General features: G+C 34.8%; 54 protein-coding genes (1 of these 54 running past the window's edge). 31 read left to right on the top strand and 23 right to left on the bottom strand.

The features are described 5' to 3' along the window. The 3 genes in view from BLW20_RS05770 to BLW20_RS05760 are tightly spaced (at most 15 nt apart) and all read right to left on the bottom strand, a layout consistent with a single transcriptional unit that may run on beyond the window. Nucleotides 1-526, bottom strand: partial view of an efflux transporter outer membrane subunit gene (locus BLW20_RS05770; RefSeq protein ID WP_091097314.1) — the 5' end (the start) only. Its footprint begins 941 nt before the window's first position; 526 of the gene's 1,467 nt are visible here — the first part of the coding sequence; it begins with the start codon at nt 524-526; its stop codon lies off the left edge, out of view. After that, the gene (locus BLW20_RS05765) at nt 513-3,689 is read right to left on the bottom strand and encodes an efflux RND transporter permease subunit (protein WP_091097312.1); all 3,177 of its coding nucleotides are present in this window, start codon (nt 3,687-3,689) and stop codon (nt 513-515) included. Before BLW20_RS05765 ends, BLW20_RS05770 begins: the two co-directional genes overlap by 14 nt. Before the next feature lie 15 nt (nt 3,690-3,704). Next, on the bottom strand, nt 3,705-4,835 hold the full coding sequence (locus BLW20_RS05760; protein ID WP_245725280.1) for an efflux RND transporter periplasmic adaptor subunit: 1,131 nt from the start codon (nt 4,833-4,835) through the stop codon (nt 3,705-3,707). Between the two features lie 310 nt (nt 4,836-5,145). Between BLW20_RS05760 and BLW20_RS05755 the strand changes: the two genes are divergently transcribed. Further along, entirely contained in the window at nt 5,146-6,684 is a 1,539-nt protein-coding gene (locus tag BLW20_RS05755) for a YifB family Mg chelatase-like AAA ATPase (protein WP_091097307.1), read from the top strand. On the opposite strand, the gene BLW20_RS05750 is transcribed toward BLW20_RS05755, so the two are convergent. The 5 genes from BLW20_RS05750 to BLW20_RS05730 form a co-directional block, all read right to left on the bottom strand. Beyond that, nucleotides 6,681-7,394 (bottom strand): hypothetical protein, encoded by a 714-nt coding sequence (locus tag BLW20_RS05750; RefSeq protein ID WP_091097305.1) that lies wholly within the window; start codon nt 7,392-7,394, stop codon nt 6,681-6,683. The genes BLW20_RS05755 and BLW20_RS05750 overlap by 4 nt on opposite strands. Before the next feature lie 52 nt (nt 7,395-7,446). Next, nucleotides 7,447-8,313: a KPN_02809 family neutral zinc metallopeptidase gene (ypfJ, locus tag BLW20_RS05745; protein ID WP_091097303.1), complete on the bottom strand. Its 867-nt coding sequence runs from the start codon at nt 8,311-8,313 to the stop codon at nt 7,447-7,449. Nucleotides 8,314-8,342: 29 nt separating this feature from the next. Further along, on the bottom strand, nt 8,343-9,032 hold the full coding sequence (locus tag BLW20_RS05740) for an RluA family pseudouridine synthase (protein ID WP_091097301.1): 690 nt from the start codon (nt 9,030-9,032) through the stop codon (nt 8,343-8,345). Nucleotides 9,033-9,177: 145 nt separating this feature from the next. Further along, entirely contained in the window at nt 9,178-9,996 is an 819-nt protein-coding gene (gene panB, locus BLW20_RS05735) for a 3-methyl-2-oxobutanoate hydroxymethyltransferase (protein WP_091097299.1), read from the bottom strand. Nucleotides 9,997-10,086: 90 nt separating this feature from the next. Continuing rightward, a complete protein-coding gene (locus tag BLW20_RS05730; RefSeq protein WP_091097297.1) occupies nt 10,087-10,506 on the bottom strand; it encodes an RrF2 family transcriptional regulator in 420 nt (139 codons plus the stop codon). 116 nt (nt 10,507-10,622) lie between these two features. Here BLW20_RS05730 and BLW20_RS05725 point away from each other — a divergent pair, with 116 nt between their 5' ends. After that, nucleotides 10,623-11,258: a peroxiredoxin gene (locus BLW20_RS05725; RefSeq protein WP_218143511.1), complete on the top strand. Its 636-nt coding sequence runs from the start codon at nt 10,623-10,625 to the stop codon at nt 11,256-11,258. 126 nt (nt 11,259-11,384) lie between these two features. Here BLW20_RS05725 and fabG read toward each other — a convergent pair whose 3' ends face one another. Genes fabG through BLW20_RS05705 form a run of 4 tightly spaced genes read right to left on the bottom strand, consistent with a single transcriptional unit; the run spans nt 11,385 to nt 14,189 of the window. Continuing rightward, nucleotides 11,385-12,131: a 3-oxoacyl-[acyl-carrier-protein] reductase gene (gene fabG, locus BLW20_RS05720; protein WP_091097293.1), complete on the bottom strand. Its 747-nt coding sequence runs from the start codon at nt 12,129-12,131 to the stop codon at nt 11,385-11,387. Between the two features lie 53 nt (nt 12,132-12,184). Next, complete coding sequence (locus BLW20_RS05715; RefSeq protein WP_091097291.1) at nt 12,185-13,078, bottom strand: transporter; 894 nt, start codon at nt 13,076-13,078, stop codon at nt 12,185-12,187. After that, nucleotides 13,075-13,743, bottom strand: coding sequence for a spermidine synthase (locus BLW20_RS05710; RefSeq protein WP_091097290.1), 669 nt, complete (start codon nt 13,741-13,743; stop codon nt 13,075-13,077). Before BLW20_RS05710 ends, BLW20_RS05715 begins: the two co-directional genes overlap by 4 nt. Beyond that, complete coding sequence (locus BLW20_RS05705) at nt 13,743-14,189, bottom strand: helix-turn-helix domain-containing protein (protein WP_143037739.1); 447 nt, start codon at nt 14,187-14,189, stop codon at nt 13,743-13,745. The genes BLW20_RS05710 and BLW20_RS05705 overlap by 1 nt, the downstream gene beginning before the upstream one ends. 283 nt (nt 14,190-14,472) lie before the next feature. On the opposite strand from BLW20_RS05705, the gene BLW20_RS05700 reads away from it, so the two are divergent. The 15 genes from BLW20_RS05700 (at nt 14,473) to sucD (ending at nt 30,698) form a co-directional block, all read left to right on the top strand. Continuing rightward, entirely contained in the window at nt 14,473-15,561 is a 1,089-nt protein-coding gene (locus BLW20_RS05700) for a M14 family zinc carboxypeptidase (protein WP_091097285.1), read from the top strand. Nucleotides 15,562-15,691: 130 nt separating this feature from the next. Continuing rightward, nucleotides 15,692-16,171 (top strand): Lrp/AsnC family transcriptional regulator, encoded by a 480-nt coding sequence (locus BLW20_RS05695; protein WP_091097283.1) that lies wholly within the window; start codon nt 15,692-15,694, stop codon nt 16,169-16,171. 53 nt (nt 16,172-16,224) lie between these two features. After that, the gene (locus BLW20_RS05690; protein ID WP_177165038.1) at nt 16,225-17,211 is read left to right on the top strand and encodes a metal-dependent hydrolase; all 987 of its coding nucleotides are present in this window, start codon (nt 16,225-16,227) and stop codon (nt 17,209-17,211) included. 27 nt (nt 17,212-17,238) lie between these two features. After that, the gene (yaaA, locus tag BLW20_RS05685; protein WP_091097279.1) at nt 17,239-18,003 is read left to right on the top strand and encodes a peroxide stress protein YaaA; all 765 of its coding nucleotides are present in this window, start codon (nt 17,239-17,241) and stop codon (nt 18,001-18,003) included. A 24-nt stretch (nt 18,004-18,027) separates the two neighbouring features. Beyond that, on the top strand, nt 18,028-20,475 hold the full coding sequence (locus BLW20_RS05680) for an McrB family protein (RefSeq protein ID WP_091097276.1): 2,448 nt from the start codon (nt 18,028-18,030) through the stop codon (nt 20,473-20,475). 3 nt (nt 20,476-20,478) lie between these two features. Continuing rightward, nucleotides 20,479-21,699 (top strand): McrC family protein, encoded by a 1,221-nt coding sequence (locus BLW20_RS05675; RefSeq protein ID WP_091097274.1) that lies wholly within the window; start codon nt 20,479-20,481, stop codon nt 21,697-21,699. 70 nt (nt 21,700-21,769) lie between these two features. Next, nucleotides 21,770-23,263 carry a histidine ammonia-lyase gene (hutH, locus tag BLW20_RS05670; RefSeq protein WP_091097272.1) on the top strand — a complete coding sequence of 498 codons (1,494 nt, stop codon included), beginning with the start codon at nt 21,770-21,772 and terminating at the stop codon, nt 23,261-23,263. 91 nt (nt 23,264-23,354) lie between these two features. Next, on the top strand, nt 23,355-24,590 hold the full coding sequence (locus BLW20_RS05665; protein ID WP_091097270.1) for an HD domain-containing protein: 1,236 nt from the start codon (nt 23,355-23,357) through the stop codon (nt 24,588-24,590). 24 nt (nt 24,591-24,614) lie between these two features. After that, on the top strand, nt 24,615-25,643 hold the full coding sequence (gene lpxD, locus BLW20_RS05660; protein WP_091097268.1) for a UDP-3-O-(3-hydroxymyristoyl)glucosamine N-acyltransferase: 1,029 nt from the start codon (nt 24,615-24,617) through the stop codon (nt 25,641-25,643). Nucleotides 25,644-25,655: 12 nt separating this feature from the next. Further along, nucleotides 25,656-27,044 (top strand): bifunctional UDP-3-O-[3-hydroxymyristoyl] N-acetylglucosamine deacetylase/3-hydroxyacyl-ACP dehydratase, encoded by a 1,389-nt coding sequence (locus BLW20_RS05655; RefSeq protein WP_091097266.1) that lies wholly within the window; start codon nt 25,656-25,658, stop codon nt 27,042-27,044. Nucleotides 27,045-27,062: 18 nt separating this feature from the next. Then, complete coding sequence (gene lpxA, locus BLW20_RS05650; RefSeq protein ID WP_091097264.1) at nt 27,063-27,848, top strand: acyl-ACP--UDP-N-acetylglucosamine O-acyltransferase; 786 nt, start codon at nt 27,063-27,065, stop codon at nt 27,846-27,848. Between the two features lie 26 nt (nt 27,849-27,874). Next, entirely contained in the window at nt 27,875-28,441 is a 567-nt protein-coding gene (gene efp / locus BLW20_RS05645) for an elongation factor P (protein ID WP_091097262.1), read from the top strand. A gap of 7 nt (nt 28,442-28,448) precedes the next feature. Further along, the gene (locus tag BLW20_RS05640) at nt 28,449-29,360 is read left to right on the top strand and encodes a UDP-3-O-(3-hydroxymyristoyl)glucosamine N-acyltransferase (protein ID WP_091097260.1); all 912 of its coding nucleotides are present in this window, start codon (nt 28,449-28,451) and stop codon (nt 29,358-29,360) included. Nucleotides 29,361-29,363: 3 nt separating this feature from the next. Then, nucleotides 29,364-29,735: a nuclear transport factor 2 family protein gene (locus tag BLW20_RS05635; protein WP_091097257.1), complete on the top strand. Its 372-nt coding sequence runs from the start codon at nt 29,364-29,366 to the stop codon at nt 29,733-29,735. An 87-nt stretch (nt 29,736-29,822) separates the two neighbouring features. Further along, complete coding sequence (gene sucD / locus BLW20_RS05630; protein WP_091097255.1) at nt 29,823-30,698, top strand: succinate--CoA ligase subunit alpha; 876 nt, start codon at nt 29,823-29,825, stop codon at nt 30,696-30,698. A 92-nt stretch (nt 30,699-30,790) separates the two neighbouring features. On the opposite strand, the gene BLW20_RS05625 is transcribed toward sucD, so the two are convergent. The 5 genes from BLW20_RS05625 to BLW20_RS05605 form a co-directional block, all read right to left on the bottom strand. Continuing rightward, nucleotides 30,791-31,741, bottom strand: coding sequence for an alpha/beta hydrolase (locus BLW20_RS05625; RefSeq protein ID WP_091097253.1), 951 nt, complete (start codon nt 31,739-31,741; stop codon nt 30,791-30,793). A gap of 118 nt (nt 31,742-31,859) precedes the next feature. Further along, the gene (locus BLW20_RS05620) at nt 31,860-32,405 is read right to left on the bottom strand and encodes a transposase (protein ID WP_091097251.1); all 546 of its coding nucleotides are present in this window, start codon (nt 32,403-32,405) and stop codon (nt 31,860-31,862) included. Nucleotides 32,406-32,529: 124 nt separating this feature from the next. Continuing rightward, nucleotides 32,530-32,967 carry a hypothetical protein gene (locus BLW20_RS05615; RefSeq protein WP_091097249.1) on the bottom strand — a complete coding sequence of 146 codons (438 nt, stop codon included), beginning with the start codon at nt 32,965-32,967 and terminating at the stop codon, nt 32,530-32,532. A 12-nt stretch (nt 32,968-32,979) separates the two neighbouring features. Further along, on the bottom strand, nt 32,980-33,432 hold the full coding sequence (gene coaD, locus BLW20_RS05610; RefSeq protein WP_091097247.1) for a pantetheine-phosphate adenylyltransferase: 453 nt from the start codon (nt 33,430-33,432) through the stop codon (nt 32,980-32,982). Continuing rightward, nucleotides 33,432-34,415: a D-alanine--D-alanine ligase gene (locus BLW20_RS05605; RefSeq protein WP_091097245.1), complete on the bottom strand. Its 984-nt coding sequence runs from the start codon at nt 34,413-34,415 to the stop codon at nt 33,432-33,434. Before BLW20_RS05605 ends, coaD begins: the two co-directional genes overlap by 1 nt. A gap of 107 nt (nt 34,416-34,522) precedes the next feature. Between BLW20_RS05605 and BLW20_RS05600 the strand changes: the two genes are divergently transcribed. From BLW20_RS05600 to BLW20_RS05550, 11 genes are all read left to right on the top strand, one after another. After that, nucleotides 34,523-35,146, top strand: a complete 624-nt coding sequence (locus BLW20_RS05600) for a PASTA domain-containing protein (RefSeq protein ID WP_091097244.1) — start codon at nt 34,523-34,525, stop codon at nt 35,144-35,146. Between the two features lie 3 nt (nt 35,147-35,149). After that, nucleotides 35,150-36,190 carry an RluA family pseudouridine synthase gene (locus tag BLW20_RS05595; RefSeq protein WP_091097242.1) on the top strand — a complete coding sequence of 347 codons (1,041 nt, stop codon included), beginning with the start codon at nt 35,150-35,152 and terminating at the stop codon, nt 36,188-36,190. A gap of 10 nt (nt 36,191-36,200) precedes the next feature. Next, nucleotides 36,201-36,662: a hypothetical protein gene (locus BLW20_RS05590; RefSeq protein WP_177165037.1), complete on the top strand. Its 462-nt coding sequence runs from the start codon at nt 36,201-36,203 to the stop codon at nt 36,660-36,662. A gap of 21 nt (nt 36,663-36,683) precedes the next feature. Beyond that, a complete protein-coding gene (locus BLW20_RS05585) occupies nt 36,684-37,205 on the top strand; it encodes an NADPH-dependent FMN reductase (RefSeq protein ID WP_091097240.1) in 522 nt (173 codons plus the stop codon). Continuing rightward, entirely contained in the window at nt 37,205-38,500 is a 1,296-nt protein-coding gene (locus BLW20_RS05580) for an anthranilate synthase component I family protein (protein WP_091097238.1), read from the top strand. Before BLW20_RS05585 ends, BLW20_RS05580 begins: the two co-directional genes overlap by 1 nt. Beyond that, entirely contained in the window at nt 38,494-39,810 is a 1,317-nt protein-coding gene (gene tilS, locus BLW20_RS05575; protein ID WP_177165036.1) for a tRNA lysidine(34) synthetase TilS, read from the top strand. Before BLW20_RS05580 ends, tilS begins: the two co-directional genes overlap by 7 nt. After that, a complete protein-coding gene (locus BLW20_RS05570; protein ID WP_091097234.1) occupies nt 39,807-41,786 on the top strand; it encodes a protein-disulfide reductase DsbD family protein in 1,980 nt (659 codons plus the stop codon). The genes tilS and BLW20_RS05570 overlap by 4 nt, the downstream gene beginning before the upstream one ends. Before the next feature lie 7 nt (nt 41,787-41,793). After that, nucleotides 41,794-42,642, top strand: a complete 849-nt coding sequence (locus BLW20_RS05565; protein ID WP_091097232.1) for a DUF2911 domain-containing protein — start codon at nt 41,794-41,796, stop codon at nt 42,640-42,642. 126 nt (nt 42,643-42,768) lie between these two features. Beyond that, nucleotides 42,769-44,115 (top strand): adenylosuccinate lyase, encoded by a 1,347-nt coding sequence (gene purB, locus BLW20_RS05560; RefSeq protein ID WP_091097230.1) that lies wholly within the window; start codon nt 42,769-42,771, stop codon nt 44,113-44,115. Between the two features lie 143 nt (nt 44,116-44,258). Continuing rightward, on the top strand, nt 44,259-44,774 hold the full coding sequence (locus tag BLW20_RS05555) for a hypothetical protein (RefSeq protein ID WP_091097227.1): 516 nt from the start codon (nt 44,259-44,261) through the stop codon (nt 44,772-44,774). 108 nt (nt 44,775-44,882) lie between these two features. Continuing rightward, nucleotides 44,883-47,072, top strand: coding sequence for a glutamine synthetase III family protein (locus tag BLW20_RS05550; protein ID WP_091097225.1), 2,190 nt, complete (start codon nt 44,883-44,885; stop codon nt 47,070-47,072). A 75-nt stretch (nt 47,073-47,147) separates the two neighbouring features. Here the strand turns inward: BLW20_RS05550 and BLW20_RS05545 are convergent, their stop codons facing one another. The 4 genes from BLW20_RS05545 to lipA form a co-directional block, all read right to left on the bottom strand. Beyond that, nucleotides 47,148-47,573, bottom strand: a complete 426-nt coding sequence (locus tag BLW20_RS05545) for a hypothetical protein (RefSeq protein WP_091097223.1) — start codon at nt 47,571-47,573, stop codon at nt 47,148-47,150. Between the two features lie 135 nt (nt 47,574-47,708). Then, nucleotides 47,709-48,290 carry a PhnA domain-containing protein gene (locus tag BLW20_RS05540; RefSeq protein ID WP_091097221.1) on the bottom strand — a complete coding sequence of 194 codons (582 nt, stop codon included), beginning with the start codon at nt 48,288-48,290 and terminating at the stop codon, nt 47,709-47,711. 30 nt (nt 48,291-48,320) lie between these two features. Beyond that, on the bottom strand, nt 48,321-49,328 hold the full coding sequence (gene gap, locus BLW20_RS05535; protein WP_177165035.1) for a type I glyceraldehyde-3-phosphate dehydrogenase: 1,008 nt from the start codon (nt 49,326-49,328) through the stop codon (nt 48,321-48,323). Nucleotides 49,329-49,378: 50 nt separating this feature from the next. After that, nucleotides 49,379-50,251, bottom strand: coding sequence for a lipoyl synthase (gene lipA, locus BLW20_RS05530; protein WP_091097217.1), 873 nt, complete (start codon nt 50,249-50,251; stop codon nt 49,379-49,381). Nucleotides 50,252-50,414: 163 nt separating this feature from the next. On the opposite strand from lipA, the gene nhaA reads away from it, so the two are divergent. Together nhaA and BLW20_RS05520 are read left to right on the top strand one after the other, a co-directional pair. Further along, nucleotides 50,415-51,731, top strand: coding sequence for a Na+/H+ antiporter NhaA (gene nhaA, locus BLW20_RS05525; RefSeq protein WP_091097215.1), 1,317 nt, complete (start codon nt 50,415-50,417; stop codon nt 51,729-51,731). A gap of 71 nt (nt 51,732-51,802) precedes the next feature. Continuing rightward, nucleotides 51,803-53,434 carry an ABC-F family ATP-binding cassette domain-containing protein gene (locus tag BLW20_RS05520; protein WP_091097213.1) on the top strand — a complete coding sequence of 544 codons (1,632 nt, stop codon included), beginning with the start codon at nt 51,803-51,805 and terminating at the stop codon, nt 53,432-53,434. An 86-nt stretch (nt 53,435-53,520) separates the two neighbouring features. On the opposite strand, the gene BLW20_RS05515 is transcribed toward BLW20_RS05520, so the two are convergent. Together BLW20_RS05515 and BLW20_RS05510 are read right to left on the bottom strand one after the other, a co-directional pair. Beyond that, the gene (locus BLW20_RS05515) at nt 53,521-55,050 is read right to left on the bottom strand and encodes an OmpP1/FadL family transporter (protein ID WP_091097211.1); all 1,530 of its coding nucleotides are present in this window, start codon (nt 55,048-55,050) and stop codon (nt 53,521-53,523) included. A gap of 29 nt (nt 55,051-55,079) precedes the next feature. Further along, nucleotides 55,080-55,976, bottom strand: coding sequence for a hypothetical protein (locus BLW20_RS05510; RefSeq protein ID WP_091097208.1), 897 nt, complete (start codon nt 55,974-55,976; stop codon nt 55,080-55,082). 99 nt (nt 55,977-56,075) lie between these two features. Here BLW20_RS05510 and proS point away from each other — a divergent pair, with 99 nt between their 5' ends. Then, complete coding sequence (gene proS, locus BLW20_RS05505; RefSeq protein ID WP_091097206.1) at nt 56,076-57,554, top strand: proline--tRNA ligase; 1,479 nt, start codon at nt 56,076-56,078, stop codon at nt 57,552-57,554. Nucleotides 57,555-57,671: the final 117 nt, after the last annotated feature.

The raw sequence follows: 57,671 nt of genomic DNA, 5'->3' as shown, positions 1-57,671 counted from the left end.
TTAAAGCGATTTGTTTCTGATCTTTAAATTTTCTCCAAATATCTATTTCCCAACTTACCGAAATACCGCTCATGTTTTGCATGGTATAATTATACATATTTTTGGGTGGTTCGGTTCCTTTTTCGGCATACCAGTTGCCAGATGGATTACTATAAAAATCTTCTGAGCGGTATTGATATGCCATGTTTCCTAATGTGGCATCTACATCTGGCAACCAGTTTAGTTTTGCCTGATTTGCTTTTAGTTGAGCAATTTCTATATTTTTTAATGCCGATCGCATGTCAAAATTATTCTCAATTCCTTGTTTTATCAAAGCGATCAACTGCTCATCATTGAAAAAATCTTCCCATTGAATCAACGCAATATTTGCTGAGTCGGTTTCAGTTATGCTATCGTTTGTGATGTAAATATCAGGAACTTCAACATTGTATTCGTAATCGTTTTTTAGTGAATTACAAGAAACAATACTCAATGAAACCAGAATTCCGAAGCTTATATATTTTATCTTTTGACTATTCTTCTTCATAAGTAACTTTTGATTTTAAATGTTCGTCAAACGTTTGAAAAAAATAAAACAATACCGGGATAAATAAAATCCCGCAGATCACACCTATAAGCATTCCGCCTGCAGCACTGATACTGATCGATTTATTTCCTATTGCTGATGGTCCCACAGTAAACATCAATGGAATTAATCCGGCAATAAAAGCAAACGATGTCATTAAAATTGGGCGTAACCTCATTTTTGCACCTTCGGCTGCTGCCTGAATAATTTGCATTCCTTTTTTGCGTTGCTGTAATGCAAATTCTACAATCAGGATAGCATTTTTGGCAAGTAATCCAATCAACATAATTAACCCTACCTGTACATAGATATTGTTTTCTAATCCCACTAAATTAATAAATCCATAGACACCTAAAAAACCGGTAGGAACTGAAATCAAGATCGCTAAAGGCAATAAAAAGCTTTCGTATTGAGCCGCCAGAAGGAAATAAACAAACAAAATACTGATTCCAAAAATGTAAAGTGCCTGACTTCCTGAAGATTTTTCTTCTAAAGTCATTCCTGTAAATTCATACGAATAATTTCCGGGCAATTTTTTTGAAACTTCTTCTACAGCTTTAATAGCATCACCAGTTGAATACCCATCGGCAGGTGTTGCTTTTATTGAAATGGAATTGAACAAATTATATCTGTTTACCGTTTCGGGGCCATATACTTTTCGCAATTTAACCAATGTATTTGCGGGCAACATTTCCCCTTTTTTATTTTTTACAAAGATGGAATTAAACGTTTCGGGTGCATTTCTAAAATCAACATCAGCTTGCATATACACACGATACTGACGACCAAAACGTGAAAAATCTCCAGCCTGTACACGACCGTAATACGCCCGAATGGTATTCATTAAATCTTTAATATTAACCCCGAGTGCTTTTGCTTTGATGTAATCAATATCTAAAGCGTATTGCGGAAAATTGGCATTAAAAGATGTGAAAGCATTGCTTATTTCTTCACGCTTGTTTAATTCTTTAATCAGGTTTTGAGCTGTTTCATCGAATTTGTCAAATCCGGCACTTAAACGATCCTGCAATACAAACTCCACCCCGCTAAAATCTCCAAATCCTTGAACGGTGGGTCTGGGAAACACACTAAATTTACCTTCGTTTAATTTGTTTAATTCTGATTGGTATAAATTAATAATTTCGTTGATGTTTTTTATCTTACCACGTTCTTTATAAGGTTTTAAATTGATGTATCCCACAGCAAAAGAAGGGCTTGTAGCGGCATCAATGGTATTATATCCTGATATATTTGTCATACCGCCAATTTCAGGACGGTTTTTTAAAATGCTATCTGCTTGTGCCAAAACAGTTTTAGTTCTTGCAAGTGATGCACCGGCAGGCATGGTGATAGAATAGGTTAAAAAACTATCGTCTTCTGTAGGAATAAAGCTTGTAGGCGTACGCATCATTAAAACGGCACCTGTTAAAATTACTGCAACCATTGCTAATAAAGTAACAACCGGTTTTTTTAATAACTTTTGAAGGAAGTGAATATATAAATGTGTAAATCGATCAAAATATACATTGAATTTTTTAAAGAATTTCTTTTTAGATTTATCAAAGCTTTTGATAAATTTAGGTCTTTGATCTCCTTTAAATTTTATATCTTTTTGAATGCTGTGTCCTCTTCGTAAAAATAAAGCACATAATGCCGGGGTAAAAGTTAAGGCGTTTACAGCCGATAACAAAATGGCAATTGCCAACGTGTACGCAAACTGCTGATAAAAAATTCCCGCAGGTCCCTGCATAAACCCAACAGGTAGAAAAACGGCAGCCATAACCATTGTAATAGATAAGATGGCACTTTTTATTTCGCCCATTGTTTCCAATGTTGCTTGTTTGGCGGTAAGACCTGTATCGTGCATTTTTTCGTGAATAGCTTCTACCACTACAATGGCATCATCAACCACAATACCAATTGCCAGAACCAATGCAAACATTGTTAAAATATTAATTGAAAAACCTAACAAATAAATGAAAAACAGGGTTCCCAATAAGGAAACCGGAATGGCAATGGCAGGAATAAGTGTTGATCTGAAATCTTGTAAAAAGATGAAAACAATAACGAATACTAAAATAAATGCCTCAAAAATAGTATGTTTTACCTGGCTGATTGATTCATCGATCTGATCTTTTACAGAATAGGTAATATCGTATTTGATTCCATTTGGAAACGTTTGGGAAATTTTTTCCAATACCTCGCGGATACCTACATCAATATCACGGGCATTTGAACCACTTGTTTGAGTAATATTCAGCGTTAATCCCGGGTAACCATTTACACTGTTGTCACTCCCCACATTTGATGCACCAAATTCTACACGGGCAACATCTCTTAAAAATAGGAAAGATCCGTCTTCATTGGTTTTGATAACAAGGTTTTCATATTCTTCAGGCAAGTTGAACCTACCGCTGTGACGTAAGGTGGTTTCAAAAACTTCATCAGACGTTTCACCGAATTTTCCCGGAGCAATCTCAAAACTTTGATCTTTTATAGCAGCAATAACTTCTTGTGGTGTAACGTTATACAATGCTAATTTTTCTGGGTTTAACCAGGTACGCATTGAATAATCTCGTGCCCCCACACGTGAAACGGCAGCAACGCCGGGTACCCGTAATAATTCTCTGTTTAGATTAATTTGAGAAAAAGCCTGTAAAAAAGTTTCGTCATAAATTTGTTCGGGATGGTCGCTGAAAATATTAATAGTCATAATATTACCGCTTTGGCGAGGCGTAACGGTAATTCCTGCTTCGTTTACTTCACTGGGAATTTGTCCGGTAGCTTTAGAAACACGGTTTTGTACATTTACTGCAGCCTGATCCGGATTAGTCCCGGCTTCAAAATTAATGGTGATATTTCCTGAACCACTGTTACTTGCCTTTGACGAAATATAGGTCATTCCATCTACGCCGTTGATTGCCTCTTCGATAGGTAATAACACGCTTTCTGCAACGGTTTCCGCACTTGCTCCAGGATACGATAAACTAACGCTAACACTTGGAGGTGCAATTTCAGGGAAACGGGTAATGGGTAGCATTTGGCTTCCAATAATTCCCAATAATACCAATATAATAGATATTACGGCAGACAAGATAGGTCTGGTAATGATACTCTTCAGCATAAAATAAGAATTTTTTTAGATTTGGGGAATTACTCGCATTCCTTCAGAAAGCTTATTGAAACCGGTTTTTATTACGACATCACCACGTTTTAAACCATCAGAAACAATGAAGTCTTTATTGGCAATACCATCGATTTTAATTTCTTTCAGAATTACTTTATTTTCTTTATTTAATAAATGAACAAATGTTTTATCCTGAATGTTTGTGGTAATCTCTTGCGGAATAAGAATCACGTTTTTACGGGTTTCCTGAATTTTTATGGTTCCGGTATTACCAGAACGCATTAAATCTTCTGAATTTGGAAAACTTGCACGCAAAGAAATAGCTCCGGTACTTTTATTAATCTGCCCGCTAATGGCATCAATTTTACCTTTTTCTTTGTACTCAATTCCATCGGCTAAAATCAACGACGCGTTTGGCAATAGTGTTCCTAATGAAGTTTGAGTTGCTAACGAATCATTTTCTAAATTTTGTGCCTTAGAGAAATGAAGAAAATCACTTTCGCTCATAGCAAAATATACATAAACTTCACTAACGTCTGACAAATAAGTTAAAGGTTCTTTATCAGATTTAGACACAAGGTTCCCCACACGTTTAGGTATTCGTCCAATATATCCGCTAACTGATGCTTTTATCACAGTGAAATCAACATTAATTTGGGCAGATCCCACAGCCGCCGATGCTTTTGCTAATGATGCTTTTGCTACCTCATAGTCAGATTTTGCTTTTTCTAACTGTACTGGTGCAATTACTTCGTTATCAATCAATGGTTTTAAACGATCGATTTCTAATTTGGCATTTTTAAGTTTTGCTTTTTCAACATTTTCGTTGGCAAGTGCGTTATTATAAATTTCGTTATAAGCCGATGCATCAATTTTAAACAATGGCTGACCAGCTTTAACGTAATCACCTTCATCTACATATATTTCCTGCAAAATACCTTCTACTTGCGGACGCAGTTCCACATTGATTTTACCTTCAATGCTTCCCATGTAATCTTTGGTAATAATTGCTGTTGTGGTATCAATCTTTATAGCAGGAAGCGTTAAGTCGTTAGAAGAATCTTTATCTGCGCCAATAGTATTTTGACACGAAAAGAAAAATCCGCTACCAATTAAAAGTGCAGCATAAAGTGTTGCTTTCAATTTTTTATTTTTTTTATTTAATATCTGTATGTTCATCATATGTTTTACTAAGTAACTGATTACCTTCAAGTATACTGCCATTTTTATATATAATACAATAATTAACAGTCATTTTTAGAAAAAATTAGCAATTTTATTTATCTAAGGTATTGAATAATAATGACATTTCTTTTAAAATTGCTAATGTATTGTTAAAAGACTGAGCTATCAATCAATAGGTCTATAAAGAGCTTACCGTGGTTTTTTTGTGTAAAATATCTACAAATATCTGAATAATTTATTATATTTAAAGTTGAGAAAATCATTAATTATGCTTGTTAAAGTATTTGGTAGTGCAGTTTTTGGCATTAATGCAACTACAATAATTATCGAAGTTAATATTGATAAAGGTATTGGCTACCATTTAGTTGGTTTGCCTGACAATGCAGTAAAAGAGTCAAGCTACCGTATTGCAGCGGCTTTATCTAATATTGGATATCAGTTACCAGGAAAAAAAATAACCATAAATATGGCGCCTGCCGATTTGCGTAAAGAAGGGTCTGCGTACGATTTACCCTTGGCAATTGGGATTTTGGCAGCTTCTGGGCAGTTAAAAAAAAACGATTTTACTAATAACATGATTATGGGCGAATTATCGTTAGACGGATCAGTTCAGCCGATTAAAGGAGCATTGCCTATTGCAATTCAGGCAAAAAGCGATGGCTTTACCGATATTTTCCTTCCGCAGCACAATGTTCAGGAAGCTGCAATTGTAGAAGGGTTGAATGTGTATGCGGTTGAAAATATAGCCGATTTAATCAATCATTTTGAAGGAAAAAAAGCACTTAAACCTGCAGCAATTTTTCAGGACGAAGTTTTTAATATAGATAATGATTTTTCTTTATTGGATTTTGCAGAAGTAAAAGGACAAGAAAATATTAAACGCGCATTAGAGATTGCCGCTGCCGGAGGGCATAATATCTTATTGATTGGTCCGCCCGGTTCAGGAAAAACGATGTTGGCAAAACGTTTGCCGAGTATTTTACCACCAATGACTTTAGACGAGGCTTTAGAAACGACTAAAATACACAGCGTAGTGGGCAAAGCCCAAAATGTGGGTTTGATAAAAAAACGTCCGTTTCGTTCACCACATCACACTGCTTCAAGTGTTTCATTGGTAGGAGGAGGAAGTTATCCGCAGCCGGGCGAGATTTCTCTGGCTCATAACGGTGTGTTGTTTTTAGATGAATTGCCCGAATTTAAACGAGAGGTTTTAGAAGTGATGCGCCAACCGTTAGAAGACCGTGAAGTAACCATTTCGCGAGCTAAATTTACTGTTTCGTACCCGTCGTCATTTATGTTGGTGGCAAGTATGAATCCAAGTCCGAGTGGTTATTTTATGAACGATAAGGGGTTAAGTCAATCATCAGCTCAAGAGATGAACCGTTATTTAAACAAAATTTCAGGCCCTTTGTTAGACCGAATTGATCTGCACATTGAAGTCAACCCTGTTCCGTTTGAAAAATTGGCTGAAAAATCAACGTCTGAAAAAAGTGAAGAAATCAGAAAAAGAGTGATAAAGGCACGTTCTGTTCAATCAAACCGATTTAAAGAGTATAACGGTGTACACTACAACGCACAGATGCCTACCAAATTAATAAGTGCTTTTTGCGAATTAGATCAAACATCGTTAAACCTGCTGCAAACAGCAATGGATAAATTAAATTTATCAGCACGGGCTTATGACCGGATTTTAAAAGTTGCCCGAACTATTGCCGATTTGGAATTGTCTGAAAAAATAAAACCCCGGCATATTGCAGAGGCTATTCAGTACCGAAGTTTAGACCGTGATTTGTGGACGAACGCTTAATCAATCTGTTCGCTAATATGTATGTATAAACTATATGCAACAATGTAATTTAATGGTAAGGTTAAAATAATCCCTATTCCCAAAAATAAAATTCCAATCAATGATAAAAAGTACGTAACACTAATAAAGAAGATTAAAAAGCCCGGTTTTTGATTTACCAACGAAATACTTTTTTGAATGCTTTTTCTTACACCTGAATTAGCTATATAAATTGCAGGAATGGCAAAATACGTTAAAAATTGTAACAACAGGCTAATGCCAAAACCAACCAGTGAAAAACCGGCAAGATCTAACAAATAAGAAAAACCGGTACTTACCATTTGAACCAGTACAATTACATTGAGTACTTTTAACCCTTGTTTACTGAAAATACTTTTAAAAGCATTGCTAATATCAGAGTAGGGAAGAACCAATCCTTTTTTTATGATGCCGTAAATGCCGCTTAAAAAATAATGCATCAGCATACTAACACCCATATTTAAAAGCATTATTTCGGTAGCTTTTGAAACAAGCAGCTCTTCAACAAGCACAGGGTTTGATAATCTGAAGAATTCTTTAGGCGAATCAAATAGCAGGAATAATCCAATAGCGTACAGAACAAAGACAATTATAAAAACAAGTAAAATATATAAACCGCTAACAACCGCCGTTTTTCTTGCAGTTAAGATGATTTGTTCAGATAATTTTTGTTGATCGATTTCGTAATTCATAAAATAAAAAATGCTCTGTAAAAGTACGAAGCATTTTTTAAATAGTTACCGTTTAATATTGAATACTCTTGTAAATAGTATTAATATCACCTTGGTTGATATCGCCTGTATTATAACCCTTCATAAACCAAGCCTTACGCTCTGCCGATGTTCCGTGGGTAAATGTTTCGGGTTGTACATGCCCTTGCATTTTGCTTTGAATGGCATCATCACCAACTGCTTGTGCGGCACTAATAGCCTCTTCAATATCGCCGGCTTCCAGTTTTTCTTTGTTGTAACTTGCCCAGATTCCCGCATAAAAATCTGCTTGCAGTTCCTGAGCAACAGATAATTTATTGGCTCCAGCCTTACTTTTTCCTTGTTGTGCTTGTCGAACCTGTTGATTGGTTCCTACTAAAGTTTGTATGTGATGTCCCACTTCGTGTGCAATTACATAAGCAATGGCAAAATCACCTTTTTGAGCACCAAACCGGGAGTGTAATTCTTCAAAGAAACGCAAATCCATATAAACTTTTTGATCAGCCGGACAATAAAACGGACCAGCCGCCGATGTTGCCGAACCACAAGCTGTGTTTACGCCATCATCAAATAAAACCATTCCGGGTTCCTGATATTTTTGTCCGTTTTTAGCAAAAATTTGTGCCCATGTTTCGTTGTTGTAAACAAATACCGCTTCAGAAAATTGTCCTAAGGTGATTTCTTCTTCAGACAATTCCCGTGTTTGAACTTGTTCAGACGATTGTGTGGTACCTTGTGTTTGATTTAATATGGTACCGATAACCTGACCAGTTTCACCGCCAAACATGGTTAGCAACAAGGCAACAATACCAATGATACCACCGCCAACAATTGCTTTACCACCGCCTGACATACCACGACGATCCTCAAAACCTTCTGATTTTCTTCTTTCCCATTTCATATCTTAAATTTTTATCTAATTTACTGTTTTTATATGTTTTTCCAAATAATATCGTCAGGAACCGGTGCAATTATTTTTAATTTTTCTTTTGTGACAGGATGTGTCAGTACTAATTTTCGTGCGTGTAAATGAATGCCTCCATCCGGATTACTGCGGTCAAAACCATATTTTAAATCGCCTTTTATTGGGCAGCCAATAGCTGACAACTGACAGCGGATTTGATGATGACGACCTGTATGCAGATTAATTTCTAATGCAAAATAAGAGTTTAATTTTTGAATGATCTTATAATCTAAAATAGCTTTTTTACTGTCTTTAACTTCTTTTAGATGTGCTTTTGAAGTGTTTTTTTTGGGGTTGCGGGTTAAGTAATGAATCAGCGTATCGCTTTCTTTTGGAGGATTATTTTTCACCACAGCCCAATAAGTTTTCTGTGTTTCACGGTTTTTGAACAAATCGTTTAAACGCGTTAATGCTTTTGATGTTTTAGCGAATAATACGACTCCGGAGGTGGGTCTGTCTAATCGGTGAACAACCCCTAAATAAACCGCCCCGGGTTTGTTGTACTTTTCTTTAAGGTATTCTTTTACCACTTCATTTAAAGGTTTGTCACCGGTTTCATCGCCTTGTACAATATCGCCTACACGTTTATTTACCACAATAATATGGTTATCTTCAAATAAAACTTGTAAATTATCTTTTGTAGAGTAGATTTTCATGATATAAAAAAGGTTGTCTGAAAAATTCTTTATGTCATTCCGGACATGACTCCGACCAGAGCTTGTGAACAGAACGAAGTTAATCGGGTTCAGCCTGACAAATAGATATTTTTGGGCAACCTAATTGCTTAACAGCAAATATGAATTAATATTGTTCTGACGCATTAGGGAAATCTTTAGATTTTACATCTTCAACATATTGACCAATGGCATTTGTCATATCTTCGTATAAATTCATGTATCTTCTTAAAAATTTCGGACTGAATTCGTGTGTCATTCCAATCATATCATGAACAACCAAGACCTGACCATCAACACCTCCGCCGGCACCAATTCCAATGATAGGAATAGATACCTCTTTAGCAATCTGTTCAGCTAACTTTGCAGGAATTTTTTCTAATACAATTGCAAAACACCCAATTTTTTCTAACATTTTAGCGTCTTCGATTAATTTAATGGCTTCGGCTTCTTCTTTTGCGCGAACAGTATATGTTCCGAATTTATAAATAGATTGCGGGGTTAATCCCAAATGTCCCATAACCGGAACACCTGCTCCTAAAATCTTTTTAATGCCTTCTTTGATCTCTTTACCACCTTCTAATTTCAATGCGTGGGCACCGCTTTCTTTCATTACCCGGATAGCAGATTCCAATGCTTTTTTTGAATCGGATTGATAGGTTCCAAATGGTAAATCGACTACGACCAATGCACGTTCCACACCACGCACCACGCACGATGCGTGATAAATCATTTGATCTAACGTAATAGGCAGCGTGGTTTCGTGTCCCGCCATTACATTACTTGCAGAATCGCCCACCAAAATAACATCAACACCTGCAGAATCAACAATTTTTGCCATTGTGTAATCATAAGCGGTAAGCATGGAGATTTTTTCTCCGTTTTGTTTCATATCAAAAAGCGACTTGGTAGTCACTATCTTGTAATCTTTTTTTGCAACTGACATATTTATTTGTTGTTTAGTTCGTGTAAAATTAGAGAAAAAAGATCATATAAACGTATTATGGAAAATAATAAGAAACGAGTGTGCAAAAAATTATTTTAGATCTTTATCAATAATATCTGAGAGATATTTATTTTCTAATACTTTAAGCAAAGCATCTCGTGTTTCTTGAAAAATTCCTCTCAACCCACAAGTAGCTTCGCAACAATCGTTGCAAGTAGTATAAAAATTAAGACTCACACAGGGCAACATTGCCAACGGCCCGTTTACTATTCTAATTATTGATGCAACGCTGATCTTATCAGGATCCTGAGCTAAAATATAACCGCCAAAACGTCCGCGATGACTTAATAAGAAGCCTTTTTTCTTTAATTCGTGAAAGATATTTTCTAAAAAAGCCAACGGAATTTTCTTCTCCCGGGCAATGGTGCTCATTAAAACCGGACCATTACCGTGGAATTTAGCAAGATATCCCAATGCTTTTAATGCATATTTTGATTTTTGTGATAACATATACAAATTAGTCTGTAAGCAAAATTAACAATATTTTATTTAAATAAACTTCATTGATTAGATGAGGATTAATTTAAAGTTTACTACTTTTGTGAAGATTAACGATAAAAAAATAAATTATGTCATTAAGATTAGGGGATATAGCACCCGATTTCACAGCAGAAACAAGTTTAGGAACATTAAATTTTTATGATTATTTGGGTAATAGTTGGGGTGTATTGTTCAGTCACCCTGCAGATTTTACACCCGTTTGTACCACAGAATTAGGAAAAACAGCAGCCTTAAAAGAAGAATTTGCTAAACGCAATGTAAAACCTATTGCAATTAGTGTTGATGGTGTAGAAAGCCACAATCAATGGATTGGCGATATTAATGAAACACAGGATGTATCGGTACAGTTTCCGATTATTGCAGATGAAGAAAAACATATTGCCGGATTGTATGATATGATTCATCCCAATTCAAGCGAAACTGTTACTGTACGCAGTGTTTTTATTGTAGATCCTGCAAAAAAAGTACGTCTAACATTAACGTATCCGGCAAGTACCGGTCGTAACTTCAATGAAATCATTCGGGTTATTGACAGTTTGCAGCTAACGGATCAACATAAACTTGCCACGCCAGCAAACTGGATTAACGGTGATGATTGTATTGTTACACCAGCAGTTGATACAACGAAAGCTAAAGAATTGTTTGGCGACGTAAAAGAGGTAAAACCTTATTTACGTTATGTGAAACAACCTAATGTATAAGTTTTGAAAATAGTGATAGTGATACAGGTTTTTTTTAATAAAAAATAGGTATTAAAACAGTAGTAAGTAATATTTACTACTGTTTTTTTGTTTTGTATGATGGATTTGATTCTTGGCGTTTGTTTTTTATGTTAGCATACCGCCATCTACATTTATAACTTGTCCGGTAATGTAAGTTGCCATGTCTGAAGCTAAAAACACACAGGTGTTCGCAATATCGTCTGGTGTGCCACCTCGTTTTAAAGGAATAGCATCTGTCCATCCTTTTACAACTTCTTCGCCTAATTTTTCTGTCATCTCAGTTTCTATAAAACCTGGAGCAACAACGTTGCAACGAATATTTCTTGAGCCTAATTCTAAAGCTACCGATTTTGAAAAACCGATGATCCCGGCTTTAGAAGCAGCATAATTTGCTTGGCCGGCGTTTCCTTTTACACCCACAACAGAACTCATGTTGATAATAACACCATTACGGTTTTTCAACATTGTTTTTTGTACTGCCTTGGTCATATTAAAAACCGATTTAAGGTTCACGTCCATTACTTGGTCAAAATCGCTTTCGCTCATTCTCATCAGCAAATTATCTTTTGTGATTCCGGCATTGTTAATTAAAATATCTACCGTTCCAAAAAATGCTAAAACCTGATCTGTTAAATGCTGTGCTTCATTAAAATCAGCCGCATTAGATTTGTATGATTTTGCTTTTACTCCTAAAGCAGTTAATTCGTTTTCTAAAGCAATCGCAGCCTCATCAGATGAACTGTAAGTAAATGCCACATTAGCACCTTGTCTTGCAAAAGTTAAAGCAATTCCCTTTCCAATTCCACGTGTTGCACCTGTTATAATTGCAGTTTTTCCTTCTAATAATTTCATTTAAATTTTTTTTTTTAGCACTTCAGGCAAATATATAATAAAAAACAAAATAACTACAATTCCGTTGGGTCTTTAAACTGATATATTTTGTGATTTCGCCATGAAACACCAATTCCTGCCTGAATTTTATGTGGTGCGTTATTGATATTTGTTCCGGCAAAGGTATCAAATTGCAGATTTTGATGTAGTTTAAATGTAAATCCGCCTTTTATAAAAGCCTCATCATTAAACGGAATTGTATTTCCCCGGTATTTTCTGTCAAAAATACCCTGATGTTCGCCAAAGATACTCCAGCGATCACTCAAACCTAACGAAGCCGTTACAATATAACTAAGGTTTCTAAATTCTTCTTCGGTTACATTTTCGCCTATAAAATTATAGGTGATACTGAAACGTTTGCTTAAATGTTGTTGGGCAATAAGCATTGTTTTTAAGCCGGTTTCGGGCAATTCCGGATAATAAAAATTGTGTTTTGAATTGAATTGTGCACCCACATAAACAGCTACCGCAGGAATCAATCGTCCCCATTTAAAACGTTGATTTGCTTTCCAACTGTACACATTGCGTTTTTCTACATAATATTTATAATGATCGTAAATTAAATATTTAATACCGAAATTAAGTTGTTTAAATCCGCTGTTTGAAGCGTTAATGTTAACATCTGTTTGTTTGTAATTTGTGTAATATAAATCAGCGATAAATTCCATTTGTTCAAACATCTCACCATATCGTAACTGTAACTGTGCATTGTTTTGCGTGTTATATTTTTCGGTGTTAAAATCGTCTTTTTGATAGGTATAACCGCCTTCTATCTGAAAAATACCTTTACTAACACTGTATGCACCCATAGATACGCTGGGGCGGTTGGTGTTGATATCTTTTGTGTATTGGGCATTAACGGTTAGGGCACTAATGATAAACGATGTTATATAAATATACTTTTTCATCTTGTTTTCTGAGTTATAATTAAATGGTTGTGGCTATATACCTTTTTAAACGATTGTACCAAAAAACTATTTTGCAAACGGTTTAAAAACTTCTGGTTTTTAATTTCATCCGTATCATTTAGAATAAAGGTATTAAAAATAGCGGTTCCGTTGAGGTTTAAAGTTTGATGGATCCGTTTGATGAATTCATTCTGGAAAACGAATTCCGGAATTTGCGTATCGTTAAATAAATCAACAATAATGATATCGTATTTTTCCTGAGTGTATTTAAGGAATAAATAGGCATCGTTATTAATAATTTCTAATTGACTATTGGGAATAATGTCGAATTCATTAAAAGCAATTTCAATAATCACCGGATCAATCTCAATAGCTGTGATGTGTGCCTGTGATTTAAAGTTGTTTCGCAATTGTTTAATAACGTCACCGCCTCCCAAGCCCAAAATCAAAACAGATTGATCTTTACTGATAAAATCGGTTTCGGTATGTTTTAAAGCCTTTTTTAAAACTTTGCCTAAGTTGCCGTAAGAGTAGTTGGTGTTTTTGGTGTCTAAAATTTTTTTCCCATTCAGCCAGTTAATTTCTAACCTACCACTATGAACCGATTCATACGTTCGAACGGGAATAACATTTAAATAACTAAAATATTTTTTTAAAAAACTCATTAAGGTTTGTACTGTTTAAAACTTCCATCGTTATAAAAAATAACAATGCAATCTATTTCTTTTGATTGGAAAGATAAAATGTTTTCTTCTTTTTTAGATGTATTTTGTTCGATATTTTCAGGATGACTTTCTATTTCATCTTCCATTTCAGGTGTTGTTTCCAAATCTGTTTTTTCATTTAAAACAGCGACCGGTTTTTCTTCAGGTTCGTTTTTCTGGACAAAATTTTCAGTAATCAAAAAAGGTTCTTTTCCGTAAATCAACCACTCTAAATTTAGGGTAGGAAAGTGGGTGTGCAACTTCATTATAAACTCTAAACTGGGTTTGTTTCGTTCCGAAATTAAATGCGAAATAGTAGCCTTCGGTACGGTAATTTTATCAGCCAGTTCGGTTGTTGTTAAACTAAAATGATGCATTATTTTCTGTAATTGAGAACTGAATTTCATATCAAAAAAGGCATTTTTTTAGGGTTAAATGCAATTTACATTTGTAAATAGCTTGTTTTTTACAAATGTAAACAATTATTTATTAACAAATGTAAACGATTTTTCAAATTGAAGTTTTTGTTTATTTGTATTGATTTAAAATATTGATATTTATTATTTTAATTATGTTTTATTTTTGAATATTTAAATTGATTATTTAGTTGTTTACAAAAATAAACAAGATAAGAATGTGTTATTTTAAGATAGATAGTATCTTTGACAAGAAAATAACAGCACTTTTACTATGCAATTTTTAAAACAAGAAGAAATTAACGAGCGTTACATTACAAATAGTGATATAGAACAAGTTTTAAAAAATTTGGATCCGGCGGTTTTTAAAACTTCCGTTGCAGGAAAAAGCGTACAGCAAAAAAACATTTACCGGATTGATTTTGGTACAGGAAAATTTAAGGTTTTATTGTGGTCGCAAATGCACGGAAACGAAACCACAACCACCAAAGCGGTAATCAATTTATTGAAAAAAATAAATGCGGAAGAGTACCTGCATTGGTTGCAATTTTTTTCGTTTACTTTTTTACCGATATTAAATCCCGATGGAGCCGAAATGTTCACAAGGGTAAATGCAAATGAAGTTGATTTAAACCGCGATTCAGCGAATTTATCACAACCCGAATCTAAATTATTGCGTACTGTTTTTGAAGAAGTACAACCTAATCTAGCGCTGAATATGCACGATCAACGAAGCATTTTTTCTGCCGGATCAGGTCACAACCCGGCAACGCTCTCTTTTTTGGCGCCGGCATTTAATGAAAGTTGCGATTTGAATGAAACCCGTACGTTTGCCATGCAGTTAATTGCTTTAATGGCAAATTCATTAAAAGATATTGCCTGTAATACCATTGGTAGGTTTGATGATTCTTTCAACATAAACTGTATTGGAGATATGTTTACGCATTTAAATGTCCCAACAATTCTGTTTGAAGCTGGTTTTGCAGTTAATGACTATCAACGAAAAGTGGCTCAAAATTTAGTTGAAATAAGTTTAACGAAGCTTTTTAATGCGATTATTTCAAAAGAATATGAAAAATTTACTGTTGCTGATTATTTGAAAATCCCTGAAAACGAGAAAAATTTTGTTGATCTGCTGATAGAAAATTATACCACCACCAATACTGATTTCGAAAAGTTCCCTCAATTACCGGTTGTTTTTAAAGAAAAGTTCGTAAAGGGAAGCCTTGTTTTAACGCCTGAGATTGACTGGGATTCTGCACCAGAATTTAAATTCGCACATTTGGTTTTAGATGCAAATCAGGTGCTTATCAATACGCAAAAAGACGTAGAAAATCTGTTAGAAAAAGTAACTATTCTTTAGCGATTTAGTAGATAATTGTTAACGATTTGCTAAAAAGTAAAAAATAAATATGCTTTCCTATATTATTTTTAATAATTCATTGTATTTTTGCACTTGTATTAAAATAAAGTAATTGATTAAAAATTGTTATATGAGTAAGTTCCGATTAGATGAAATAGACCACCAGATATTAGATATGCTAATTGACAATACCAGGGTTCCTTTTACCGATATTGCAAAAAAATTATTAATATCAGCCGGTACAGTACACGTTCGTGTTAAAAAAATGGAAGATGCAGGTATAATCCAGGGCTCTTCATTAACACTTGATTATGAGAAATTAGGATATTCATTCATTGCCTATATTGGAATCTTTTTGCATAACACCTCTCAAACTAAATTTGTGTTGCAACGCATTAATGAAATTCCTTTTGTAACTGTTGCTCACGTAACAACAGGCAAATTCAATGTATTCTGTAAAATCCGTGCAAGAGATACGCGTCATGCAAAAGAAGTGATCTTTATGATTGACGATATTGAAGGCGTTTACAGAACAGAATCTATGATTTCTTTAGAAGAAAGCATTAATGACAAAAAACGTTTAATGCACACTATTTTTAAAGACTTATAATAGAAATATATTGTATTTTTGAACTGCTCATTCACAAGATGGGCAGTTTTTTTATGGATTCACTTACCCAAATTGTTTTAGGAATTGGCGTTGCCCATCTTTGTTTGAATAAAAAAATCAGCCGAAAGAAAACCATTGCTTTAGGAGCAATTGTTGGTACATTGCCCGATTTAGATAGTTACATTGGAAAGCTTTTTAATGATCCGTTAACCGAAATAGAAATTCACCGGGGCTTTTCACATTCTATTATTTTCTTTTTGTTACTAAGCATTCTCATTACCGTTTTAGTTAAGCGCTGGTTTAGAGAAATATCGGCAAAACAACTATACATCACAACGTTTCTTGTATTGCTTACACATTCATTATTAGATATTTTTACAACCTGGGGCACACAGCTTTTTTGGCCTATGCCACAAAAAATAGCGTTAAAATCAGTTTTTGTAGTCGATGTTTTTTATACGGTTCCGCTTTTAATGGGTGTTGTTTTAGGATTAAAGAACCAAAGAAAATTGTTTACCTATGCCGGATTATTTTTAAGTTCCGTTTACTTGATTTGGGGATTAGTAGCACAAAACATAATCAAAAACAAAGCGGTAGGCGATTTTGAAAACCAATATGCAGAAAAAGTTCAGAATATTACAGCGAAACCTACTTTTTCAAATAGTTTTTTATGGAATGTCATCATTGAAACCTCCAATGGATTTTATCTTTCCGATCGATCGATTTTAGAAGAACACAAAATGAATTTTGATTATTTTCCTCGAAACGAAGAATTAATTCAGGATTTTTCAGATAAGAATATCAACAGATTAAAAGAGATTTCCGAAAATCAGTACATTATAACAAAAAACGAAAACGGTTTGGTATTTAACGATTTGCGTTTCGGCTTGTTGAAAAATGATCCAAACGATCTTCAGTTTGCCTTTTCGTATCAGTTAATTCCAACAAAAAAAGGATACCGCATTAAAGAACTTCCAAAAGACAAACGCGATGGACTAATGCTCTTAAAAAATATTTGGGAAAGAATAACAAATCAGTAACTTTATAAATCTTTATAGTGTAAAAAAATGAAAATAATTATATCGCCGGCAAAATCGTTAGATTTTGAAAAAGCATTACCTGTAAGCACACATACCAAACCGGTTTTTATCAAACAAAGCAAAGAAATAAACAGTGTGTTAAAGACATTAAAACCAACAGATTTAAGCAGTTTAATGTCGATTTCTGATAATCTGGCAGAATTAAACTGGCAGCGAAACAAAGTTAGGAAATACAAGCTAACCGAGTTGAGTACTACAGTTCGCCAAGCTGTTTTTGCGTTTAATGGAGATGTTTACACCGGTTTAGATGCTTATTCGCTTACTGCGTCACAAATAGATTATCTGCAAAACCATTTACAGATTTTATCGGGCTTGTACGGTTTACTGAAACCCTTAGATGCCATAGAAGCCTACCGTTTAGAAATGGGTATAAAATTGCCTGTTGCTAATAAAAAAGACCTTTATGATTTTTGGAAAGATACTGTTACAACCGCTTTAAACAAAGGTTTTAAAAAGGGAGATGTACTGGTAAATTTAGCGAGTAATGAGTATTTTAATGTGGTTGACAAAAAAGTATTAAAAGCAAAAATTATTACGCCCGAATTTAAAGATTATAAAGAAGGCAAGCTGAAAATGATCGGGTTTTTTGCTAAGAAAGCCCGTGGATTAATGGTTCGCTACATGGCAGAAAACAACATTACAAATGTGGAAGACATCAAACAGTTTAATGTAGAAGGGTATGGTTTTGATGCGAATTTATCAACTGAAACCAAATGGGTTTTTACGAGGTAGTTTATAAGTAAAATATATGAAGGAATGACTGAAAATTTAGAAAATATAACCGTTCAATTGATTGAGAAATACATTGACGTTTTAGAAAAAAAGGGAGAACCTCGTGAAGCCTATAAATATTTGGCAATTGATACTTTTCAGCAGAATTGGAGTTTAGAAACAGAAGACTTTTATCTAATGTTTCGAGCTTCTTTCAGTAAAGTATCAAACTTACTTTATCAAAATTCGTGGGGTTTTATCGAAAAATCAGCTCAAAATTTTCCCGAAAAAACAAGCGAAATGTTTCGCAACTTGTATGACGAATCTCTTGATGTTTCACAAAGAATAAAAACTTTTCAATCCGAATCAGAGAAATTATTGCCCGAAGTCAGACAAGCATTAAACAGAACTAATATCAACGCCCAACAAGATGAACGGACAATTTCTGTTTATCTTGCTTTTCGTTATCCTGAAAAATATATGTTGTACAAAGCAGATTATTACAAAAATTTCTGTGAACAACTCAACATCAAAACAAAAAACGCGGGAGAACGATTTTTGCATTTACAAGAATTAGCCAACCAAATCATCCAAGAGAATCTTCTCCATGAAGAATTCATTCAAACCTATCGTAGTTTCTATCCCAAAACCAATTGGGACGATAAATTCTTGATGATCCAAAATGTTTTGTATGTCGTTTTTAGAGAAGATTTTAAAGAAACAGATTTAGTCAGTCTATTGAAAGATTTTAATCGAAAAGATTTGGAGGAATACTATGAGTTTTTAGATAAAATCATTGAAAAATTCGACTTACAGCAAAATGACCAAAGATTGGTTTTTAATTTTAGAGACAAAAAATTTATTGTGTTCACGATAGGTCAAAGATACATTCTCCAAGTTAACAATTCGAATAGCACTGAATTAACATTTGGTGCTATATCTACTGAAGCTTTAACTAAGAAGCATTCTATTTTTAACGGGAATCCAACTGCATTTTGGAACGGCACAGATAATATTTTAGAAATTACTAATCATCAAGCAAAGGTGTTTGATGCAGTTGAGTTAGTACTTAATCGCACTCAAATTTCAGGTTATTCCAAATACAATAAAAAGGAATTGGAAAGAATGGCTTTTGATATTGATTTTAGAAATGAAATTTTGAGCCAATTAGAATATCAAACAACAACCGAAAAACCAATGGAAAACATAAATTCTGATAAAAAGATTCCGCTAAATCTAATCCTTTTCGGAGCTCCAGGAACAGGAAAAACATATACATTGAGAAACGAATATTTTCCTAAGTACACAATTTCTGAAAAAAGTATAAGTCCGGAATCTTATTTTGAAGAAATTGTGAGTGGATTGACTTGGTGGCAAACCATTGCTTTGGCTCTTTTAGAAATGGGAACAAGCAAAGTCAATGATATTTTAGAAAACCGTTGGGTCTCTAAAAAAGCGGTTCTATCTGAATCAAAAAATGTTCGGGCAACGATATGGGGAAATTTACAATTTCATACTGTAATTGAATCAAAAACGGTCAATTATACGCAAAGACAACCGCCTTATATTTTTGACAAAACAAAAGATAAAAAATGGGAATTACTTGAAAATGAATTAAAAGAACAAGCACCCGAAATTTACGATATTCTCGATTCTGTCAATAATTTTAAGCCGAATCCTAAAAAAGAAATCAAACATTACGTATTTACAACTTTCCACCAATCATTTTCTTATGAAGATTTTATTGAAGGCATAAAGCCTGTTATGGAAGAAGGTAAAGAATCTGTTTCTTATCAGATTGAAAATGGAATCTTTAAAGATTTATGCCTGAAAGCTCAAAGCGACCCGGAAAATCGCTATGCTATTTTTATAGATGAAATCAACCGAGGAAATGTTTCGGCTATTTTCGGAGAATTGATTACGTTGATTGAACCCGACAAACGAATTGGTGCAGTCAACGAACTTAAAGTAAAACTTCCTTATTCAAAGAGAGAATTTGGAGTTCCAAAAAATGTAGACATCATCGGAACAATGAACACAGCCGACCGAAGTGTAGAAGCATTGGACACCGCTTTGAGAAGACGTTTTTCATTCGTTGAAATGCAGCCGAATCCAAGTGTTTTGCTTGATTCCGAATATCAGGATGTTGATTTGAAACAACTTTTAGAAACGATTAATCAACGTATTGAAGTATTGATAGACAAAGACCATCAAATCGGACATTCGTATTTTATCGGAATTCAAAATTTGGAAGATTTAAAACAAACTTTTAAAGACAAAATCATTCCGCTTTTGGAAGAATATTTCTATGGAGATTTCGGAAAAATCGGTTTGGTCTTGGGAGGAGGTTTTATTTATCAAGAAGAAAATCAGGCAAAATTCCCGAAGAACTTCACCTACGAAAATGACTTTTTAGAAGATAAAAAAGTATATCGTTTTACGCCTTTTGAAAATTGGGACGAACAAACTTTTATTGCTGTTTACGGAGACTAATTGATGCAGAATAAAAAGTTTATACAGGTTTTTGAGTATCAAAAATTGCGATACGATGATTCGGAAGATTTCCGAAAACATCATTTTGATGCTATGGTAAAATTTAACGAACTGCATCAAAACAAATATTTCACGATTATTCATCAAGGAATCCGATTTGGAAGTTATGTTGGAGTGATTCAAATTGGTGGATTAACCATTGAGGTTCTTCCTAAAGCCGACAACAACGAAAATACAGACAAAAATTTATGGCAAAATGTGCTACTCAATATGCTAAAAGTCTGCAAGAAAATTCAAGTAGAATCCATTTCAGAAACGCAACTCAAAAAACGCTATCATTCGATCTTAGATGTTTATTTTGAATTGTATTTAAATGAAATCGAACGATTGATAAAAAAAGGATTGATAAAGAAATACAGAAAAAATCAATCCAATCAAAACGCACTAAAAGGAAAATTGCTTTTCTCTCAAAACATTCAGCATAATTTAGTGCATAAAGAACATTTTTATTGCGAACATCAGATTTACGATAAAAATCATTTGTTACATCAAATTCTTTATAAAGGTTTACTGGTTTTGAAGACTTTTGTCAATGATTCTTTAAAGGACAAACTAAATCGATTGCTATTTGAATTTCAAGACATTGAAAACATCAATATTCAGAAGAAGCATTTCGATAAAATCATTATTGACCGAAAAAATAATGACTATCAAAAAGCGATTGATATAGCAAAAATCATCATTCTGAATTATTCGCCAAGTTTGAATTACGGAAATGAGCATTTACTCACACTTTTATTCGATATGAATGTTTTGTGGGAAGAATATATTTTCCGTATTCTTCAAAAACACAAAACAGATGAAATAGAAGTGTCGTTTCAAAACTCCGATAAGTTTTGGGAAAATAAACACATTCGTCCAGACATTGTTATAAAAACCAAAGACGAAACTTTTGTCATTGATACCAAGTGGAAAATCATTGAAGCCAATAATCCATCAGATGATGATTTAAAGCAAATGTTTGTTTATAATCTGCATTGGAAAGCCGAAAAAACATTGTTGCTTTATCCTAAAAGCAATCAAAAAGACAGTGAATATGGAACATTTCATTATGACAATTTAGGCAAGAAATGTAAACTCGGATTTGTGGACATAACCAACGAACAAACAATAAAGAACAGTCGAGTTTTAGCAAATGAAATCTTTGCTAAAATGTATTATTAAGTTATAATTCATCAAAACATTTTGTTTTATAGATAAGTTTTAGGAATTTTGGCTTTTTAATAAAAAGATTATGCCCACAACTTATTATATCAGCAACAACACGTTAAGTTTAGAAGAGCTAAATACTATAATTACAGAAAATTACCCTTTGGCACTTTCAGAAGAAGCCATTGCAAACATTAATAAATGCCGTGCTTATTTAGATCAGAAAATGGAAACCGAAACCAATCCTATTTACGGAATCAATACCGGTTTTGGATCGTTGTACAGTGTTAAAATTTCTACAGAAGATTTAACTACTTTACAAGAAAATCTAATGAAATCACACGCTTGCGGAACCGGCGATGAAGTTCCGCACGATATTGTGAAAATAATGCTTTTGCTTAAAATTAAATCGTTAAGTTACGGTAATTCGGGTGTTCAGTTACAAACGGTTGAACGGTTGATTGACTTTTACAACCACAACATTTTACCGGTGGTGTATACCCAAGGATCGTTAGGTGCGTCGGGCGATTTGGCTCCGTTGGCACATTTGTGTTTGCCGTTAATTGGCGAAGGTGAGGTTTTTATGAACGGAAAACGTATCACAGCCAAAGAAATGCTGACCGCTATGAACTGGGAAATGATCAAATTAAAATCAAAAGAAGGCCTGGCGTTGTTAAACGGTACGCAGTTTATGAGTTCGTACGGAGCTTATATCTTGCTGAAAACCGCTAAGCTGTCACAATTGGCAGATGTTATTGGAGCGGTTTCTTTAGAAGGATTCGATGGAAGAATTGATCCTTTTAACAATCTGATACACATCGTTCGTCCGCATAAAGGTCAGGTAAATACGGCGGCGTATATTTCTGAAATTTTAGAAGGAAGCGAATTGATCAAACAACCTAAAAAACACGTACAGGATCCGTATTCGTTCCGTTGTATGCCACAGGTGCACGGTGCATCAAAAGATGCTATTGAATATGTAGAAAAAGTTTTCAAAACCGAAATTAATTCGGTAACCGATAATCCCAATATTTTTGTAGATGAAGATTTGATTGTTTCGGGCGGAAATTTCCACGGACAACCATTGGCATTAGCCTTAGATTTCTTGGGAATTGCCTTGGCAGAATTAGGAAACATCTCAGAACGAAGAACCTATCAGTTAATTTCGGGTTTACGTAATTTACCTCCGTTTTTGGTAAATAATCCGGGCTTAAATTCAGGTTTCATGATTCCGCAATACACCGCAGCAAGTATCGTTAGTCAAAACAAACAATTGGCAACACCTGCAAGTATCGATAGTATCGTATCGAGCAACGGACAAGAAGATCATGTGAGTATGGGCGCAAATGCAGCTACAAAAACCTTGAAAATCGTTGATAATTTAGAACGAATTCTCGCTATCGAATTATTTAATGCAGCACAGGCTTTAGAATTCCGCCGACCAGGAAAATCGAGCGATTTTATAGAAAACTTTGTAAGTGATTACAGAAAAGAAGTTCCAACAGTAGAAGAAGACCGTATTTTACATTACGATATTCAAAAAAGTATTCAGTTTTTAAGCAACTACCAATTCAATTAATTATACCAAATGCACTTTTAGTTATACAAAAGTGCATTTTTCTTTTGCGAAAATGGTTATATTTGCGTGATATTTTTATTACGAAATCATTTTGAGATCCGAAAATAAACTAAAAATTTTAAACGACCCCATTTATGGTTTTATAACCATACCCACAACTTTGTTGTACGATTTAATGCAACACCCATATTTTCAGCGTTTGCGTAGAATTAAACAAATGGGTTTGTCGTCTTTGGTTTATCCCGGTGCCGAACATACACGCTTTCATCACGCGTTGGGGTGCATGCACATGATGCAGAAAGCTGTTCAAGTGTTGCGATTTAAAAATATCGAGATTTCTAACGAAGAAGAACAGGCGTTGTACATCGCTATTTTATTGCATGATATTGGTCACGGGCCTTTTTCGCATGCAATGGAACACAGCATTGTGGAAAACGTTCAGCACGAAGAAATTTCGTTGTTGTTTATGGAAGCTTTGAATAAAGAGTTTGAAGGAAAACTTTCTTTGGCAATTGAAATTTTTAAAGGAAATTATTCGCGCAGATTCTTAATTCAATTGATTTCATCGCAATTGGATATGGATCGTATGGATTATTTAAAACGCGATAGTTTTTACAGTGGCGTTGCCGAAGGAAATATTAATTCCGAACGATTGATTCAGATGATTAATGTACATAACGATGTTTTGGTCGTTGAAGAGAAAGGAATTTATTCAGTAGAAAAATTTTTAGTAGCCCGCAGGTTAATGTATTGGCAATGCTATTTGCACAAAACCAGCGTGGGAGCAGAGTTGCTTTTGGCTAAGATTTTAAAAAGAGCCAAGCAATTAACTTTGCAGGGAATAGATTTGCCGGCAAGCAACGCATTAAAATTTTTCCTGGAAAACTCTGTTTTAAAAGCCGATTTTGATAAAGCAGTTTTAAACAATTTTGCCTTGTTAGACGATGCCGATATTTACACCGCATTGAAAAACTGGCAGTTTCACACAGACAAGGTTTTGTCTTATTTAAGCAACGCCATTGTAAACAGAAAATTATTTCATGTACAGTTGGTTACTAAAGAGGAATTTAACTCAAGATTAGATCATTATCAAGCTTTATGTAAAGAAAAAGTTCAGGTACGTAACGAAGAGTTAGATTACTTTGTTTTTGGTGATAAACTTAGAAATCAGGCGTATGATTTAAAGGCAGATCCTATAAGAATCATTACAAAAAGCAAACAAATTATCGATGTATTAGAAGCGTCAGATCAATACAATTTAAAAGCATTGTCTGAACCTGTTTATAAATACTTTATTTGTTATCCAAAAAGTATTCATAAAAATTAATAAAAAATTATATTTTTGTAGTTAATGAAAATTACAGCAGAACAAATTGCCGAGGTATTAAACGGAGTCATTGTGGGCGATTCTACGGTTGAGGTATCTAAATTATCTAAAATCGAAGAAGGCGACAAAGGGTCTATTACCTTTCTGTCTAATTTAAAATACAAACACTTTTTATACACAACCGAAGCGTCGGTTGTCATTGTAAATAAAGATTTCCAACCCACACAGCCTGTAAAAGCAACAATGATTCAGGTAGATGATTCTTACAGTGCTTTTACAAAGATTTTAGAATATGCCAATCAAATAAAATTAATGAAATCGGGTATTGAACAACCCTCTGTTATTTCAGAAGGTGTTGAATACGGCGATGATTTGTATTTGGGGAGTTTTTCATATATTGGGAAAAACACGAAGATTGGAAATAACGTAAAAATTTATCCCAATTCATTTGTGGGCGATAATGTTACCATAGGCGATAACACGATTTTATTTGCCGGGGCACGAATTTATTCTGAATCAGTTATAGGCAAAAATTGTGTTATTCATTCCGGGACCATCATTGGTTCTGACGGATTTGGTTTTGCACCGAATACCGATGGTACGTATGCTAAGATCCCTCAAATAGGAAACGTGGTTATTGAAGATAATGTAGAAATAGGTTCTTGTACCACAGTTGATCGTGCTACATTGGGTTCTACCATTATCAGAAAAGGCGTGAAGTTAGACAACCAAATTCAGATTGCGCATAATGTCGAAGTGGGCGAAAATACAGTTATTGCTTCACAAACCGGGGTAGCTGGTTCGGCAAAAATTGGTAAAAACTGTATTATTGGCGGTCAAGTAGGTATTGTTGGGCATATTACCATTGGCGATAATGTACGCATTCAGGCACAAACAGGTGTTGGTAAAAGTATTAAAGATGGCGACGTAATACAGGGATCTCCTGCAATGCCATATAATGATTTCACAAAATCGTATATTTATTTCAAAAAATTGCCGAATATTGTAAAAGATATTGAAGAGTTAAAAAAGATAAAAGATAAAGAAAATTAAGCTAATATAGTTATGGTTAAACAAAAAACCATCGCTCAGGAAGTAACAATTAACGGAGTGGGTTTGCACACAGGACAACAAGTTGTTATGACTTTAAAACCTGCACCTGTAAATAATGGTTTTACTTTTGTGCGAGTAGATTTACCTGGGAATCCGGTTATCGAGGCAGATGCAAATTACGTGGTTTCTACTGAACGGGGAACAAATTTAGAGCATAAAGGAGTACAGCTACACACAACAGAACATGTGCTGGCAGCATTTATTGGTTGTGATTTAGATAATGTTATTATAGAGCTAAATGCTTCAGAGCCACCAATTATGGATGGGTCATCTAAATATTTTGTTCAGGCAGTAGAAAAAGCAGGAATTATAGAGCAAGATGCAGAACGAGATGAATATATTGTAAAAGAAGTCATCTCTTATGTTGATGAAAGAACAGGGAGCGAAATTATTGTAATGCCGGCAGATGAATACCAGATAACCACCATGGTTGATTTTGGAACCAAGGTTTTAGGTACACAAAATGCGACCCTTAAGAGTATGAACGATTTTAAAGAAGAAATCTCAGAAGCAAGAACTTTTAGTTTTCTTCATGAAATTGAAACTTTACTGGCACATGGTTTAATAAAAGGTGGCGATTTAAATAATGCCATTGTATATGTTGACAAAGAAATTTCAGACGAAACATTACAACGATTAAAAGTAGCGTTTGGCAAAGACGATATCGCTGTAAAACCAAACGGAATTTTAGATAACTTAACACTGCATTACCCTAACGAAGCAGCACGCCATAAATTGTTAGACGTGGTGGGTGATTTAGCATTGATTGGTACTCGCATTCGCGGAAAAGTTATAGCAAATAAACCAGGGCATTTTGTAAACACGCAGTTTGCAAAGAAAATGTCTAAAATTATCAAAACAGAACGCAGAAATCAGGTTCCGGTTTTTGATTTAAACAAAGAACCTTTAATGGATATTACTAAAATTATGAACATGTTACCGCACAGGTTTCCAATGATTTTAGTAGATAAAATTATAGAATTGTCAGATTCGCACGTGGTAGGGTTGAAAAACGTAACCATGAACGAAGCCTTTTTTCAGGGGCATTTTCCGGGGGCACCGGTAATGCCGGGGGTTTTAATCATAGAAGCCATGGCACAAACAGGTGGTATTTTAGCATTAAGCACCGTTCCTGATCCTGAAAATTACCTGACTTATTTTATGAAAATAGATAATGTACGCTTTAAACAACAAGTGTTGCCGGGCGATACATTAATTTTTAAATTAGATTTGATCAGCCCGATTCGTAGAGGAATTTGTCATATGCAGGCAGTTGCTTATGCCAATGGTAAAATTGCTACCGAAGCCGAATTAATGGCACAGATTGTAAAAGCAAAATAGTAATTAATAATTAAAAGAATGAATCAACCATTAGCATACGTTCATCCCGGAGCAAAAATTGCTAAAAATGTGGTAATTGAACCTTTTACTACCATTCACAATAATGTTGAAATTGGCGAAGGTACTTGGATTGGGTCGAATGTTACCATTATGGAAGGCGCACGAATAGGCAAAAACTGCCGCATTTTTCCAGGTGCTGTTATATCGGCTGAACCACAGGATTTAAAATTTGACGGAGAAGAAACTACTGCCGAAATAGGTGATAATACAACAATAAGAGAATGTGTTACCATTAACCGCGGTACAAAAGACAGATACCGTACCGTTATTGGTAAAAACTGTTTAATACAGGCTTACAGCCACATTGCACACGATTGTGTGGTGGGTGATAACTGTATTTTTTCAAACTCAAGCACATTAGCTGGGCACGTAACAGTGGGCGATTTTGTGGTTTTAGCAGGAATGGTTGCCGTACATCAGTTTTGTACCATTGGCTCTCACTCGTTTATAACAGGTGGTACGTTGGTACGTAAAGATGTTCCGCCGTATATCAAAGCAGCCCGCGAACCCATTTCGTATGTAGGTATCAATTCGGTAGGATTGAGAAGGAGAGGGTTTGATTCAGATAAAATCAGAGAGATACAAAATATCTATCGTGTGTTGTATCAGCAAAATTACAACAACTCTCAGGCAATTGAACTGATAGAAACCGATATGGAGGCAACGCCGGAACGCGATGAAATCATCCAGTTTGTGCGTAATTCATCACGCGGTATCATGAAAGGTTATACAGGAATTTATTAATAAAAAGCAAAACAAAAATAAAATATATGGCAAGTACTGCAGACATTAGAAACGGTTTATGTATTAAATATAATAACGATATTTTTAAAATAGTTGAATTTTTACACGTAAAACCAGGTAAAGGACCTGCTTTCGTTAGAACAAAAATGAAAAGTTTAACTACCGGAAAAACGTTAGATAACACTTTTTCAGCAGGTCATAAAATTGATGTTGTTCGTGTAGAAACACACACATTTCAGTATTTATATAACGAAGGAAACGATTTCCACTTTATGAATACCGAAACTTTTGAACAAATTACGTTAGATAAAAACATTTTAGATGCTCCTGATTTATTAAAAGAAGGCACCAATGTAATGGTTCAGATCAATACAGAAACAGAATCGCCATTGTCTGTAGATATGCCGGCATCTGTAATTTTAGAAGTAACTTATACAGAGCCTGGTGTAAAAGGTAATACGGCAACAAATGCAACAAAACCTGCAACCGTAGAAACAGGTGCACAAGTAAATGTACCTTTGTTTATTAACGAAGGCGATAAAATTAAAATCGACACGGCTTCAGGTAGCTATGTGGAAAGAATTAAAGAGTAATTTTTAAATGAGATTTCCTAAAACCTATCGTTTAGAAAATATTGCAGAAATAATTGGGTGTTCCTTTGTTGGTACTCCCGATTTTCCTGTTTTAGGAATGAACGAAATCCACGTGGTACAACCGGGCGAAATTGTTTTTGTGGATCACCCAAAGTATTATGACAAAGCATTAAATTCAAATGCATCAATTATATTGATTAATAAAGATGTGGAATGCCCCGATGGAAAAGCTTTGTTGATTTCTGATGATCCTTTCCGCGATTTTAATAAATTGTCAACTTATTTTCGTCCGTTTCAAGCATCATCAACAGCTATTTCAGAAACAGCCGAAATAGGCGAGGGAACTGTTATTCAACCCAATGCTTTTGTTGGAAACCACGTAAAAATAGGCAAAAACTGCATCATTTATCCCAATGTGGTGCTTAACGATTACACGACCATTGGCGACAATGTAACCATTCATGCAGGTACTGTTTTAGGTGCCGATGCGTTTTATTATAAGAAAAGACCCGGATTTTTTGATCCGTTGATTTCATGCGGTTCGGTGGTTATTGAAGACAATGTAACTTTGGGAGCATTGTGTACCATTGATCGCGGTGTTACAGGCGAAACCCGCATTAAGCAAGGAACAAAAATTGATAATCAGGTACATATCGGGCACGATACCGTAATTGGCGAAATGTGCTTAATTGCTGCTCAATGTGGCATTGCAGGTTGTGTAGTTATAGAAGATAACGTAACTTTATGGGGACAAGTGGGAACCACAAGTGGAATTACCATTGGTAAAAACGCAGTGGTTTTAGCTAAATCCGGAGTTTCTAAAAATCTGTTAAACGATAAAATCTATTTTGGTGCACCGGCAGAAGAAGCTCGTGAGTATTACAAACACGTTGCAAAAGTTAAAAACTTAGTAAAATAAATAATGGATAGTGATGCTTTACAGTTGGTAAAAAAGTTTTATGAATCGGCAGGAATATTAAGTAAAACGTATTGTTTAGAAGTTTTTCACGACGATATTCAGTTGGAATGGTACAGTTCTAAAGGACATTTGTTTTTAGAACATGCTGACCTTTTGGCGCTTTCAAAAGATTTAAAACACTCTTATTTTGATTTGCGTGCACAGATTCATGACATTATGAGTGCCAATGACAAAGTAATGATTCGCTATACGTATTATGTGAGAACATTTGAAAATACTGAAGAAGAAATAGTTTTAGCAACTTTTTTTGCCGTTTGGGAAATAAAAGACGGTAAGCTTTATAAAGGTACTCAAATGAGTCAATTGCCGAATTAATGAAAAATTAAACCAAAAAATTTTAATATTGTTCAGTAACCCTTATTTTTGTAAAATAATTAAAAAAAAGATAATTTAAAATAAATCATGAGTGTATTAGTAAACAAAGATTCTAAAATAATAGTTCAAGGCTTTACAGGAAGTGAAGGAACGTTCCACGCCTCGCAAATGATCGAATATGGTACCAACGTTGTAGGTGGTGTTACTCCGGGTAAAGGAGGAACAATGCATTTAGATCGACCTGTATTTAACACCGTACAAGATGCTGTTGAAAAAGCGGGTGCAGACACCTCTATTATTTTCGTACCGCCTGCATTTGCTGCCGATGCGATTATGGAAGCTGCCCAGGCAGGTATTAAAGTAATCATTTGTATTACTGAAGGTATTCCGGTAGCCGATATGGTTAAGGCATACGACTATGTAAAAAACACAGAAAACTGTCGTTTGGTTGGTCCAAACTGTCCGGGTGTAATTACTCCGGGTGAAGCTAAAGTGGGTATCATGCCAGGTTTCGTTTTCAAAAAAGGAACAGTTGGTATCGTTTCTAAATCAGGAACGTTAACGTACGAAGCTGCTGATCAGGTGGTAAAACAAGGTTTAGGTATTACAACAGCTATTGGTATTGGTGGGGATCCAATTATTGGAACAACAACTAAAGAAGCAGTTGAATTGTTAATGAACGATCCGGAAACAGAAGCAATCATTATGATTGGTGAGATCGGCGGACAGTTAGAAGCTGATGCGGCTCGTTGGATCAAAGAAAACGGAAACAAGAAACCGGTTATCGGATTCATTGCAGGTGAAACAGCTCCTAAAGGTCGTACAATGGGGCATGCAGGTGCAATTGTTGGTGGTGCGGACGATACAGCAGAAGCTAAAAAACGCATCATGAGAGAAAGCGGGATCCACGTAGTTGATTCTCCGGCAGAAATCGGTAAAAAAGTAAAAGAAGTTTTAGGATAATTTCTTTTTGATAAAATAGTATATTTAAAAAGATGAGTATTTTTTTTAATACTCATCTTTTTTTAATATTCGGTTTTTATAACTCAATTGATTTACTCCATTTTGTAATGTTCAATAAATTCTACAGTTTTCGCAATCAATTCATCAAGTTTGTCTTTTGAAATGTTGTTAAATCCGTGATCGCCTTTTTTTACCTTGACAAACGTATTTTCGATATGATTTTGATCTAATGCCTTTTTTAATTTTTTAGATTCTTTAAAAGGAACAACAAAATCTTTTGTTCCATGCATAATAAGCGTGGGAACGGCATCTTCAGTAACAAATTCCATAGGGGAATATGCTTTTGCAATTTCTATTGCTTTTTTCTTATCCGTTTTAATGTCGTAAGAAGTCATTGCAATAATCAGTTTTTCTCTTATATTATACAATTGTGGTAAAAAGCATTTGTAAACCAATTTGGTAAAAGGACTTGCTTTGGTTTTGAGAACTTTATTTAAATCTGTAGGTCCAAAATTATTTACGATATAATTTACTTTGGAGGAATAAGCTTGTAATTCTTGATTCCCTATTGCAAAATCATCATTGGTATAACCAATTAATAAAGAAAGATGTGCCCCGGCAGAACCTCCCCACAGTCCAATGTTTTCCGTGTCAAAGTTGTAATCTTCTGCATGTGCATGCATCCATCGTACCGCATCTTTACAGTCAATTACAGGGGCAGGAAGATGTGTTTTTTTATCAACTAAACGATAATTAATACTTGCAACAGCATAACCACGTGTTCTCAATGTATCTCTCAAAGCCCGCATATAATATATAGAATCATGATTTTTATCACCCTGAGCCCAGGCACCACCGTGAATAAAAACAACTACCGGGTTTTTCTTAAATAATTGGTTTTCGGGCAAATAAAGGTCTAATTTGATAGAGTCGCTTTCCGGCGTAATTTTATAGGTAATGTCTTTTATAACAGTTTGTTGTGCAAAAAAAACTGTGGTTAAAAACAAAAAAAACACTAATAAAACGGGTTTGATAATTTTCATAAGCGGTATTTAATAAAAATATTTAGATGTGCATAAAACTTTTTGTTATATGTATTTTTAAGACATAATTTCTTATATCCTTTACAAGTTTTTGAAACCTGTGAAGACTTTTAATTTTTTAATTATCAATTTTCATATAATGAGAATCAATAAAATTTTCTTTACCTCCAAATAGCTCCAACACTTCTTTTCTTTTAAGTTTTGTTGATTTATTAGAAATCAGAGCATTGAAAGAAGAATGAAAATATCCTTGAAAATCCTCAGAAAATCTGTGTTTTATAGGATTTAGATGAATGTATACTATATTCTGCATTAAATATTTTTCGTCGGTAATCCTTTTTCTTTTATATCGTTCTTTAAAGAGACTACCTTCACGATTATATTTTTTGTTTATAGCTTTAGTATAAGTATTGAATAAATTTGAAAACGGTAAATGCAACTTCTCATCCGGAACAGTTAAATCATCTTTTATTTTAAGCAAAATGTGAAAATGATTTTTCAAAAGACAGTAGGCATATATATCTGAAACAGGTAGTAAATACTTAGAAACAAGATTTAGAAAGTAAACATAATTATCTTCTTCTAGAAATAAGTTTTCTTTGTTATTTCCTCTGTTATAGATATGATAGAAATAGCCTTTTTCTAGAAAATCTTGTTTTTCCATTCGGTTGTATTTTTTAGCCTTAAGTTTTCAAGAATTAGATTTTTATTCAGACCTCACAGGTTTCAAAAACCTGTGAGGTCTAGACATACTAAACAAGTAAAGAAACTTTTTGCTGTGTTATTGCTTAAAATTGAGCGAGTTTATCATCGCTTTTTTTGTTATTAATCTCTTCAGTATACTTTTTTAAAGAGTTTAACATTGTTTTCCAAGCAATTATTGTATGTTTGTATTCTCGCTTATTTATAAAGTTACTACCTTCTAAATTAACATTCACAATATTGTTTTTATTAGACAGTTTAAATGAAACTAAAATTGGATTTAATGAATTATGTTTATAATATTCATAAGACAAACATTTATTTGTTTCAAATGTTTTAATTAAAGCTTTATCACAATTTTTATTATTATCAACATAGAATTCTATAATACTGTCAATTGCCCAATTATCACATTTAATACTTAGTTTTGTGAAACATTCTGCAAATAATTTTTCGTTTGTTAAGACCCCCCAAATAACTTCACAGTTCGATTTTATAGAAATATTTAGTCGGACAATATTCATCTCTACAGATATTTATCTCTTCACCGCCTTTGGTACCAACAAACTATAATCACCATTGTTACGGATAAAATCACGTACGATACTTGAACTGATAAATGAGGTATCAACAGCCGTTAACAAGAAAACCGTTTCAATACCCGAAACCAATCGGTTGGCATGTGCAATGGCTTTTTCAAACTCAAAATCGGCTGGGTTGCGCAAACCTCTTAATAAAAAATCGGCATTTTTTTCTTTACAAAAATCAATGGTTAAACCCATATAATTTTCAACCTTAACTTTAGGCTCGTTTGCAAAAGTTTCGTTTATAAAACGCATACGTTCTTCAAGACTGAACATGTATTTTTTATCGGCATTGGTACCAATGGCAATAATAATTTCATCAAATAAAGGCAATGCTCTGGTAATTACATCTACATGCCCGTTGGTTATCGGATCAAACGAACCGGGAAAAACTGCTTTTTTCATTAAAAATGGCTACGGTTTAAAGCTAATTCAATAGCGTTGTCAAACAATTCGTTTAGCGAAATTCCGGCTTCGCGCGCTTGCTGTGGTAAAATGCTTTCGGCTGTTAATCCTGGAACGGTATTCATTTCTAATAAAAACGGTTCACCGCCAACCAAAATAAATTCTGAACGGGAAAAGCCGTCCATTTTTAAAATGGTGTAAATGCGTTTGGCAACATCTTCAATTTTTAGTTTTTCGTCTTCTGAAATTCTTGCCGGAGTAATTTCCCTTGATTTCCCTTCATATTTGGCTTCGTAATCAAAAAAATCGTTTTCAGAAACAATTTCAGTCATTGGCAGCACAATGGTTTCATCTTTATATTTTATCACGCCCACAGAAACTTCGGTTCCCTCCAAATAACTTTCAATAATGATTTCATCGTCTTCTGCATACGCTTTTTCAATGGCGGTTGAAAGCTCTTCAGCATCTTTTACCATCGAAATTCCGAAACTCGAACCTGATTTGTTGGGTTTCACAAAACAAGGCAAGCCTACACGCTGAATAATCTGATCTTCTAAAATAACATCGCCTTTGTTTAAATAATACGAAATGGCAGCTTTTATGCCGTAAGGTTTTAAAACCGACAGCATATCACGCTTATTAAATGTTAATGCCGATTGGTAGTAATTACATGAGGTTTGTGGAATATTCAGCAGTTTTAAATATGCCTGAATCAATCCATCTTCGCCCGGTGTTCCGTGAATGGCGTTAAAAACCACATCGAAAGTTATTTTTTCGTTGTTTACCGTTACCGAAAAATCGTTTTTGTCAACAACAAAACGGTTCAGGTGATCGTCAACATAAAACCAGCCTTCTGTTAAAAGATGTATTTTGTATAGGTTATATTTGGTTCTATCTAAATGATTATAAACAACTTCACCGCTTTTTAAGGATATTTCATATTCGCTGGAATATCCTCCCATAATAATTGCTACATTTTTCATTTAATAATGTATTTTTATAGTTTATTTTTGTCAGATGTATTTATCTTAAACAAATTTATAAAAATACATGTAACATAATTGATAACTTTGCTAAAATAAATAACTCTATGGGTTTTACAACATTTATAAAAAGTAAGCAGTTTATATTTTCATTAATAGGTGCAGTGGTAATCATTGGTTTGCTGGTGTTTGGCAGCTTGCAGTTTTTAAGTATTTACACGCGGCACGGAAAAGAAATTAAAGTCCCTGATTTAAAAAAAATGAAGGTTGAAAGTGCTATGAATGCCGTTGCCGGAAATGGTTTTGAAATTGTAATTATTGATACGGTTGATTACAATCCTGATTTTCCGTCATTGACGATTTCCGAGCAGGATCCAAAGGCTGATGCCGGAGTAAAAGAAGGACGTAAAATATATGTAAAGATTAATGCAAAAGGATATTCATCAGTGCGTTTGCCTAATTTAGACGGACGAACATTACGCCATGCCACATCTATTATTGAATCGTTAGGTCTGGTAAAAGGCGAAACAAAATACGAACCTGATTTTGCCAAAGATGTGGTCTTGCGTATTGAACAAGACGGACGTATTTTACGTGCGGGAGACAAAGTGCTTAAAAACTCAAAAATCAATTTTATTTTGGGCGATGGTATGTTGGGATACAAACCGGAAATAGATTCCTTAGGTGAAATGTATGAAGATGTTGCCCCTAAAATCGATTCAATTTTTTAATGAATGACAGAAGATAACAATTTAATAGAAGACGAATTATACGAACATTACCGTTTTGAAGCCGGTAAAGGACAGGCACCTTTGCGGGTAGATAAGTTTTTAATGAATCTGGTGGAAAACGCCACCCGCAATAAAATTCAGAAAGCAGCTGAAAATGGTAACATTTTTGTAAACGATACCCCTGTAAAATCCAATCACAAAGTAAAAGCAAATGATGTGGTTCGTGTTTTAATGGAACAACCACCTTTTGAAAATATCATTATTCCTGAAAATATTCCGTTGGATATTGTTTATGAAGACGATGAGTTGCTGGTGGTTAATAAACCTGCCGGATTAGTGGTACACCCCGGACATGGAAATTACACGGGAACTTTGGTAAACGCACTGGCGTATCATTTTGAAAATTTACCCTTAAACAGTTCAGAACGACCAGGATTGGTGCACAGAATTGATAAAGATACCACAGGATTATTGGTTATTGCCAAAACCGAATGGACAATGAGTGAACTGCAAAAACAGTTTGCTGAAAAATCTACCGAACGTGAATACATTGCTTTGGTTTGGGGCAATGTGGAAGAAGATGAAGGTACCATTGAAAGTTACATTGGTCGACATAAAGTTGATCGTATGCAAATGGCATCGTTTCCCGATGATTCAAACGGAGCAAAATATGCTGTTACCCATTATAAAGTGATTGAGAGTTTGGGATATGTAACCTTGGTTTCGTGCAGATTAGAAACGGGTAGAACACACCAAATTCGCGTGCACATGAAAGCAATCGGGCATACGTTGTTTAACGATGAACGATACGGAGGCGACAAAATTTTAAAAGGAACCACTTTTACAAAATACAAACAGTTTGTAGAAAACACGTTTAAAGTATTGCCCAGACAAGCATTACACGCCAAAACATTGGGTTTTATGCATCCGGTAAAAAAAGAATTTATGCGTTTTGAAACCGAATTGCCAAACGATATGGTGCAATGTATCGAACGTTGGAGAAATTATTCTAACAGCCATGAAGTTGTTGAGGAAGAAGATTAAAAGGTAAATTATGAGAATAATTGAATTAAAAAATAAAAATAATTCTGAAGATATTAAATTGAACCAGATTTACAATCAGTTTAATGCACTTTTAAAAGAGTTGAGAAAGAGAAAATTACCAGATTCAATCGTTCAATCGATCAATAAAGAGGTTGAAGAATTAAATTCAAGTACTTTGATAGGCACAGATTTAAGAAAATTAATCAAAACAAAGCAAACTGCAATTATAAGATTAGTTGAAAAAGAATTAAAAATAGTTCCTAAAAACTATTACAGAACACTGTGGTTAGCACTTGGCATGACTGCCGTTGGCATACCATTAGGCGTTCTTTTCGGAGTCGTTGTAAAAATACCGGGATTGTTTGCATTAGGGATACCGGTTGGTTTAGCAATTGGCGTAACAGTTGGTACACTTATGGATAAAAAAGCATTGGACGAAAACAGGCAGCTAAACGTGGAGATTAAATATTAATCAGGTTTTAAAAAATAATTTATGTTAGTATTTGTAGGCAGTAACTCATCAAAATCAATCAACAAGCAGTTAACCAAGGCTGTTTTAAAGGAATTGGACATAACGCATACGTTTGTTGATTTAAAAGCGTTGGATATTCCGTTGTTCAGCGAAGATTTAGAGCGTGAAATAAAATCGCCCGAAGGCATTGTTTATTTAAAAGAACAAATTGATTCTTTTGAGCATATTTTTATTACCACAAATGAGCACAACCAAAATTTATCAGCCTTCCTTAAGAATATTTTAGATTGGCTTTCCAGAATGGAATTGAAGTTTTTAGAAAATAAAAAAATCTTTATTTTAAGTACCTCTAACGGAAAACGTGGTGCTTTAGGAGCTAACGAAAGTTTGCAGAAATTGGTAGAACGTTTCGGTTGTACCGTATTTGAAAGCTATGCTTTCTCATCTTTTTCTGAAAATTTTGATACAGAAAACCAACAAATTACCAACAAAGATTTTTTAACCACAATCCAGAATAAGTTAAACATCATTTTAAAAAGCTAATGCAACGCTTTTCAAAAATCTATCGGGTTAATAATATACCACATGTTAAAAAACAAATGCTTCAATGGGCACAACAGTTCCGAGAAGTTGTTTTTTTAGAATCAAACAGTTATCAAAGCCAGTACAGTACACATGAAACTGTAATGGCTTTTGATGCTTTTACCTTGTTGCAAACCGATTATTTTAACGCGTTCGATCAATTAAAAGAATATCAAAACCAAACAAACGACTGGTTTTTTGGCTATCTGAGTTATGATTTAAAAAACGATATTGAAAAATTACAGTCTGATAATTTTGATGGATTGCATTTCCCCGATTTATTCTTTTTTCAGCCTAAAAAGATCATTTTTATTGAAAAAGATACCATTCGTTTTGAATATTTAGGTATTTGCAGCGATGAAATTCAGGGAGATTACCAAGCTATTCAAAATACGGATGTAACGAAGCATCAATCTAAAGAAAAAATAAAAATAAAGGATCGGATTTCATTTGAGGCATACACTACCGGATTTCAAAAAGTTATCAGCCATATTCAACGGGGCGATATTTACGAAGCTAATTATTGTATGGAATTCTTTGCAGAAAAAGCCCTTTTGAATCCAAAGGAAGTTTTTTGGAAACTTAATGAAATTTCTGAACCGCCTTTTGCCTGTTTTGGTAAATTCAACCGGCAGTATATCATGTGTGCATCGCCCGAACGCTATCTAAAAAAGCAAGGAACTAAAATTATTTCGCAACCTATAAAAGGAACGGCAAAAAGAGGAGCAACCTTTGAAGAAGATGAATTGTTGAAACAGGAATTGCGACAAAACCCTAAAGAACAGTCTGAAAACGTGATGATTGTAGATTTGGTTCGTAACGATTTGTCTAAAACGGCTGTTAAAGCATCAGTTCAGGTTGAGGAATTGTTTGGCATTTATACGTTTAAACAAGTACATCAAATGATTTCTACAGTGATTTCGCAAGTTGATGAAAACCAAAATCCGGTCGATATCATTCAATCAACATTCCCCATGGGCAGTATGACGGGAGCTCCAAAACTTTCGGCAATGCAGATTATCGAAAATGTAGAACAAACAAAGCGTGGATTGTATAGTGGCGCTGTTGGCTATTTTACGCCTGCTAACGATTTTGATTTTAATGTGGTTATTCGTAGTATTTTGTATAATGAAGATAATAAATATGCATCTTTCAGTGTAGGCAGTGCAGTAACGATTAATGCCAATGCAACTGATGAATATAATGAATGTTTACTGAAAGCCAATGCCATGAAAAAAGTTTTAGAACAATGTTAGATCGATTTAAAACACATATTGAGCAAAATTTTAACGAGCTCTTTAGCGGAAAAACGTTAGTGGCTGTAAGCGGAGGGGTTGACAGCATGGTGCTTTTACATTTGTTTAAAATGTTGCAATTGAATTTTGCAGTGGCACATTGTAATTTTCAGTTGCGTGATAAAGAAAGCGATTTAGACGAAATTTTGGTTACAGATTTTTGTCAGCAGCACAACATTCCATTTTTTGTGAAAAAGTTTGATACGTTGTTATATACCGAAAATCAAAAAGTTTCTATTCAAATTGCAGCTCGCGAATTGCGTTACAACTGGTTTCAGGAAATTTGCGACAATTTTGATTATCAGTTGGTTGCTACGGCACATCATTTAGACGATCAGGCAGAAACGTTTTTAATCAATTTTACACGCGGAACCGGAATCGACGGTTTATTGGGAATCCCCCAAAAAAACGAAAACATCATTAGACCACTGTTGATTTTTTCAAGAGAAGAAATCTTAGAATTTGCTCAAAAACAGCATGTTATTTGGCGAGAAGATGCGTCAAATACAACTATAAAGTACCTGCGTAATAAAATCCGTCATTTGATACTTCCTGTTTTAAAACAAGAAAATGAACAGTTTTTAAAGTCTTTTCAAAACACGCTTTTAAATTTATCGCACGCTCAATTATTAATGACTGATGCCGTTGCTTTTTTTGAAAAAGAATGTGTAAAAAAAACAGTAAATCATTTAGAAATTCATCTGGATAAAGCACGTCATTTTTCTAATTATACCCATTATTTATTAGAGATTTTTAAAAGCTACGGTTTTTATTCTCTCAATGAAATAGAAAAAATTTGTAGTGCGGGTTCGGGGAAAGTGTTAAAAAATAATCAATATACGGTTCTTAATGACCGTGATAAATTAATAATATTTAAAGAAAATAAAACAGAAAATGATGTTTTTTACATAAAACATGAATCTGATGTAGAAAATATTCCTTTTTTTATCAATATTTCTAAAATTAACAGTGATCGTATTAAATCAGAAAAAAACACTATTTTCGTCAATCCTAATTTTTTACAATGGCCTTTGGTGTTGCGAAAGAGAATTTCAGGCGATGTTTTTCAACCGTTTGGAATGAAGGGAATAAAAAAAGTATCAAAGTTTTTTAAAGATGAAAAATTATCTCAAATTCAGAAAGATAATACCTGGATTTTGGTAAATGGAGACGGAAAAATAATATGGATTGTGGGTTTGCGAGCCGATAATCGTTTTAAAATAACAAATAATAACAATCAAAAAATCTATAAAATAACAGTAACCCAATGAGAAATATACTCACAGTACTGGTTCTTTTAGTAACCGGTTTAGGATTTTCGCAAGTACAAGATCCGGTAAAGTGGAAATCGAGTATCGAAAAAATTTCAGATACAGAATATCAGTTAAAATTAGATGCTACCATAGAAAGCGAATGGCATATGTATTCGCAGTTTACGCCTGAAGGGGGACCACTTCCGTTAGAGTTTATTTATAACAATGCAGAAGGAAATTACGAACCACAAGATAAAGCCACAGAAAGCGAGTATAAAAAGCAATTCAACGATATTTTCGAAGTTGATGAATATTATTTTGCCAAAGAAGCTCATTTTACACACAACATAAAAATTACCAACCCTGAGGTAAAAACAATTCAGTTAGAGCTTTCATATCAAGCGTGTATTGATATGTGTATTCAGCAAAATAAATTTTTTGTGTTTGATTTAGAAACACTAACGTCAAAGGAAGTTCAAAATTTTGAAGATATTGCAGTAACACCCACACCAAATGATTCGTTAGCTAAAACCAAACCCCTTGCAGAAAATATAAAAATTGATAAATCAGAAAAAAAGGGATTATGGTCAATTTTCATCATTGCATTTTTTTCCGGTTTTGCAGCGTTGTTGACTCCATGTGTTTTTCCAATGATTCCCATGACGGTAAGTTTCTTTACCAAACAAAGCAAATCACGTGCTAAAGGAATCAAAAATGCCATTATTTATGGTTTGTCCATTATTATCATATATGTATTATTAGGATTAATAGTTACTAAAATTTTTGGAGCAGATGCGCTAAATGCTTTATCTACAAACGTTTGGTTCAATATAATTTTCTTTGTTATTTTAGTTGTTTTTGCTTCATCTTTTTTAGGAGCATTTGAAATTATGCTGCCAAATTCGTGGGCAAATAAAGTTGATAAACAGGCAGACCGTGGAGGTTTTGTAGGGATTTTCTTTATGGCATTGGCATTGGCAATTGTATCGTTTTCGTGTACGGGACCCATTGTTGGAACATTGCTAGTAGAAGCAGCCTCGAAAGGCGGAATGGCACCTTTAATTGGAATGTTTGGTTTTTCATTAGCTTTGGCATTACCGTTTATGTTATTTGCCATGTTTCCTGGCTGGTTAAATTCAATGCCGCGGTCAGGAGGGTGGATGAATACCGTAAAAGTTTCTTTAGGGTTTTTAGAATTGGCATTAGCATTTAAATTTTTATCGAATGCCGATTTGGTATTGCAAAAACATTGGTTAGAACGCGAAGTATTTTTAGCCATTTGGATAGCTGTATTTGCTGCTTGGGCGATTTATTTATTTGGAAAAATCCAGTTACCACACGATTCTAAAATCGAAAAAATATCTGTCGGACGTTTGTTTATGGCATTGTTAGTGTCAACTTTCACTATTTATTTAGTTCCTGGATTATGGGGTGCGCCATTAAAATTAATTTCGGGGTTCCCACCCCCAATGACGTATTCTGAAAGTCCGTATGGTGTAGGCGGAGGCAACTCTGGAGCGGGCGTTTTAACCGAAATTCCAGATGGTGCCAAAGAGGGACCTCACGGAATAGTAGCCTTTTTAGATTATGAAAAAGGAATGGCCTATGCCAAGGAACACAACAAGCCGGTTTTACTTGATTTTACTGGATTTGCGTGTGTAAATTGCCGCAAAATGGAAGAACATGTTTGGTCTGAAACCAATGTGTTAAATCTTTTGAAAAACGAAATGGTTTTAATATCTTTATACGTTGACGAAAAGAAAGAATTGCCTGAAAATGAGCAATATATTTCTGAAACAACAGGTAAAAAAATTAAAACGGTAGGGAATAAGTGGAGCGATTTTCAGATTGAAAAATATCAGGCAAATGCACAACCTTATTATATTGTATTGGATAACGAAGGAAATTCATTAAATACACCTGTTGGTTATACACCCGAAGTTACGGAATATCAAAACTGGTTAGAAGAAGGAATTAAAAATTATTCAAAATAAATTAAATATGAAAAAATTAATTATCGCAGCGACTTTGATTTTTGCAGTTCAAGCAAACGCACAAATTAAAACACCTCAGGCAAGTTTAAAAGCAGAAATAGAGCAAGCAGTAGGTTTAACTACTATTGATGTAGAATATTTTCGTCCGGCTAAAAAAGGGCGTTTGGTTTTTGGTGATTTGGTTCCTTACGGAAAAGTTTGGAGAACTGGTGCAAACGAAAACACCACTGTAGATATTGATACCGATATTGAAATCAACGGTCAAAATTTAGCTGCGGGTAAATATGCGTTATATACCATTCCAAAAGCGGAAATGTGGGACGTTATTTTTTACAAAACCACAGATAACTGGGGATTGCCTAAAACATGGAACGAAAGCGACGTGGTTTTAAAAACATCGGTTAAACCAGAAGCATTGACAAAAGATGTAGAGTATTTTACCATTGATGTTACACCAAAGAATAATAACGAAGGAACCTTAAATATTTCCTGGGAAAAAACAATTGTTCACGTTCCGTTTAATGTACCAACTCACAAAATTGCAATGGAAAGTATCAATGCCAATATCAACGAAAATGCAAAAGCAAGCGATTATTACGCTGCCGGAACCTATCTTTTCTCTGTAAATCAGGAGATGAATAAAGCGTTAGAATACGTCAACAAAGCAATTGATATGCAAGAAGGTGAAGCACCTTTTTATATGTTGCGTCAAAAATCATTGATACAGGCAGCAACCGGTGATAAAAAAGGAGCTGTTGAAACGGCTGAAAAATCATTAAAAGCCGCTGAAAAGGCTGGTAATGACGATTACATTAAAATGAACAGAAATTCTATTTTAGAATGGAGTAAATCATAAACAGCCTGTTAAATAAATTATTTAATCCCGATTTAGCTTTTCAGCTCTTTCGGGATTTTCTTTTAAAAATAAGTTTTTTTAAACTCTGAAACCTCAGTATATTTGCATTTTAACAACACATTTATTATGTTAACAGAATTAAACGCTATTTCGCCAATCGACGGACGATATAGATCAAAAACAGCTCCATTAGCAGATTATTTTTCAGAAGAAGCTTTAATAAAATACCGCGTTTTAGTAGAGATCGAATATTTTATTGCTTTGTGCCAATTGCCATTGCCGCAGGTTGCAAATGTATCTAAAGATTTGTTTTCTGAATTGCGAAAAATATATAACGATTTTTCTACCGAAGATGCCCTGTGGATTAAAAACACCGAGAAAACTACAAATCACGATGTAAAAGCTGTTGAATATTTTATTAAACATAAATTTGATCAGTTAGGATTACAAGAATATAAAGAATTCATCCATTTTGGATTAACCTCGCAAGACATCAACAACACGGCAATTCCTTTGTCAACAAAACACGCGTTTGAAAAAGTGTATATGCCAACGTTTATCCGGTTGATAAATAAATTAAAAGAGCTAAGTATTGAATGGAAAGATATTCCAATGCTGGCACGCACGCACGGTCAACCGGCTTCGCCAACCCGTTTAGGAAAAGAAATCTTGGTTTTTGTTGTGCGTTTAGAAGAACAATTGCGTTTGCTGAATAACATTCCGTTTGCAGCTAAATTTGGTGGTGCAACAGGAAATTTCAACGCACACAAAGTAGCATATCCGCAGAATGACTGGCAAGCTTTCGGAGAAAATTTTGTAGAAGGAGTTTTAGGGTTGAAACATTCGTTCCCAACCACACAAATTGAACATTACGACCATTTTGCTGCTTTTTGCGATGCCTTAAAACGCATCAATAATATCATTATTGATTTAGACCGCGATATCTGGACGTATGTTTCCATGGAATATTTCAAACAAAAAATCAAAGCAGGTGAGGTGGGGTCATCTGCCATGCCACACAAAGTAAACCCTATTGATTTTGAAAATTCAGAAGGAAATTTAGGGATTGCAAATGCTGTTTTTGAACATTTATCGGCAAAATTACCAATTTCTCGTTTACAACGTGATTTAACCGATAGTACCGTTTTACGTAATGTAGGCGTACCGTTTGGTCATACCGTTATCGCTTTTGAAGCTACATTAAAAGGATTGAACAAATTATTGTTAAACGAAGCAAAATTTGCACAGGATTTAGAAAATAACTGGGCTGTGGTAGCAGAAGCAATTCAGACCATTTTACGCCGTGAAGCATATCCAAATCCTTATGAAGCATTGAAAGATTTAACCCGTACCAACGATGTAATCAATCAAAAATCAATTCACGCGTTTATTGATACCTTAAATGTTTCGGTTGAGGTTCAAAACGAATTAAAACAAATTACCCCAAGTAATTATTTAGGGGTTTCCATGTAGTTTTTAATAATATGAAATTCAATTAATTAAAACAAAAATCGAACGCCAACGTTCGATTTTTGTTTTTGAAAATAATTTTTGGCACGATTAATGAATAGAACATTAATGTAAATGAAATACTAATATTTTTAAAACCATATATTATGAAAAAGATAGCATTACTTTTAACAACATTCATAGGATTAACAGCATTACAAAGTTGTACAATTGATGAATACTATGAAGATTATTATGATGGATATTCTCAAGTTTTTGAAATAACAGATGATATTGATTATCCTGAAGATAATTATACAAATTCCGCTACATGGGATTTTAAACCACCAATTTATGATAGCGATAATGTGTTGGTTTACAGATGGAATGGAAATTCTTGGTCTTTACTGCCTACAGCATACGGATTAAGTTCTACGGGTGAGCAAATTTCTTATGACTATGATTTTACAAGATATGATGTAAAAGTATATGTTACAACAAATTTTCCAATAGAACAGTTAACCAATGCGGAGTATAACAGCTTTATTAGAAATCAAACATTAAGAGTTGTAGTAGTACCTGGTGGTTTTGCACAAAAAATAAATTATAGTGATTACAATGCCACTATTTCTGCCTTAGGATTAGAAAATGCCCCTGTAAAAACACTGCAATTGAAAAAATAGGTAATATTTTTTTTAAAACACCCCCCCCTAAATTTTAGGGGGTGTTTTTATTTTGTATTTATTTTTTTTTCTAATTTTGCTTCATCAAACAACACAAATCAAAAAAATATGGCAACTTTTCGTTTTGAAGCTTTAAAGGCAGCAAGTAACCGTAAACCGGTAAGTGTTTCAGAAACCGGTAAAAAATCTGAAATTTTCGGTAGCAATGTATTTAATGACAAAGCAATGCGTCAGCACTTAACTCCGGAGGCATATAAAGCGGTACGTTCTGCAATGGATCACGGTACAAAAATAGACCGTAAAATGGCAGACTATATCGCATTAGGTATGAAAGAATGGGCAATAGGTAAAGGTGTAACACATTATACGCACTGGTTTCAACCTTTAACCGGGACTACAGCAGAAAAACACGACGCTTTTTTTGAAACATCTTTTGACGGATCTGATCCGGTAGAGAAATTCAGCGGTTCGCTTTTGGTTCAGCAAGAACCGGATGCGTCTTCGTTTCCAAATGGGGGTATCAGAAATACGTTTGAAGCTCGCGGATATACCGCTTGGGATCCTACTTCGCCTGCATTTATCTTTGGAACAACTTTATGTATCCCAACTGTTTTTGTTTCTTATACCGGCGAAGCGTTAGATAATAAAACGCCTTTATTAAGAGCGTTGTTGGCAATTGATGAAGCAGCAACTGAGGTAGCTAAGTTTTTTGATAAAAATGTAAAGAAAGTAACTCCGACATTAGGCTGGGAACAAGAGTATTTTTTAATTGATGCTGCGTTAGCGGCTTCTCGTCCGGATATTTTACAAACTGGCAGAACGTTGTTAGGACATGTTTCGGCAAAAGGTCAGCAATTAGAAGATCATTATTTTGGATCGATTCCTACAAGAGTTTTAAACTACATGCGCGATTTGGAAAACGAATGTATGTTATTGGGAATTCCTGTAAAAACACGTCACAATGAAGTAGCTCCGAACCAATTTGAGTTGGCTCCGATTTTTGAAGAGACCAATTTAGCGGTAGATCACAACTCATTATTAATGGATGTGATGCAAAAAGTAGCAGAACGCCATGATTTTAAAGTGTTGTTTCACGAAAAACCTTTTAAAGGCGTGAACGGATCCGGTAAACACAACAACTGGTCGTTGGCAACAGATACCGGTGTAAATTTATTGGCTCCTGGTAAAACTCCAAACAGCAATTTACAGTTTTTAACCTTCTTCATTAACACTATTAAAGCAGTTGCCAATTACGAAGAGTTATTGCGTGCATCCATTGCATCGGCATCAAATGATCACCGCTTAGGAGCAAATGAGGCACCGCCTGCAATTATTTCCATTTTCATTGGACAACAATTAACAAAAGTGTTGGAAGAATTAGAAGGAGTATCAACAGGAAAATTATCACCTGAAGAGAAAACCGACTTAAAATTAAATGTTGTAGGAAAAATTCCGGATGTATTGTTAGATAATACCGATCGTAACAGAACATCGCCTTTTGCGTTTACCGGAAATAAATTTGAATTCCGTGCGGTGGGTTCAACAGCAAACTGTGCTACTTCAATGACAACTTTAAATACGATTGTTGCAAAACAATTGATCGACTTTAAAAAAGAAGTGGAAACGTTGGTTGAAAAAGATGGATTGAAAAAAGACGAAGCCATTTTCAACGTATTGCGTGAATACATCAAGCAAACAAAAAATATATTATTTGAAGGTGACGGATACAGCAAAGAGTGGGAGGAAGAAGCGGCTCGCAGAGGATTATCAAACCACAAAACAACTCCGGCTGCTTTAAAAGCTAAGGTTTCTCAAAAAGCTTTGGATCTGTTTGCTGAAATTAACGTAATGAACAACACAGAAGTAGAAGCACGTTACGAAATTGAATTGGAAGATTATATCAAAAAAGTTCAGATTGAAGGACGTGTTTTAGGTGATATCGTTCGTAATCACATTATTCCTACAGCGTTTAAATATCAAAACTTATTAATTGAAAATATTAAGGGTTTAAAAGATATTTTTGGTAAGGATTATGAAGAATTAGCAGCAGAACAAATGATGATTCTTAAGAAAACATCGATGCACGTTAACGAGTTAAACTCAAAATTACATTTAATGATGGATGCACGCAAAGAAGCCAATGCAATGAATTCTATTGAAGAAACCGCACACGCTTATTGCGATAATGTAAAACCTTATTTTGACGAAATTCGTTACCACGCTGATAAATTAGAGCTAATGGTTGATAACGAATTATGGACATTAACCAAATACCGCGAATTATTATTTACAAGATAATTATGTGTTTTAAACAATAAAACCTCTGTATTCACAGAGGTTTTATTGTTTATTGAATTTTTCATTTATGAAAAATTATCTGTTAAAATTAAATACAAAAGTTGTACCGTTATTATAAGCTCTGCGTTCCCACATGGCATATTGGCTACGTGTTAAAATGCTTCTTAAATCTTTGCACAATCTGTATTCATAATCACGTGGACCATAATTATTAGCTATTAAGAAGTTCAAAGAAACTTGTAATTTGGATCTTTGTGCTTGGGACAGTCTCAAAAAATCATAACGATTCATTTCACGGCTCACATGATAATGATAATCACGTTGATGATTATTTCTCACAACTTTTCTGTTATGTTTGTAATCATTTCTATTGTGATTATAATGTTTTTGGTGTTTTTTATGGTTTTTGTAATGTCCTTTTCCGTGGTGGTTTCCATGTCTTGGCTGTGCACTTGCAATAGTTGTAACCGCTAAAAGTGCTAATGTAAATAACGTTTTCATAACAAATTTTGTTTTAATGCTGTATCAATTGTTTTTGTTATAAAGCATTTCTCAAAGTGTGTGCCAAAAAAAGTTAATATCAAAAAAAAGCTCTATTTTAACAATAAAGCCTTAGAAAATAATTTTTTATAATAATTAACTTTGTTTTTTTACATATTTAGTTAGGATAACAATCATTTGTCCATCGATTTTTCCTTCAATTTGTTCCGTGTTATCGTGAACCAATCGGATGTTGCGTACAGCTGTTCCTATTTTAGCGTTCAATGTCGATCCTTTTACATCTAAATCCTTAATTAAAGTTACTGTATCGCCGGCTACTAAAATATTTCCGTTACTATCTTTATGTAAGTCAATACTTCCGTCACCTTCGTGGTCACCTGTTTGCTTAGCCCATTCTAACGCATCATCGTCTAAATAAATCATATCTAACAAATCGGCAGCCCAACTTTCATTTCTAAAACGGTTTAACATTCTCCAGCTTACCACTTGAACCGGGACATTTTCATTCCACATTGATGTAGATAAACATTGCCAGTGATTAGCGTCTAATTCTTCACGTTTTTCAATTTGATTCAAACATTTCTCACAAGCTAAAATTTCTCTGTCAGCTAAATTACTTGCCGAAGGAGGAACGTCATAAACTGATAAGTTTTCTTTTGATTCGCACAATTCACATTGATTGCCACTTCTTGCTATTAATTTGTCTAAAGTTTTCATGGAGTATATTTTAATTTTTGGGCAAATATATTAATTATGTTTTTGGTTTGCCAAAAATTTGATCAAATCAATCAAACGGGACGAGTAACCAATTTCATTATCGTACCAACCTACTATTTTTACCATTCTGCCTAAAACGGCGGTAAGTTGTGCATCGAACAAACAAGAATGCGTATTTCCTATCACATCTACAGAAACAATAGGGTCTTCGGTATATTCTATAATTCCTTTTAATTGATTTTCGGATGCATGTTTAAATGCTTTATTGATTTCTTCTATCGTAACATCTCTGTTCACATAACATGTAATATCTGTTAAGGAACCATCGGGAACGGGAACACGAATGCCGCCACCACCGATTTTTCCTTCGTATTCCGGAAAAATTTTGGTTAACGCTTTGGCAGCTCCTGTGGTTGTGGGAATGATAGATTGTGCCGCACCACGTGCTCTTCGTAAATCTTTATGTGGTTGGTCGTGCAGACTTTGATCGGTGGTGTAGGAGTGAACTGTGGTTATGAATGCCTTGTCTAATCCGCACAATTCCTTAATCACCTTAATCATTGGAGCGGCATTATTTGTTGTGCAACTTGCATTGGAAACAATCAGTTCATCACCGTTTAAAATAGATTCATTTACACCTAGTACAACGGTTTTAATTTCATTGTCCTCAGGAGGAACAGATAAAATCACTCGTTTTGCACCGTTTTGGATATGATTTTGAAGCAGTTCGGCGGTTTTGTGTTTCCCGGTTGCCTCAATCACAAAATCAATGGCAAAAGGTCTCCAATTGATTTTGGTAATATCTTTTTCGTGTAAAAACGCCACTTTTTGATTATTAACAATTAAATGTTGTTCATCAAACGAAATGTGTTCACTCAATTTTCCATGAACACTATCGTATTTCAGCAAATGCGCCATGGTAGCGGTCTCAGCCAAATCATTGATGACAACCACTTCAATATCTGGATGATGAATTAACAAACGGAACAAATTCCGACCAATGCGGCCAAACCCGTTAATAGCGATTTTTATTTTCATTATGTGTTTAAAAAAGCAGGTCGCTCTTAATAGAACGACCGTGTAATTTATTATAAAATATGTTTTTGTGCTTTGTAAGACGAGCGTACCAAGGCACCACTTTCTACGTGGCGAAAGCCCATTTCTAATCCAATTTCTTCGTATTTTTTAAATTGATCAGGAGTAATGAATTCTTTTACAGGTAAATGTTTTTTACTTGGCTGTAGGTATTGACCAATTGTAATCACGTCTAAATCCACTGCACGTAAATCTTTCATTGTTTGAATCACTTCTTCTTCGGTTTCCCCCAATCCTAACATGATACCCGATTTTGTGCGTTTGGCTCCGTTGGCTTTCAAATAGCGCAATACTTCTAAGCTACGGTCATATTTTGCCTGAATTCTAACTTCGCGTGTTAATCGGCGAACGGTTTCCATATTGTGAGAAATCACTTCAGGAGCTACTTCTAAAATACGATCTATGTTTCTTTCGATACCTTGAAAATCAGGAATTAAGGTTTCCATGGTAGTTCCCGGACTCATTCTGCGAACCGCTTTTACCGTTTCTGCCCATATGATGGAACCGCCATCCTTTAAATCGTCGCGATCAACAGAAGTTAACACCGCATGTTTAATATTCATTAACTTAATAGATCGAGCTACTTTTTCAGGTTCGTCCCAATCTACTGTTTCTGGTCTGCCAGTTTTTACACCGCAAAATCCGCACGAACGGGTACAAATGTTTCCTAAAATCATAAAAGTAGCCGTACCTTCGCCCCAACACTCGCCCATATTTGGGCAACTGCCCGAAGTACAAATGGTGTGAAGTTTGTATTTATCTACTAAACCTCGTAATTCTGTATATTTTTTTCCGGTTGGTAATTTTACGCGTAACCATTTAGGTTTACCAGTAGCCGGTTTGTTTGTTTCTAAAACCGATTCCATAATTGAACATTCTTCAAACCACAAAGATACTGAAAAGTTTATGTTTTTGGTTCCATATATTTTTTTAATACACTATTTTTGTAATCAAATTTGTCCGTAGTTTTTTATAAATAGCAACAACACCTTAAAACTATTGTTTTTATTACGGATTTAAACTCAACAGATGAAATCGTACCATACACCTGCAGAAAAATACATTATAAAACCAGTTAATCAATTTATTAGTAAATCCACCACAGGCGGAATAATTTTGTTTATTGCTGCTATCATTGCGATATTTTTTGCTAATTCCCCATGGGCTACTGATTATCATAGCATTTGGCAACACAAAATCGGAATTTCTTTGGGGAATTTAGAGTTAAAAATGTCACTTCATCATTGGATTAACGATGGTTTAATGGCAATTTTCTTTTTTGTTGTTGGTTTAGAATTAAAACGTGAATTAAGTAATGGCGAACTGGCATCGCCCAAAAAAGCAGCTTTACCCATCATTGCTGCAATAGGCGGAATGCTTTTTCCTGCATTAATCTATCTCTTTTTTAATGGTGGAACAGATGCTGCACACGGATGGGGAATTCCAATGGCTACCGATATTGCTTTTGCATTAGGTGTATTATATTTATTGGGAAATAAGGTACCACTTTCTTTAAAAGTATTCTTAACAGCGTTAGCAATTGTTGATGATTTAGGAGCCGTATTGGTCATTGCATTGTTTTATACATCTGATTTAAATTTAATGTATCTTTCTATAGGTATTGCGCTATTTATTTTGTTGTTGCTTTGTAATAAATTAGGTTTTAAAAGTCCGATTTTTTATGCAATAATTGGTATTGGCGGTATTTGGCTGGCTTTTTTACTTTCGGGCGTGCATGCTACCATAGCCGCGGTATTGGCAGCTTTTGCCATTCCGGCCAATGCTCGAATAAATGAAAATTACTTTTCTTATAAAATGAATGAGTTGCGCCAACGTTTTTACGCAATAGACCCTAAAGATCGTCAACCTAATTTAAATGGAGAACAACTTTTGTTAGTCGAAGAAATGCGCAGTTTAACTAAAGATGCGCTGCCACCATCACAGCGGTTAGAGCACGGTATGCACAGCTTTGTAGCTTTTATCGTAATGCCTGTTTTTGCCTTGTGTAATGCAGCTATTCCAATCTCATTTAGCGAAATTAGTAATGTAACAATTGGTGTAGCTTTAGGATTGTTATTGGGAAAAGTTATTGGTGTTTTTGGATTGACGGCTTTGATTATCAAATTAAAACTGATTTCAAAACCTAACGGCATAACGATGAGAAATCTGTTGGGGATAGGTTTTCTAGCATCCATCGGATTTACAATGTCGCTGTTTGTAACAGAACTGGCATTCGATGTAAATAAACATCCGGAATTTCCTTCAGAAGCCAAATTAGGAATTATTGTAGCTTCGCTAATTGGCGGATTTATCGGATTTTTTATTCTGAATCATTCAAAAAAATAATTAAAGACCAACCAATTGTTGGCTTTTTTATGAATAGTTGGTTTATCTTTGCGCCACTTATATATAAGAATATGATTACAGTTAACGACGTTGCCGTAAATTTTGGAGCAACAACTTTGTTTAGCGGAGTAAGTTTTGCCATTAATGAAAACGATAAAATTGCTTTAATGGGTAAAAACGGAGCCGGGAAATCGACTTTGTTAAAAATTGTTGCCGGAATTAATAAGCCGAGTTTAGGAAATATTGCGGCTCCCAAAGATGCCGTTATTGCCTATTTGCCACAGCATTTACTAACAGAAGACGATAGTTCAGTACGTGAAGAAGCCGCTAAAGCTTTCAAGGAAATTTTCTCAATGAAAAAGGAAATCGATGAACTAAACGAACAGTTAACTGTAAGAACCGATTACGAAAGCGACGATTATATGAAATTGATTGAACGCGTTTCGGAATTAAGTGAGAAATTTTATTCGATTGAAGAGGTAAATTACGAAGCCGAGGTTGAAAAAGTATTGAAAGGAATGGGATTCTCACAGGAAGATTTAGACCGACCAACTTCTGAATTTTCAGGTGGTTGGAGAATGCGTATCGAACTGGCAAAAATCCTTTTAAAGAACCCCGATTTAATTTTATTAGATGAACCCACCAACCATTTGGATATCGAATCCATTCAATGGTTAGAAGATTTCCTGGTAAACTCTGCAAAAGCAGTAATGGTTATTTCGCACGATCGTGCGTTTGTTGACAATATCACAAACCGAACCATCGAAGTTACCATGGGACGTATTTATGATTACAAAGCAAAATATTCTGATTATTTAGAATTACGCAAAGACAGAAGAATTCATCAGCAAAAAGCTTATGAAGAACAACAAAAGTTTATCGCAGAGAACAAAGCTTTTATTGAGCGTTTCAGAGGTACTTTTTCTAAAACTGAACAAGTGCAATCTCGCGTTCGCATGTTAGAAAAATTGGTTTTAGTAGAGGTAGATGAAGTAGATTCATCGGCATTACGGTTAAAATTTCCACCGGCAACCCGTTCAGGGCAGTATCCTGTGATCGTGAAAGAATTGTCTAAATCGTATGACGACCATATTGTTTTTAAAGATGCCAATATGGTGATTGAACGTGGGCAGAAAGTAGCATTGGTAGGTAAAAACGGAGAAGGAAAATCTACCATGATCAAAGCTATTATGGGGGAAATTGATTTTAACGGATCTGTTGAAATCGGTCACAATGGAAAAATTGGGTACTTTGCACAAAATCAGGCTTCGTTGTTAGATGAAAATATAACTATTTTTGAAACTATCGACCGCATTGCAGAAGGTGATATCCGTACACAAATAAAGAATATTTTAGGTGCTTTTATGTTTTCGGGAGATGATATTGATAAAAAAGTAAAAGTGCTTTCGGGCGGAGAAAAAACGCGTTTGGCAATGATAAAATTATTGTTAGAGCCTTATAATGTGTTAATTCTCGATGAGCCAACCAACCACTTGGATATGAAAACCAAAGACATTATTAAAGATGCTTTAAAAGAATTTGAAGGAACAGTGATTTTAGTATCTCATGACCGTGATTTCTTAGATGGATTAGCAGAAAAAGTATTTGAATTTGGTAATAAACGCGTCAAAGAACATTTTGAAGACATCAAAGGGTTTTTGGCTCTCAAAAAAATGGATTCTTTAAAAGAGATAGAGAAATAAAAACAATACCTATTCACTAACCCCGATAACATCTAAGTTTTTCGGGGGTTAGTGAGTAAGAACTTTATTTTATATGAAAGGTTTATTTAAAAACTTGCCGAATAAGTTAAACTAATGTTGTGGTTTTTAGATTGGATATTGGCAACATTGTTTGTTCCTGAACTTATCATATTTTGTTGCGAATCTTGTTGCCAGAACTGATAGCCCAAATCTAAACGCGATGCCCCAAAACTGTATCCAATACCGGCACTGTAGCTTGTTAAATCGTCCATAAGGTCTTTGTTTTTGTACGGACTGCTGGCAAAGCGGTATCCGGCACGCAAACTTACCTGGTTTAAACGGTATTCGCCACCAATTCTAAATTCGTTTGTTGCCTGTAAATTGTTTTTGTAATAATTGTTTACCAGACTGTAATCGGCTCTGTCTGCCTTATATTCTATGGTGCTGTAATCTTTTCGGGTATAATCAAAACTTAACAATCCTTTAGTCCCAAAAACATACGCTAAACTTCCGGTAAATGCCCCCGGGTTTTTAATGTTGTATTTGTTGTATAAAGTGGTAATAGCAGGATCTATATTATAAAAATTAAGCTCGTTATCTTGAATGATATTTGTTTGTAAACTTTGCGAAAATTCATCTTGAAGACTCATCCACGTTGGAGATTGGTATGAAGCTCCGATTCTGAATTCTTCGGTTGCTTTAAAAATTCCACCTATGTTAAACGAAAATCCCGAACCATACGTATAAGTGTGGTTGGTAAACAATAATTCCTTATATCCGTCTGTTACCGGTGATTGATTTTGTTCGTAAATAGCCGACGAGGTTAAATAATCTATAAAATGAACATTTAAATTGGCTCCCAAATACAATTTTTTATTGATGTCGAAACCAACATTCCCCGTTAACTGATTGTTAAAACCAGAAACGTATGTTTCATTTTCCTGATAAAAAGAATTTCCACTTCCGTTTAAAACATAACCGTTATTGGTGTCATTGATTAAGTACCCTTGATATGCCAGCATGGCTTGTTGTGCCGAAAATCCGTTTTGAATACTATTTAAATAGTCGTATAAATCGGTAATAGACTCACCTTCTCTTGTTTGAACATAATCAAGAGGAACACTTCCTCCGTTGTAGCCGTAATTGGCATGATCTAAGAAGTAATTAGTAACCGATTGATTGGAAACACCGCTGCTAAAATATCGGTCGTTAAAACGGGCATTGGTATGATAACCAATACCAATGGTTACCTTTTTTAATGCCTGATCCTGGTTTTTTGAATCGACAACAAAAATGGCTCCGAAATTCGATAAATTTACATCGTTTTCTTTGGCAGTTGCTTTCGTTCCTTCAAAAATCGATTTGTTGTTCTGGATTTGGAGGTTTCCGGTAAAGCTAAAATTGTTGTAATTGTACAATGCAGAACCTGCGGGGTTAATTTGTAATGCAGAAATATCTCCGCCCAATGCTCCAAAAGCACCTCCCATGGCATTAAAACGAGCGGTTCCGTTTACTTGTTGACTACTGATTTTTACGGCGTCTGCCAGATTAAATTCCTGTGCCTGTGCCTGAACCAAGCTGAAAATGGCAAGCAATGGTAAATATATTTTTTTCATAATTATCGTACTCTTAAAAATGATTTAAATTATCTTCTTCCGCCACCTGAACGCATACCGCCGCCCATTGATCCACCACTGCGTGATCCGCCAAAGCTACCGCCACTATTCATTCTGGTATTTGATGAAGGGGTATAGGTAGGCCGGGTAGTTGTCCGTTCCATTCTGGTATTAGTGGTTCGGGTTGTTGTATTGCGGGTGTTTATTCTGCTGTTTTGGTTTGTGTCAAATCTGTTCACTCTGTTGTTTTGTGATGTTCTTTCAGAAACATTCATTCTGTTCAACGTGGTATTTGCACGTGCAAAAGTTCTGTTTGTTGTACTTAATCCATTGGCTCTGTTAAATGAATTACTGCGTAAGCTGCGGTTGGTTACATTAGTAGCCATTCTGTTACTGTTTAATTGTCGAGAAGTTAAGTTTCGATACGAATTGCTTCTTGATATATTCCGGTATCCATAATAAGTATAGCCCCAACCGTAGCCATAGTAAGGGTAACCCCAGCCATAATAAGGATATCCCCAATAACCGCCCCAGCCAAAGCTGAAACCGTATCCAAATCCCCAGTATGAATCATACCAGCCGCCATAAGGATATCCCCAACCCCAATAAGAGTAAGGGTAATCGTAGACTATTTGCGTGGTCGAAGTGGTATCGCCCCAACCGCCGTTTGCCTCGTTGTAATTAGACGTATAATTTTCTACATCGGTAAAGTAAGCTTCGCTTTCTTGGGCTTTTTCTTTAAAATATTCGGTGTAATACGCACCTTTTTCGTGCGTATCTTCTACAACAATTTTGCTATTGTTATAAATTCCGTCCACGTCATAAGGTTTCTGGTTTAAGCTGGAACATGCCGTAAGGGCAATTCCGGCACTTGCGATAATGCTTAACCGAACTAAATGAGACTTATTGAAGATTGTTAGTAGCATATTTTGAGTTTTTATTGTTGAACATTACAAATTTAAGTAGATTTGTACAAAATAAATTGTTAATATTATATAATCAAAATATATACCAATATACAAAAAATGAGCAAGAATTTAACTACAAGAGCAGAAGATTATTCAAAATGGTATAACGAATTGGCGGTAAAAGCCGATTTAGCTGAAAATTCAGGGGTTCGCGGCTGTATGGTGATCAAACCGTACGGATATGCCATTTGGGAAAAATTACAAGGTGAATTAGACCGCCGTTTTAAGGAAACGGGTCACAGCAATGCGTATTTTCCCTTATTTGTTCCAAAAAGTTTATTCGAAGCTGAAGAGAAAAATGCCGAGGGTTTTGCTAAAGAGTGTGCCATTGTAACGCATTACCGTTTAAAAAATGACCCAAACAATCCGGGAAAATTAATGGTTGATCCCGAAGCAAAATTAGAAGAAGAATTAATCGTCCGTCCCACATCCGAAGCAATTATTTGGAGTACTTACAAGGGATGGATTCAATCGTACCGCGATTTGCCTATTTTAATTAATCAGTGGGCTAATGTGGTGCGTTGGGAAATGCGTACCCGTTTATTTTTACGTACTTCTGAATTTTTATGGCAAGAAGGGCACACCGCACACGCTACCAAAGAAGAAGCTTTGTTTGAAGCCAAACAAATGCAAGATGTGTATGCCGATGTGGTAGAGAATTTTATGGCAATTCCGGTAATAAAAGGATATAAAACAGAAACAGAGCGTTTTGCCGGAGCTGATGATACCTATACAATAGAGGCTTTAATGCAAGACGGAAAAGCGCTGCAGGCAGGAACATCACACTTTTTAGGTCAGAATTTTGCCAAAGCTTTCGATGTGAAATTTACCAATAAAGAAGGAAAACAAGAGTATGTTTGGGCTACTTCGTGGGGGGTTTCAACACGTTTAATGGGTGCATTAATCATGACACATTCTGATGACAACGGATTGGTACTGCCACCAAAATTAGCACCGATTCAGGTGGTGATTGTTCCTATTCACAGAACCAACGAACAATTACAGCAAATAGGTGAAAAAGCAGATGAATTGATCGCAGAATTTAAGAAAAGAGGAATCTCTGTTAAATATGATGACCGCGATACGCAAAAACCGGGATTTAAATTTGCCGAATGGGAATTAAAAGGTGTACCGGTTCGAATTGCTATTGGACCTAAAGATTTAGAAAACGGAACTTTCGAGATCGCTCGTCGCGATTTATTGTCTAAAGAAATTATCAATGCAGATTCAGCGATAAATCATATTGAAAATTTGTTAAACGAAATTCAGGAAAATCTATTTGTTAAAGCAATTAACCACAGAACAGCACATACAACTGAAGTGAATTCGTTCGAAGAATTTAAAGAAGTTTTAGAAACCAAAGGAGGTTTTTTATTGGCACATTGGGACGGAACACCAGAAACCGAAGAAAAAATTAAAGATTTAACTAAAGCAACCATTCGTTGTATCCCTATGGACAGAAAAGAGGAAGTTGGAACTTGCGTTTTGACAGGTAACCCTTCAAAAGGCAGAGTGTTGTTCGCAAAGGCATATTAATATGAAAATCCCGGTTCTCACTCTACCGTCTGGACACATCTTTAAAAAGTGTATATCCCTGTAATATTGCGGAGAATTTTTGAAGTCCAATCCAAAAGGTAGTGATTCCGGGTTTTC

Source organism: Paenimyroides marinum, assembly GCF_900108395.1.
Classification (GTDB): Bacteria; Bacteroidota; Bacteroidia; order Flavobacteriales; family Flavobacteriaceae; genus Flavobacterium; species Flavobacterium marinum.
Note: the sequence above shows the minus strand (reverse complement) of the source record. Positions and strands in the feature narration are given on the sequence as shown.

Coding starts and splice junctions, on each gene's coding strand:
- BLW20_RS05765 (WP_091097312.1), bottom strand. CDS start 3,689: ATGCTGAAGAGTATCATTACCAGACCTATCTTGTCTGCCGTAATATCT.
- BLW20_RS05755 (WP_091097307.1), top strand. CDS start 5,146: ATGCTTGTTAAAGTATTTGGTAGTGCAGTTTTTGGCATTAATGCAACT.
- BLW20_RS05750 (WP_091097305.1), bottom strand. CDS start 7,394: ATGAATTACGAAATCGATCAACAAAAATTATCTGAACAAATCATCTTA.
- ypfJ (WP_091097303.1), bottom strand. CDS start 8,313: ATGAAATGGGAAAGAAGAAAATCAGAAGGTTTTGAGGATCGTCGTGGT.
- BLW20_RS05740 (WP_091097301.1), bottom strand. CDS start 9,032: ATGAAAATCTACTCTACAAAAGATAATTTACAAGTTTTATTTGAAGAT.
- panB (WP_091097299.1), bottom strand. CDS start 9,996: ATGTCAGTTGCAAAAAAAGATTACAAGATAGTGACTACCAAGTCGCTT.
- BLW20_RS05730 (WP_091097297.1), bottom strand. CDS start 10,506: ATGTTATCACAAAAATCAAAATATGCATTAAAAGCATTGGGATATCTT.
- fabG (WP_091097293.1), bottom strand. CDS start 12,131: ATGAAATTATTAGAAGGAAAAACTGCAATTATAACAGGTGCAACACGT.
- BLW20_RS05715 (WP_091097291.1), bottom strand. CDS start 13,078: ATGAAAAAGTATATTTATATAACATCGTTTATCATTAGTGCCCTAACC.
- BLW20_RS05710 (WP_091097290.1), bottom strand. CDS start 13,743: ATGAGTTTTTTAAAAAAATATTTTAGTTATTTAAATGTTATTCCCGTT.
- BLW20_RS05705 (WP_143037739.1), bottom strand. CDS start 14,189: ATGAAATTCAGTTCTCAATTACAGAAAATAATGCATCATTTTAGTTTA.
- BLW20_RS05700 (WP_091097285.1), top strand. CDS start 14,473: ATGCAATTTTTAAAACAAGAAGAAATTAACGAGCGTTACATTACAAAT.
- BLW20_RS05695 (WP_091097283.1), top strand. CDS start 15,692: ATGAGTAAGTTCCGATTAGATGAAATAGACCACCAGATATTAGATATG.
- BLW20_RS05690 (WP_177165038.1), top strand. CDS start 16,225: ATGGATTCACTTACCCAAATTGTTTTAGGAATTGGCGTTGCCCATCTT.
- yaaA (WP_091097279.1), top strand. CDS start 17,239: ATGAAAATAATTATATCGCCGGCAAAATCGTTAGATTTTGAAAAAGCA.
- BLW20_RS05680 (WP_091097276.1), top strand. CDS start 18,028: ATGACTGAAAATTTAGAAAATATAACCGTTCAATTGATTGAGAAATAC.
- BLW20_RS05675 (WP_091097274.1), top strand. CDS start 20,479: ATGCAGAATAAAAAGTTTATACAGGTTTTTGAGTATCAAAAATTGCGA.
- hutH (WP_091097272.1), top strand. CDS start 21,770: ATGCCCACAACTTATTATATCAGCAACAACACGTTAAGTTTAGAAGAG.
- lpxD (WP_091097268.1), top strand. CDS start 24,615: ATGAAAATTACAGCAGAACAAATTGCCGAGGTATTAAACGGAGTCATT.
- BLW20_RS05655 (WP_091097266.1), top strand. CDS start 25,656: ATGGTTAAACAAAAAACCATCGCTCAGGAAGTAACAATTAACGGAGTG.
- lpxA (WP_091097264.1), top strand. CDS start 27,063: ATGAATCAACCATTAGCATACGTTCATCCCGGAGCAAAAATTGCTAAA.
- efp (WP_091097262.1), top strand. CDS start 27,875: ATGGCAAGTACTGCAGACATTAGAAACGGTTTATGTATTAAATATAAT.
- BLW20_RS05640 (WP_091097260.1), top strand. CDS start 28,449: ATGAGATTTCCTAAAACCTATCGTTTAGAAAATATTGCAGAAATAATT.
- BLW20_RS05635 (WP_091097257.1), top strand. CDS start 29,364: ATGGATAGTGATGCTTTACAGTTGGTAAAAAAGTTTTATGAATCGGCA.
- sucD (WP_091097255.1), top strand. CDS start 29,823: ATGAGTGTATTAGTAAACAAAGATTCTAAAATAATAGTTCAAGGCTTT.
- BLW20_RS05625 (WP_091097253.1), bottom strand. CDS start 31,741: ATGAAAATTATCAAACCCGTTTTATTAGTGTTTTTTTTGTTTTTAACC.
- BLW20_RS05620 (WP_091097251.1), bottom strand. CDS start 32,405: ATGGAAAAACAAGATTTTCTAGAAAAAGGCTATTTCTATCATATCTAT.
- BLW20_RS05615 (WP_091097249.1), bottom strand. CDS start 32,967: ATGAATATTGTCCGACTAAATATTTCTATAAAATCGAACTGTGAAGTT.
- coaD (WP_091097247.1), bottom strand. CDS start 33,432: ATGAAAAAAGCAGTTTTTCCCGGTTCGTTTGATCCGATAACCAACGGG.
- BLW20_RS05605 (WP_091097245.1), bottom strand. CDS start 34,415: ATGAAAAATGTAGCAATTATTATGGGAGGATATTCCAGCGAATATGAA.
- BLW20_RS05600 (WP_091097244.1), top strand. CDS start 34,523: ATGGGTTTTACAACATTTATAAAAAGTAAGCAGTTTATATTTTCATTA.
- BLW20_RS05595 (WP_091097242.1), top strand. CDS start 35,150: ATGACAGAAGATAACAATTTAATAGAAGACGAATTATACGAACATTAC.
- BLW20_RS05590 (WP_177165037.1), top strand. CDS start 36,201: ATGAGAATAATTGAATTAAAAAATAAAAATAATTCTGAAGATATTAAA.
- BLW20_RS05585 (WP_091097240.1), top strand. CDS start 36,684: ATGTTAGTATTTGTAGGCAGTAACTCATCAAAATCAATCAACAAGCAG.
- BLW20_RS05580 (WP_091097238.1), top strand. CDS start 37,205: ATGCAACGCTTTTCAAAAATCTATCGGGTTAATAATATACCACATGTT.
- tilS (WP_177165036.1), top strand. CDS start 38,494: ATGTTAGATCGATTTAAAACACATATTGAGCAAAATTTTAACGAGCTC.
- BLW20_RS05570 (WP_091097234.1), top strand. CDS start 39,807: ATGAGAAATATACTCACAGTACTGGTTCTTTTAGTAACCGGTTTAGGA.
- BLW20_RS05565 (WP_091097232.1), top strand. CDS start 41,794: ATGAAAAAATTAATTATCGCAGCGACTTTGATTTTTGCAGTTCAAGCA.
- purB (WP_091097230.1), top strand. CDS start 42,769: ATGTTAACAGAATTAAACGCTATTTCGCCAATCGACGGACGATATAGA.
- BLW20_RS05555 (WP_091097227.1), top strand. CDS start 44,259: ATGAAAAAGATAGCATTACTTTTAACAACATTCATAGGATTAACAGCA.
- BLW20_RS05550 (WP_091097225.1), top strand. CDS start 44,883: ATGGCAACTTTTCGTTTTGAAGCTTTAAAGGCAGCAAGTAACCGTAAA.
- BLW20_RS05545 (WP_091097223.1), bottom strand. CDS start 47,573: ATGAAAACGTTATTTACATTAGCACTTTTAGCGGTTACAACTATTGCA.
- BLW20_RS05540 (WP_091097221.1), bottom strand. CDS start 48,290: ATGAAAACTTTAGACAAATTAATAGCAAGAAGTGGCAATCAATGTGAA.
- gap (WP_177165035.1), bottom strand. CDS start 49,328: ATGAAAATAAAAATCGCTATTAACGGGTTTGGCCGCATTGGTCGGAAT.
- lipA (WP_091097217.1), bottom strand. CDS start 50,251: ATGGAATCGGTTTTAGAAACAAACAAACCGGCTACTGGTAAACCTAAA.
- nhaA (WP_091097215.1), top strand. CDS start 50,415: ATGAAATCGTACCATACACCTGCAGAAAAATACATTATAAAACCAGTT.
- BLW20_RS05520 (WP_091097213.1), top strand. CDS start 51,803: ATGATTACAGTTAACGACGTTGCCGTAAATTTTGGAGCAACAACTTTG.
- BLW20_RS05515 (WP_091097211.1), bottom strand. CDS start 55,050: ATGAAAAAAATATATTTACCATTGCTTGCCATTTTCAGCTTGGTTCAG.
- BLW20_RS05510 (WP_091097208.1), bottom strand. CDS start 55,976: ATGCTACTAACAATCTTCAATAAGTCTCATTTAGTTCGGTTAAGCATT.
- proS (WP_091097206.1), top strand. CDS start 56,076: ATGAGCAAGAATTTAACTACAAGAGCAGAAGATTATTCAAAATGGTAT.